The organism is Alteraurantiacibacter buctensis, assembly GCF_009827655.1.
GTDB lineage: Bacteria > Pseudomonadota > Alphaproteobacteria > Sphingomonadales > Sphingomonadaceae > Alteraurantiacibacter > Alteraurantiacibacter buctensis.
Genome location: NZ_WTYV01000002.1, coordinates 562,210 through 618,558 on the forward strand (window position 1 = coordinate 562,210; position 56,349 = coordinate 618,558).

General features: G+C 66.2%; 48 protein-coding genes (2 of these 48 cut by a window edge). 19 read left to right on the top strand and 29 right to left on the bottom strand.

Annotation, left to right across the window (positions count from 1 at the left end):
- The 3 genes from GRI99_RS07240 to GRI99_RS07250 form a co-directional block, all read right to left on the bottom strand.
- Positions 1 to 54, bottom strand: the beginning of a protein-coding gene (locus GRI99_RS07240; protein WP_160771353.1) for a M3 family metallopeptidase. 2,103 nt of this gene lie to the left of the window's left edge; the window shows 54 of its 2,157 coding nt (coding positions 1-54); its start codon is at positions 52 to 54; the stop codon falls past the left edge of the window.
- Between the two features lie 116 nt (positions 55 to 170).
- Complete coding sequence (gene thpR, locus GRI99_RS07245; protein ID WP_160771354.1) at positions 171 to 704, bottom strand: RNA 2',3'-cyclic phosphodiesterase; 534 nt, start codon at positions 702 to 704, stop codon at positions 171 to 173.
- A gap of 54 nt (positions 705 to 758) precedes the next feature.
- Complete coding sequence (locus GRI99_RS07250) at positions 759 to 2,462, bottom strand: SGNH/GDSL hydrolase family protein (RefSeq protein WP_160771355.1); 1,704 nt, start codon at positions 2,460 to 2,462, stop codon at positions 759 to 761.
- A gap of 235 nt (positions 2,463 to 2,697) precedes the next feature.
- Between GRI99_RS07250 and uvrA the strand changes: the two genes are divergently transcribed.
- Positions 2,698 to 5,604 carry an excinuclease ABC subunit UvrA gene (gene uvrA, locus GRI99_RS07255; RefSeq protein ID WP_160771356.1) on the top strand — a complete coding sequence of 969 codons (2,907 nt, stop codon included), beginning with the start codon at positions 2,698 to 2,700 and terminating at the stop codon, positions 5,602 to 5,604.
- 175 nt (positions 5,605 to 5,779) lie between these two features.
- Here uvrA and GRI99_RS07260 read toward each other — a convergent pair whose 3' ends face one another.
- A complete protein-coding gene (locus tag GRI99_RS07260; protein ID WP_160771357.1) occupies positions 5,780 to 8,305 on the bottom strand; it encodes a tetratricopeptide repeat protein in 2,526 nt (841 codons plus the stop codon).
- Positions 8,306 to 8,433: 128 nt separating this feature from the next.
- Here GRI99_RS07260 and GRI99_RS07265 point away from each other — a divergent pair, with 128 nt between their 5' ends.
- Both GRI99_RS07265 and GRI99_RS07270 read left to right on the top strand, forming a co-directional pair.
- A complete protein-coding gene (locus GRI99_RS07265) occupies positions 8,434 to 8,685 on the top strand; it encodes a hypothetical protein (RefSeq protein ID WP_160771358.1) in 252 nt (83 codons plus the stop codon).
- A 2-nt stretch (positions 8,686 to 8,687) separates the two neighbouring features.
- On the top strand, positions 8,688 to 9,803 hold the full coding sequence (locus tag GRI99_RS07270; protein ID WP_160771359.1) for a hypothetical protein: 1,116 nt from the start codon (positions 8,688 to 8,690) through the stop codon (positions 9,801 to 9,803).
- On the opposite strand, the gene GRI99_RS07275 is transcribed toward GRI99_RS07270, so the two are convergent.
- The 6 genes from GRI99_RS07275 to GRI99_RS07300 all read right to left on the bottom strand — a co-directional run bounded on the left by GRI99_RS07275 (position 9,778) and on the right by GRI99_RS07300 (position 16,930).
- Positions 9,778 to 10,317 carry a septal ring lytic transglycosylase RlpA family protein gene (locus tag GRI99_RS07275; RefSeq protein WP_160771360.1) on the bottom strand — a complete coding sequence of 180 codons (540 nt, stop codon included), beginning with the start codon at positions 10,315 to 10,317 and terminating at the stop codon, positions 9,778 to 9,780. The genes GRI99_RS07270 and GRI99_RS07275 overlap by 26 nt on opposite strands.
- A 791-nt stretch (positions 10,318 to 11,108) precedes the next feature.
- Entirely contained in the window at positions 11,109 to 12,329 is a 1,221-nt protein-coding gene (locus GRI99_RS07280) for an argininosuccinate synthase (RefSeq protein WP_160771361.1), read from the bottom strand.
- A gap of 87 nt (positions 12,330 to 12,416) precedes the next feature.
- On the bottom strand, positions 12,417 to 12,968 hold the full coding sequence (locus GRI99_RS07285) for a hypothetical protein (protein WP_237438181.1): 552 nt from the start codon (positions 12,966 to 12,968) through the stop codon (positions 12,417 to 12,419).
- A 57-nt stretch (positions 12,969 to 13,025) separates the two neighbouring features.
- Positions 13,026 to 14,357 carry an MATE family efflux transporter gene (locus tag GRI99_RS07290; protein WP_237438182.1) on the bottom strand — a complete coding sequence of 444 codons (1,332 nt, stop codon included), beginning with the start codon at positions 14,355 to 14,357 and terminating at the stop codon, positions 13,026 to 13,028.
- A 33-nt stretch (positions 14,358 to 14,390) separates the two neighbouring features.
- Positions 14,391 to 15,653, bottom strand: coding sequence for a PQQ-dependent sugar dehydrogenase (locus GRI99_RS07295; protein WP_160771362.1), 1,263 nt, complete (start codon positions 15,651 to 15,653; stop codon positions 14,391 to 14,393).
- Complete coding sequence (locus GRI99_RS07300; protein WP_160771363.1) at positions 15,614 to 16,930, bottom strand: SAM-dependent methyltransferase; 1,317 nt, start codon at positions 16,928 to 16,930, stop codon at positions 15,614 to 15,616. The genes GRI99_RS07295 and GRI99_RS07300 overlap by 40 nt, the downstream gene beginning before the upstream one ends.
- Before the next feature lie 89 nt (positions 16,931 to 17,019).
- Here GRI99_RS07300 and GRI99_RS07305 point away from each other — a divergent pair, with 89 nt between their 5' ends.
- On the top strand, positions 17,020 to 17,454 hold the full coding sequence (locus GRI99_RS07305; RefSeq protein ID WP_160771364.1) for a DUF1801 domain-containing protein: 435 nt from the start codon (positions 17,020 to 17,022) through the stop codon (positions 17,452 to 17,454).
- Between the two features lie 4 nt (positions 17,455 to 17,458).
- On the opposite strand, the gene GRI99_RS07310 is transcribed toward GRI99_RS07305, so the two are convergent.
- Genes GRI99_RS07310 through GRI99_RS07320 form a run of 3 tightly spaced genes read right to left on the bottom strand, consistent with a single transcriptional unit; the run spans position 17,459 to position 19,648 of the window.
- Positions 17,459 to 18,202 (bottom strand): molybdopterin-dependent oxidoreductase, encoded by a 744-nt coding sequence (locus GRI99_RS07310; RefSeq protein ID WP_160771365.1) that lies wholly within the window; start codon positions 18,200 to 18,202, stop codon positions 17,459 to 17,461.
- Positions 18,189 to 18,875: a cytochrome b/b6 domain-containing protein gene (locus GRI99_RS07315; RefSeq protein ID WP_160771366.1), complete on the bottom strand. Its 687-nt coding sequence runs from the start codon at positions 18,873 to 18,875 to the stop codon at positions 18,189 to 18,191. The genes GRI99_RS07310 and GRI99_RS07315 overlap by 14 nt, the downstream gene beginning before the upstream one ends.
- On the bottom strand, positions 18,875 to 19,648 hold the full coding sequence (locus GRI99_RS07320) for an SDR family oxidoreductase (RefSeq protein WP_160771367.1): 774 nt from the start codon (positions 19,646 to 19,648) through the stop codon (positions 18,875 to 18,877). Before GRI99_RS07320 ends, GRI99_RS07315 begins: the two co-directional genes overlap by 1 nt.
- 151 nt (positions 19,649 to 19,799) lie before the next feature.
- Between GRI99_RS07320 and GRI99_RS07325 the strand changes: the two genes are divergently transcribed.
- Positions 19,800 to 21,053: a PQQ-dependent sugar dehydrogenase gene (locus GRI99_RS07325; protein ID WP_160771368.1), complete on the top strand. Its 1,254-nt coding sequence runs from the start codon at positions 19,800 to 19,802 to the stop codon at positions 21,051 to 21,053.
- A 63-nt stretch (positions 21,054 to 21,116) separates the two neighbouring features.
- Entirely contained in the window at positions 21,117 to 21,872 is a 756-nt protein-coding gene (locus GRI99_RS07330) for a methyltransferase domain-containing protein (RefSeq protein ID WP_160771369.1), read from the top strand.
- Between the two features lie 16 nt (positions 21,873 to 21,888).
- Here GRI99_RS07330 and GRI99_RS07335 read toward each other — a convergent pair whose 3' ends face one another.
- The 3 genes from GRI99_RS07335 to GRI99_RS07345 all read right to left on the bottom strand — a co-directional run bounded on the left by GRI99_RS07335 (position 21,889) and on the right by GRI99_RS07345 (position 25,317).
- Complete coding sequence (locus GRI99_RS07335) at positions 21,889 to 22,593, bottom strand: COG3904 family protein (protein WP_237438183.1); 705 nt, start codon at positions 22,591 to 22,593, stop codon at positions 21,889 to 21,891.
- Positions 22,594 to 22,601: 8 nt separating this feature from the next.
- Positions 22,602 to 23,183, bottom strand: coding sequence for a hypothetical protein (locus tag GRI99_RS07340; RefSeq protein ID WP_160771370.1), 582 nt, complete (start codon positions 23,181 to 23,183; stop codon positions 22,602 to 22,604).
- A gap of 85 nt (positions 23,184 to 23,268) precedes the next feature.
- Positions 23,269 to 25,317 (bottom strand): NAD(+) synthase, encoded by a 2,049-nt coding sequence (locus GRI99_RS07345; RefSeq protein WP_237438229.1) that lies wholly within the window; start codon positions 25,315 to 25,317, stop codon positions 23,269 to 23,271.
- 356 nt (positions 25,318 to 25,673) lie between these two features.
- Here GRI99_RS07345 and GRI99_RS07350 point away from each other — a divergent pair, with 356 nt between their 5' ends.
- Positions 25,674 to 26,879 (top strand): MFS transporter, encoded by a 1,206-nt coding sequence (locus tag GRI99_RS07350; protein ID WP_160771372.1) that lies wholly within the window; start codon positions 25,674 to 25,676, stop codon positions 26,877 to 26,879.
- 506 nt (positions 26,880 to 27,385) lie between these two features.
- Here GRI99_RS07350 and GRI99_RS07355 read toward each other — a convergent pair.
- Positions 27,386 to 28,588, bottom strand: coding sequence for an amidohydrolase family protein (locus tag GRI99_RS07355; protein ID WP_202392976.1), 1,203 nt, complete (start codon positions 28,586 to 28,588; stop codon positions 27,386 to 27,388).
- A 165-nt stretch (positions 28,589 to 28,753) separates the two neighbouring features.
- Positions 28,754 to 29,176 carry a glycine zipper 2TM domain-containing protein gene (locus GRI99_RS07360; RefSeq protein ID WP_160771373.1) on the bottom strand — a complete coding sequence of 141 codons (423 nt, stop codon included), beginning with the start codon at positions 29,174 to 29,176 and terminating at the stop codon, positions 28,754 to 28,756.
- A gap of 165 nt (positions 29,177 to 29,341) precedes the next feature.
- Between GRI99_RS07360 and GRI99_RS07365 the strand changes: the two genes are divergently transcribed.
- On the top strand, positions 29,342 to 30,190 hold the full coding sequence (locus tag GRI99_RS07365) for a PhzF family phenazine biosynthesis protein (RefSeq protein ID WP_439098427.1): 849 nt from the start codon (positions 29,342 to 29,344) through the stop codon (positions 30,188 to 30,190).
- On the opposite strand, the gene GRI99_RS07370 is transcribed toward GRI99_RS07365, so the two are convergent.
- Both GRI99_RS07370 and rlmN read right to left on the bottom strand, forming a co-directional pair.
- Positions 30,187 to 30,828 carry an MOSC domain-containing protein gene (locus GRI99_RS07370; RefSeq protein ID WP_160771374.1) on the bottom strand — a complete coding sequence of 214 codons (642 nt, stop codon included), beginning with the start codon at positions 30,826 to 30,828 and terminating at the stop codon, positions 30,187 to 30,189. The two genes, GRI99_RS07365 and GRI99_RS07370, sit on opposite strands and share 4 nt — an antisense overlap.
- Positions 30,825 to 32,093 (bottom strand): dual-specificity RNA methyltransferase RlmN, encoded by a 1,269-nt coding sequence (rlmN, locus tag GRI99_RS07375; RefSeq protein ID WP_160771681.1) that lies wholly within the window; start codon positions 32,091 to 32,093, stop codon positions 30,825 to 30,827. The genes GRI99_RS07370 and rlmN overlap by 4 nt, the downstream gene beginning before the upstream one ends.
- Before the next feature lie 271 nt (positions 32,094 to 32,364).
- Between rlmN and GRI99_RS07380 the strand changes: the two genes are divergently transcribed.
- Positions 32,365 to 33,027, top strand: a complete 663-nt coding sequence (locus tag GRI99_RS07380; protein WP_160771375.1) for an outer membrane protein — start codon at positions 32,365 to 32,367, stop codon at positions 33,025 to 33,027.
- Positions 33,028 to 33,101: 74 nt separating this feature from the next.
- Here GRI99_RS07380 and GRI99_RS07385 read toward each other — a convergent pair whose 3' ends face one another.
- Entirely contained in the window at positions 33,102 to 33,587 is a 486-nt protein-coding gene (locus tag GRI99_RS07385; RefSeq protein WP_160771376.1) for a hypothetical protein, read from the bottom strand.
- 115 nt (positions 33,588 to 33,702) lie between these two features.
- Here GRI99_RS07385 and GRI99_RS07390 point away from each other — a divergent pair, with 115 nt between their 5' ends.
- On the top strand, positions 33,703 to 34,122 hold the full coding sequence (locus tag GRI99_RS07390; protein ID WP_160771377.1) for a hypothetical protein: 420 nt from the start codon (positions 33,703 to 33,705) through the stop codon (positions 34,120 to 34,122).
- Positions 34,123 to 34,270: 148 nt separating this feature from the next.
- Here GRI99_RS07390 and GRI99_RS07395 read toward each other — a convergent pair whose 3' ends face one another.
- From GRI99_RS07395 to GRI99_RS07410, 4 genes are read right to left on the bottom strand one after another with little or no spacing between them, the layout of a single operon-like run.
- The gene (locus tag GRI99_RS07395; protein ID WP_160771378.1) at positions 34,271 to 34,483 is read right to left on the bottom strand and encodes a hypothetical protein; all 213 of its coding nucleotides are present in this window, start codon (positions 34,481 to 34,483) and stop codon (positions 34,271 to 34,273) included.
- Positions 34,483 to 34,662 (bottom strand): DUF4169 family protein, encoded by a 180-nt coding sequence (locus tag GRI99_RS07400; RefSeq protein ID WP_160771379.1) that lies wholly within the window; start codon positions 34,660 to 34,662, stop codon positions 34,483 to 34,485. Before GRI99_RS07400 ends, GRI99_RS07395 begins: the two co-directional genes overlap by 1 nt.
- Positions 34,662 to 35,174: a GreA/GreB family elongation factor gene (locus GRI99_RS07405; RefSeq protein WP_160771380.1), complete on the bottom strand. Its 513-nt coding sequence runs from the start codon at positions 35,172 to 35,174 to the stop codon at positions 34,662 to 34,664. Before GRI99_RS07405 ends, GRI99_RS07400 begins: the two co-directional genes overlap by 1 nt.
- 1 nt (position 35,175) lies before the next feature.
- The gene (locus GRI99_RS07410) at positions 35,176 to 37,110 is read right to left on the bottom strand and encodes a lytic transglycosylase domain-containing protein (RefSeq protein ID WP_160771381.1); all 1,935 of its coding nucleotides are present in this window, start codon (positions 37,108 to 37,110) and stop codon (positions 35,176 to 35,178) included.
- A gap of 90 nt (positions 37,111 to 37,200) precedes the next feature.
- Between GRI99_RS07410 and dapA the strand changes: the two genes are divergently transcribed.
- Complete coding sequence (gene dapA, locus GRI99_RS07415; RefSeq protein WP_160771382.1) at positions 37,201 to 38,082, top strand: 4-hydroxy-tetrahydrodipicolinate synthase; 882 nt, start codon at positions 37,201 to 37,203, stop codon at positions 38,080 to 38,082.
- Between the two features lie 17 nt (positions 38,083 to 38,099).
- Here dapA and GRI99_RS07420 read toward each other — a convergent pair whose 3' ends face one another.
- Complete coding sequence (locus GRI99_RS07420) at positions 38,100 to 40,079, bottom strand: S9 family peptidase (protein WP_160771383.1); 1,980 nt, start codon at positions 40,077 to 40,079, stop codon at positions 38,100 to 38,102.
- Positions 40,080 to 40,262: 183 nt separating this feature from the next.
- Here GRI99_RS07420 and smpB point away from each other — a divergent pair, with 183 nt between their 5' ends.
- The 8 genes from smpB (at position 40,263) to alaS (ending at position 52,148) form a co-directional block, all read left to right on the top strand.
- Positions 40,263 to 40,745 (top strand): SsrA-binding protein SmpB, encoded by a 483-nt coding sequence (smpB, locus tag GRI99_RS07425; RefSeq protein ID WP_160771384.1) that lies wholly within the window; start codon positions 40,263 to 40,265, stop codon positions 40,743 to 40,745.
- Between the two features lie 113 nt (positions 40,746 to 40,858).
- Positions 40,859 to 41,434: a DUF2062 domain-containing protein gene (locus tag GRI99_RS07430; protein WP_237438184.1), complete on the top strand. Its 576-nt coding sequence runs from the start codon at positions 40,859 to 40,861 to the stop codon at positions 41,432 to 41,434.
- 58 nt (positions 41,435 to 41,492) lie between these two features.
- Entirely contained in the window at positions 41,493 to 43,922 is a 2,430-nt protein-coding gene (locus GRI99_RS07435; protein WP_160771385.1) for a hybrid sensor histidine kinase/response regulator, read from the top strand.
- A gap of 96 nt (positions 43,923 to 44,018) precedes the next feature.
- Positions 44,019 to 45,530, top strand: a complete 1,512-nt coding sequence (locus GRI99_RS07440) for a DUF4139 domain-containing protein (protein WP_160771386.1) — start codon at positions 44,019 to 44,021, stop codon at positions 45,528 to 45,530.
- Positions 45,531 to 45,541: 11 nt separating this feature from the next.
- Positions 45,542 to 47,197: a DUF4139 domain-containing protein gene (locus GRI99_RS07445; RefSeq protein WP_160771387.1), complete on the top strand. Its 1,656-nt coding sequence runs from the start codon at positions 45,542 to 45,544 to the stop codon at positions 47,195 to 47,197.
- A gap of 144 nt (positions 47,198 to 47,341) precedes the next feature.
- Positions 47,342 to 48,406, top strand: coding sequence for a recombinase RecA (gene recA / locus GRI99_RS07450; RefSeq protein ID WP_160771388.1), 1,065 nt, complete (start codon positions 47,342 to 47,344; stop codon positions 48,404 to 48,406).
- Positions 48,407 to 48,584: 178 nt separating this feature from the next.
- Positions 48,585 to 49,409, top strand: coding sequence for a methyltransferase domain-containing protein (locus GRI99_RS07455; protein ID WP_160771389.1), 825 nt, complete (start codon positions 48,585 to 48,587; stop codon positions 49,407 to 49,409).
- Positions 49,410 to 49,493: 84 nt separating this feature from the next.
- Positions 49,494 to 52,148, top strand: coding sequence for an alanine--tRNA ligase (alaS, locus tag GRI99_RS07460; protein ID WP_160771390.1), 2,655 nt, complete (start codon positions 49,494 to 49,496; stop codon positions 52,146 to 52,148).
- A gap of 10 nt (positions 52,149 to 52,158) precedes the next feature.
- On the opposite strand, the gene GRI99_RS07465 is transcribed toward alaS, so the two are convergent.
- The 3 genes from GRI99_RS07465 to GRI99_RS07475 form a co-directional block, all read right to left on the bottom strand.
- On the bottom strand, positions 52,159 to 53,922 hold the full coding sequence (locus GRI99_RS07465; protein ID WP_160771391.1) for a cation:proton antiporter domain-containing protein: 1,764 nt from the start codon (positions 53,920 to 53,922) through the stop codon (positions 52,159 to 52,161).
- 114 nt (positions 53,923 to 54,036) lie between these two features.
- Positions 54,037 to 55,266: an NADP-dependent isocitrate dehydrogenase gene (locus GRI99_RS07470; RefSeq protein WP_160771392.1), complete on the bottom strand. Its 1,230-nt coding sequence runs from the start codon at positions 55,264 to 55,266 to the stop codon at positions 54,037 to 54,039.
- Positions 55,267 to 55,326: 60 nt separating this feature from the next.
- On the bottom strand, positions 55,327 to 56,349 hold the 3' portion of the coding sequence (locus GRI99_RS07475; protein ID WP_160771393.1) for an NAD(P)/FAD-dependent oxidoreductase. 78 nt of this gene lie beyond the right edge of the window; 1,023 of the gene's 1,101 nt are visible here — the last part of the coding sequence; the start codon falls outside the window, past its right edge; the stop codon is at positions 55,327 to 55,329.

Sequence of the window (56,349 nt, forward strand, 5' to 3'; positions counted from 1 at the left end):
GCAGGCGCTGAGCAGGGCGGCGGCGGCAACCCCGGCGAGAAGGCGAACGGACATGGATTCTCCTGACAAGGCAGGCAAGCAGGCGCGACCCCGCGCGCCCGGTTACCATTGAAACGGAACTGCTCTCTAGTGAAACCATCATGGCAGGGCAATGAACAAAGCGGACGACCTCAGCCCACGGGAAATTGTTCGACCGGCGTATAATGCGATCCGACCGGCGACAAGGTGCTGGCGAACAGCGTGAAGCTGTCCACCGTGCAGGGCGGGGCGGCCAGAAGGGCATGGGCCGCCAGCCATTGGGGCACGCCGGGCACCTGGCCGCCGAGGCGGGCGAGGGTGACGTGCGGCAGGAAGCGCCGCGCTTCGGGCGGGAAGCCGGCCATGGCGCAGGCCTGGGCCACGCGCGCCTGCAGCGCATGCAACGGCTCGCTGGGGGCGACACCGGCCCACAGCGCCTTGGCGCGGCCCTTGTGTTCGAAGTGGCCCACGCCGGACAGGGTCAGGGTGAATGGCGTAACCGGCACACGGGACAGGGCCAGCACCAGATCGTCCACCGCAGGCTGCGGCACGTCGCCCAGGAAGGTCAGCGTCAGGTGCAATTGTTCGGCATCCTGCCAGCGGGCATCGGCCAGGCCCTCCATCGTATCGAGCAGCAGGTCGCTGACCGGTTCCGGCAGGGTCAGGGCGGTGAACAGGCGGGGCATCACAAAACCTGTGCCACGTTTGCCGCCCCGTTGCGATGGCCTTGCGAACGCCCGTCAGGTGGCCCCGTAGGTTCGCAGGATCCGGCCATAGCGCAGCGCGGTCGCCTCGTTGAAGTGGACCCCGTCCGATGTATGGTCGGCCAGCACCGGTTGCGGGATCAGGCGACCCACGCCGTGGGCGGTAAGCTGGCGGATGCCCCGGTTGAGCGCGGCGATGGTGGCGGCATCGAAATCCGGCCCGGTGGGCATCTTTGCCTGCTCGGCGGGCCACACTTCGGACACCCATACCCGCTCCGGTCCGCAAGCGGCCACCATCCGGCGCAGGTTGGCCAGCGAGGCCGCGGGGCGGCGCATGTCCGGCTTGGCATCGTTGGTGCCCAGCGCAATCACGATCTCGGCATCGGACAGCAGGCACAGCGTGCGCGCCATGCGCGTCATGTCGCCGATGGTGGCGCCGGGATAGCCGGCAAACAGCACCCCCTGGCCCGATGGAATGCCGGTCAGCCGGCTGTCACCGATCACGATGCGGCTGGCCAGCGGGGCCTGCGCCAGGGTGCCCACGGTGCGTGGTGATACGGTCGGCTCCAAGGGGGTGGGGGCCACCAGCCAGCCGGCAAAGACATAGACCCCCAGCACGCCGATGCCGCCCCAGCGCAAGAGCCGGCGCAGCGGGCTTGCGACAGGTTGCGGCTGGCGGGAGGCGGAACGGGCGGCCCAGCGGTCCGCCAGCCAGCGGCGCACCTGCGGCCGGCGATGCTCGGTCAGCTTCGCCACCTGCCCCGCCAGCGCCACGATCAGTGCCAGCCCGGCGGCAAACAGCAGCAGGTTGTCGCCCGCGCTTAGGCCATAGCCGCGAGCTAAGGTCAGCAGGGGCCAATGAATCAGATAGAGCGTAAATGAACATTCCGCGAGCCACGAAATCTGCGGGTGAAATCTCTCCAGCAAGGCTGCGCGGGACTGTACCAGCGGCTTCATGCCCAGGAAGCACAGTGCTACACCCAGCCCGAACACGAAATCCGAAGCAGCAAGCTGGGCGAAGCCCAATTCTGCAGGAGTCGTGTTCAGAGCACTGAACATCAACATGTTCAGCGTCGTTTCGAACTTCACGGACAGCAGGATTGTTGCCAGGCCAGACAAGATCGCAATAAAGCCTGTATCGGCCGGAAGGGTCTTCCCGGGGCCGAAGCGGGCCAGCGCTACACCCAGCAGCCAGATGGGGAGCAGCAACAGCACTGTGATGCCGGCGACCGCTGCGGCAAAAGCCAGCACTGCCATTCGTCGCCACCCCCGCAGGTAGAAGGCCGCGCCAAACAGGACATAGAACCAGACTTCCACGGCCAGAGACCAGTAGGGGGGGTTCCATAGCGGACCCACCCCAAAGGACGTTTCGCTCAGGAAAAATGCCGGAAGCACCACTGCTGCCACGCTGGGTGTCGTGTAGGCACGGCTCTGCTCGATAACGTCGATCTGGCCAATCTGCCCGATCGCCCAAGCCACCAGGCCAAGGCCGATCGCTACCGGAACCAGGGGGGCCACGCGGGCGAAGCGCGCAATCGCATAATGTGGCAGGCTGGACGGGCGGCACCAGGCAGAATTCGCAATGACCAGGCCAGAAAGGACGAAGAATACGATTACCGCATTGTGCTGAAGACTTGTGTCGAACCCGAAGGGTCCAGTGTAAAGTTCCTGCTGCACGGCATGGCCGACGAGCACCACCAGTGCTGCTCCGCCCCGGATTCCATCTAGCGCGATGGACATGGGGCGATCTAGGAATCTTTCGCGGACCATTTGAGCACCGTTAGGCAATCATCGCTAAACTCGGGTTAACGGCGTGCCCCCAGCTCGGCGGTCCCGTTCCTGAGGGGCTGGTTTAATCGCGGGACTCTGCTTGCCCGCCCCTTGACCCACGGGAACATTTGCGGAACACAGGTTTCCGACGGGCTGGACCTTCGGCCCACTGGACTCTTATCCGCAAAGGCCCATATCGCCCGCCATGGCTCTCTCCCAGATTTCCGTCCGCGGTGCCCGTGAGCACAATCTCAAGGGTATCGACATCGATCTGCCGCGCGATGCGCTGATCGTGATCACCGGCCTGTCAGGCTCCGGCAAGTCGAGCCTGGCGTTCGATACCATCTATGCCGAGGGGCAGCGGCGCTATGTCGAGAGCCTCAGCGCCTATGCGCGCCAGTTCCTTGAGATGATGCACAAGCCGGACGTGGAGCATATCGACGGCCTGTCGCCCGCCATTTCCATCGAGCAGAAGACCACCAGCCGCAACCCGCGCTCCACCGTCGCCACCGTCACCGAGATCTACGACTACATGCGCCTGCTGTGGGCGCGGGTGGGCACGCCCTATTCGCCCGCCACCGGCCTGCCGATCGAGGCGCAGACCGTGTCCAACATGGTCGACCGGGTGATGGCCCTGCCCGAGGGCACGCGCATCTACCTGCTGGCCCCGGTCGTGCGCGGCCGCAAGGGTGAATACCGGCGCGAACTGGCCGAATGGCAGAAGGCCGGCTTCACCCGCGTGCGGATCGACGGCGAGATGATGGAGATCCAGGACGCGCCAGCCCTCGACAAGAAGCTGAAACACGATATCGAGGTGGTGGTCGATCGCCTGACCGTGCGCGAAGGCATCGAGACGCGGCTGGCCGACAGCTTCGAGCAGGCGCTGAAGCTGGCCGAGGGGCTGGCCTACGTGGACCTGGCCGATGGCGTGGTGCCGGGCCGCGAGGACGAGGCGGCGGGCGGCGGCAACCTGAAGGGCGCCGGCCTGCCCGCCAACCGCATCGTGTTCAGCGAGAAGTTCGCCTGCCCCGTCAGCGGCTTCACCATCGAGGAGGTGGAGCCCCGCCTGTTCTCCTTCAACGCGCCGCAGGGGGCCTGCCCGACCTGCGACGGGCTGGGCGAGAAGATGCTGTTCGATCCGCAGCTCGTCGTGCCCAACGAAACGCTCAGCCTGAAGCAGGGCGCGGTGGTGCCCTGGGCCAAGAGCAACCCGCCAAGCCCCTATTACATGCAGGTGCTGGCCAGCCTCGCCAAGGCCTATGGCTTCAGCCTGGAAACCCCCTGGACCGACCTGCCGGGCGAGGTGCAGCTGATCGTGCTCTATGGCACCGGCGGCAAGCGCGTGCCCTTGACGTTCAAGGACGGGCGCAAGGAATACACGGTCGACAAGGCGTTCGAAGGCGTCATCGGCAACCTCAACCGCCGCCTGCTGCAAACCGACAGTGCCTGGATGCGCGAGGAGCTGAGCCGCTTCCAGACCGCGCAGCCGTGCGAAACCTGCCACGGCGCGCGCCTGAACGACAAGGCCCTCTCCGTAAAGGTCGCCGGCAGCGACATCAGCGGGCCGGTGCGCCTGTCCGTCTCGGACTCGCTGGCCTTCTTCACGCAACTGCCGGAGAAGCTGACCGACACCCAGAACCAGATCGCCCGCGCCATCCTGAAGGAGATCGTGGAACGCCTCGGCTTCCTCAACAACGTGGGGCTGGATTACCTCAACCTCGATCGCACCAGCGGCACGCTGAGCGGCGGGGAAAGCCAGCGCATCCGCCTGGCCAGCCAGATCGGCAGCGGCCTCAGCGGCGTGCTCTACGTGCTGGACGAGCCGAGCATCGGCCTGCACCAGCGCGATAACGACATGCTGCTGGCCACGCTGAAGCGCCTGCGCGACCTGGGCAATACCGTGATCGTGGTTGAGCATGACGAGGACGCCATCCGCGCGGCGGACCACGTGGTGGATCTGGGGCCGGGCGCGGGCGTCCACGGCGGCGAGGTGGTGGCGCAGGGCTCGCTGAAGGACATCCTGAAGAGCAAGAAGAGCCTCACTGCCGCCTACCTCAACGGCAGCCGCCGGATCGAGGTGCCGGCCACGCGCCGCAAGGGCAACGGCCACAAACTGACGGTCCACGGCGCACGGGCCAACAACCTGAAGGATGTGACCGCCTCCATCCCGCTGGGCACCTTCACCTGCATCACCGGCGTATCGGGCAGCGGCAAGAGCAGCCTGACGATCGACACCCTGCAGGCCGGCGCATCCCGCCAGCTCAACAACGCCCGCGTCATCGCCGGGGCGCATGACAGGATCACCGGCCTGGAATTCTGCGACAAGGTGATCGAGATCGACCAGAGCCCCATCGGCCGCACCCCGCGCAGCAACCCCGCCACCTATACCGGCGCCTTCACCCAGATCCGTGACTGGTTTGCCGGCCTGCCCGAAAGCGCCGCGCGCGGCTACAAGGCGGGGCGCTTCAGCTTCAACGTCAAGGGCGGCCGGTGCGAGGCGTGCCAGGGCGATGGCCTGATCAAGATCGAGATGCACTTCCTGCCCGACGTTTACGTGACGTGCGAGGAATGCCACGGCAAGCGCTACAACCGCGAGACGCTGGAGGTGAAGTTCAAGGGCCACTCCATCGCCGACGTGCTCGACATGACGATCGAGGACGCGGAGGAGTTCTTCAAGGCCGTGCCCCCCATCCGTGACAAGATGCACATGCTGAACGAGGTGGGGCTGGGCTACGTCAAGGTGGGCCAGCAGGCCACCACGCTATCCGGCGGTGAGGCGCAGCGGGTGAAGCTGGCCAAGGAACTCAGCCGCCGCAGCACCGGGCAGACGCTGTATATCCTGGACGAGCCGACCACCGGCCTGCACTTCGAGGACGTGCGCAAGCTGCTGGAAGTGCTCCACCGGCTGGTTGACCAGGGCAATTCCGTGGTGGTGATCGAACACAATCTGGACGTGATCAAGACCGCGGACTGGATCATAGATTTAGGCCCTGAGGGCGGAGTCAGGGGCGGGGAAATCATCGCTTCCGGTACGCCGGAAGCCGTGGTCACCGTTGAGCGCAGCTATACCGGCAAATACCTTGCCCCGCTCCTGACCCGCGCTCAGTCCTGATCTGGGGCCGGGAGTCGAAGACGTGGCGCAGCCACAACGCGGCGTGCGGGGCGGGGAGATCATTGCTTCGGGTACCCCTGAGCAGGTGGTGAAGGAGGAGCGGTCTTATACGGGGCGGTATCTGGGGCCGTTGTTGGGGCGTTGACGGAGAAAGATGACCGGTTGCTGCGCCACGCTATCTCTCAAACTTTTCTACATCGTACGCTTCAGTCCGGCCATCTGGTTTATTTCGGACACTAAACTCGACGGCTCCTCCCTGAAGTAGCCAACCCCACACATCCGGCGTAACATTTTGTCTGGCAATGAAGAACTCTCTGCCATCTCGAACTTCCAAGAATCCAAAATTCTCCTGTCTTCCCCTGAGTTTCAAACCACCGAAGAAGCGGCCATCCTCGAAACTATGCGGATTCTCGTGATAAATTTCGTTGTTAATCCATTCTTGAAGACGACGCGCGTTGACGGCGTCGATCCGACGATCCGAAATTAAAGCCTTCAAACAGGGGAGAACCTTAAGAACATGGTCGACGATGGTATCGTCAAATGCACGGGTTCCCTCGCTCTCCAAATAGCTCACAAAGTTACCACACTCATCTTCAGCTAAAGACAAAGCCTCATTTCCAACAAAAAAATCGATCTTTCTCTGATAAAACTGAACCCAAAGATCTATAATCAGGGCCGTCTCTTTGAAGGTTGGACCACTTAGTGCATCTGCCCTCGTCAAATAACTCTTTGCAATGTCAAATCTGCACTCACGCATCTCGGCTCTTGCGGCTTCACGAAGGACTGGTGCTGCATCTGGGTCGAGCGTCAGAGCTTCTGCAAATTGCAACGCGGCATCTGCTGCATAACCTGCTCGGAGAAGCATGCCGCCGAGAAAGAAGTGTAATTGCGGTTGCTTCGGCCCATATTCCAAAGCAGCTTCATAGGCCTCAATAGAGCGAGGCAAGTCGGACCAGACGTAGGCAGCATAGCCCTCAAATCTATAGACTTCAAAATATCCAGGTGCTGAAATTTTGAGTTCTTCGATCCCCTTCTCAACTTCCTCCGTTAAGCCACGCTGTAAAGATCGATGAAGATCGCGCAGTTTTGCTTCTGCGACAGCCTCGCCTTTCGTCCGAACGACATAATTTCGGATTTCATATCGATTAAAATCTTGATTAGCTCTTCGAATCTCAAAACGGCTTTGAATTTTTTGGAAACGGCGCTGATAGATTTCCATTTCATCCTTGGCGGGATTCGATATTCTAACGATATACGACCGCACAGACGGACGAAGTCTAAAGGTTCGTTCTGAGTTGGGAAGATCAGAAAATTCAACAAGCGCGAACCGTGAGAGTTCCAATAGTCCCGATTCGACCTCTACCGCGCTTAAACCAGAAATCTCTTCAACTACAGAAGCAGCGATGGACTCAGATACTGAGACTAGGCATTGCGCAACCTTGATGGCCTGACCTTGTAATCGATCAAGGACATTTTCGAGGCAGAATCTGAGTGCATCTTTTGGGTCACTGACGATTCTTTCTGGTGACGCGCCACTTTTGACAGCTAGTGCAAGCCATTTTATCAACAGCGGTTTAAAGCCAAGCCTGCGGCAATACTTCGTAAGCTCAGCGTCCGTCTTGTCATTTAAAGTCTTTATAGAATCAGATTTAGAAAGTATTCGTAGATATTTTAGACTCTCAGACTCTGAAAATTGCGGAACAGAAATCGGTAAATCGCCACTAATAGGAACGCGAGAAGTAAGCAATACCTTGCTATCACCTGGCACGTCTTGAACTAAACGCTCAATGTAGGGTCCTGTTATAGTTTCAAGATTATCAATTACAAGAAGAACCTTGTTTTCTTCTAGCAATAATAAAAGACTCTCAAACGAATCTTTGCCCTCCCGCCCAAACGATGATGCATCTTCAATGATGCGCAACGAATCTGTATAGGATGATGATATATCCTTTATACCGCGTTCAGTGAGTGTAGCGGTCTTTGCAGAATACCATAATATTAAGTCGAAGTTGTGGTCATCTGAATCAATAAGATTCCACAGCGTATGCAATGTTAGTGCCGTTTTTCCATTACCTCCGTCCCCCAAAACGGTAATAACTGGGTAGCGACCGAGAATTTTCTTTTTTAATTCCGACTCAAGTTCTGGGCGTCGAAGAAACCCTGTGTCCTCGTAGTCAGGTATCGGTAGGTTATTCAATGCTCCAAAATCGGGTGGATTCTCAAGTACAGATATTGATCGGTTCGCTAGTCGCTCTGGATCTTTACTATACTCGGCATAGGTCCGCGCCAAATTTGGCCAGAAATTTGGCTTATTCAGCAGGTCTGATGCAAACGCAAAACCGATAACGTATTCATCGACTGTGAGTGGTCGGCCGTGCATTACGGAATTGCGAACGCCTATAATTCGCCCCAATTTGCCAGATATATTTTTGATATAATTTATAAACGATTCGGAAAAATACTCCTTATGTCGAAGTGTTATAGAAAATTTTTGACCTAAATCGAGTGCATGAACAAGATCAAAAGTGCTCTCCGCATCGAAGGTTTTTGCGCTGTTTTGTGACAAAATGAGACGAGATTTTGTTGTCTCGTCTTCTGTAAGCACTAAACTATCGTCTGGAATGCTCCTAATATAAGACGAGAGATCAGTTTCTAGTGCGTCAAACAGGATGAACAGCGCTATTCTTTGGATGCTTGCCATCTGCTTAAGGTCTCCTCTGCTTTCGGATATATTCGTTTCCGTCTACATTTCCACGATTTTTCTTTCCTACACACCCCAATCCATGCCTCAGTCCTCCCGGTAAACCCTGACCGGAAAGGACCAGTCCCATGTCCCCCTATCCCTCGCGCCGCCCGGCGGCGGTGCCTGCCATCGACCGTCCGAGCAATCCTGCGGCGGAGGCGGCGTTTGTCGCTTCGTGGCTCGCGCATGTCGAAGCGGGCCGTATCGGTAACCGGACTCCCATGCCCCCCGAAGAACTCGCCGTGCAGCGCGCCAACGAGATGGCCGTGCTGGGGCGCACGCCCAGTTTCCTCGATCTGCCCGCGCCGCAGCCGCCGCGCCGCCGGTGGGGGCGCTGAGCATGGACCGCAACTGGCGCGACAGTCTCCCCGGCATCGAGCGGGTGGATTACGAGAGCGAATACGGCCTCCTGGCCGACGATGCCGTGGCCGGGTGCCTGCTGGAGGCGGCGGAGTATTTCGGGCCGGGGCTGGACGAGGGGGAGGGGGGCGTTGCGCCTGCATTCGAGGGTGGTGGCGCCGCGCCCACCCCCGGCCCCTCCCGTTCACGGGAGGGGGGATCGTCGCGCGAAGTTGTCCCCCTCCCGCCTGCGGGAGGGGTTAGGGGTGGGGGCGGTGCCGCCGACTTCTCGCCGCAAACCCGCCCCCCAGCTCGCCCCGGCCCCGAACCCCTGCTCACCCGCCCTCTGCAGGCGGTGTTCTGCGAGCACCTGGCGCGGCATGGCAACGTGCGGCTCGCCTGCCGGGCGGCGCGGGTTTCCGCCCAGACGGCCTATCGCATGCGCCGCGCCTGCGGGCAGTTCCGCGCGCTATGGGATGCCGCGCTGGTGATCGCGCGGGACCAGGTGGAGGACGTGCTGGCCGATCGCGCGGTGCACGGCTGGGAAGAAGCGGTGTTCTATCACGGCGAGGAGGTGGCGCGGCGGCGGCGCTATGACAGCCGCCTGCTGCTGGCCCACCTGGCGCGGCTGGACCGGCTGGCCGAGCGCGCCGCCGGGGGCGTGGTGGAGCGGTTTGACGCGGCGCTGGAAGCCCTCTCGGCCGACGAGGCGCTGGTGCTGGACCCGGCCGAGGCGGCGGTGGCGAGCGTCTCCGGCGTGGTGACTGGCGATGGCGAGACCCTTGCGCAGGCGGAGACGCCAGCCGCCGGGGATGGCGCGCCAGAACCCGGCGTGCCGCTGCTGGAAGCGCAGCTCTGCTGGCTGGAGGAGCACCACGGCGACCTGACCGAGGAGGAGGAGATTTTCCATCTCCTGCACACTGTTCCAGGTGTTCCAGGTTCGGCCCTGCGGCTGTTCGGCTGGACCGGCAGCGAGGCCGAACTGGCCGCCGACCGGGCGCGCTGGCAGGCACGGCGGGCAGCGTGGGAGGCGCAGCAGGGTGGGGGAGAGCCGGAAGCGCCTTCCGCCAAGGGCGCGGAAGGGGACGCGATCAGCCCTGGACCAGCTCGATGCTGACAGGGGCGTGGCCGGTGCGGACCATGCCGATCTGCTGGGCCGCGGCGTGCGAGATGTCGAGCACCCGTCCGCGCGCATAGGGCCCGCGGTCGTTCACCCGCACGATCACGCTGAGGCCGGTGCGCTGGTTGGTGACGCGCAGGCGCGTGCCGAAGGGCAGAGTGCGGTGCGCGGCGGTCAGGTCGGTAGGGTCGAACGCCTCGCCGCTGGCGGTGCGGTTGCCGGCCAGCTCGCGCCCGTAGTAGCTGGCCATGCCGGTATCGAGCATGGTGGCGACCTGCGCGGAGAGGGGGGCCTCGGCGGGGATGGGGGCGGGGGCAACCTCGGTGACGTCGACCGCGTGGCCTTGGGCAAACGGCTCGGTCTGGGCGGGGCCAAGGTCGGCGAAGGCGGCGGCCACGGTGCTGGCGGCGGGCTGCTCCGCACGGCCCGCGGTGGCCGGCAGGGCCAGCAGCGCCAGGGTGGCAAGCGCGACCGCACGGGTGCGGCGGTATGGTGTCGGGAGGCCCGTCATGGCGCGAGGCTCTAGGCCGGAAGGGGTTGCCAAGGCCATACCGGCAGGCTCCAGCCACCGTGTTGCAGGCGCAACTCACCGCATTGCGGAGCAGAAACGGGGCTTGCGCGGGGGTGGAACGGGTGCGGGACGGGGGAGCGGGGGCAGCAACGGAAATGGGGCCGGCATCGCTGCCGACCCCACTCTCACCGACGTGTGGACCGATCCCCGGAGGGACTGGTGCTTGACGCCCGGCGCATCACCGCAGGCAGGCTGCGGCACGCTTCCCGGCGCTCGCGCCGGTGCCGGATCCGCCGGTTGGCCGGGTATGGTGCAGGCACCTGTCCCTTGCCGTCCGGCAGGTCCGCGACCGGGGCCTTGCGGTTCCCGCCACCTCGAGCGGCTCCGCCTGTGCCAGGGGGCATCGGCGTTGCCATCGGTGGCTGGACGCTTGGCGGTCCGGCCGTGTCGCTGGGGTGGTGCCCGATGGGATGCGCTGTGCTTCGTCGGGATCACACCTTGCGGATGCTACCCTCTGTCCTACAGGCGTCGCATTGTGCCACACCTTCGCTTCGACTCGCGTTCCGTGAGTGGTCCGTTGCCTTGGATCGCCAGGGCGGTCCTTCGCTTCGGTGTCGCTCGCTTCGTGCGTGTCGATAGGTGGAGAATGCGCGCCTGGACTGAGTCGGGCAAGACGGGCAGCGTGGCACTTATCCACTTCTAGCGCAAAGGCCAGTGGACAAGGGTGGATAAGTCCACGCTTCACCGCAAACCGCCAGGTTGCAGTGCATAAAGCCGGGTGTGCGGCCGGATCAGCGGCGGCGGTCGCGCTGGGCGAGCAGGCGCAGGCGCAGGGCGTTGAGCTTGATGAAGCCCGCCGCGTCCTTCTGGTCATAGGCCCCGGCGTCATCCTCGAAGGTGACGTGGGCTTCGGAATAGAGGCTGTTGGGGCTCTTGCGGCCGACCACGCTGGCCTGGCCCTTGTACAGCTTTAGCCGCACGGTGCCGGCCACGCGCTCCTGGCTGAGGTCGATGGCGGCCTGCAGCATCTCGCGCTCCGGGCTGAACCAAAAGCCGTTGTAGATGAGCTCGGCATACTTGGGCATCAGCTCGTCCTTGAGGTGCGCGGCACCGCGATCGAGCGTAATCTGCTCGATCCCGCGATGGGCGCGGGCGTAGATCTCGCCCCCCGGGGTCTCGTACATGCCGCGGCTCTTCATGCCCACGAAGCGGTTCTCGACCAGATCCAGCCGGCCGATGCCGTGCTTGCGGCCCAGGTCGTTGAGCGCGGCGAGCAGGGTGGCAGGGCTCATGGCCTCGCCGTTGAGGGCGACGCCATCGCCCTTTTCGAAGTCGATCTCGATGTACTCGGGCGTGTCCGGGGCGTTCTCCGGGTCCACGGTGCGCGAGTAGACATAGTCGGGCGTCTCCTGCCACGGGTCTTCCAGCACCTTGCCCTCGGAAGAGGTGTGCAGCAGGTTGGCATCGGTGGAGAAGGGGCTGTCCCCCCGCTTGTCCACCGGCACCTTGATCTGGTGCGCTTCGGCCCAGGCGATCAGGGCGGTGCGGCTGGTCAGATCCCACTCGCGCCACGGAGCGATCACCTTGATGTCCGGGTCCAGCGCATAGGCCGACAGCTCGAAGCGCACCTGGTCGTTGCCCTTGCCGGTGGCGCCGTGGGCCACGGCATCGGCGCCGGTCTGGTGGGCGATCTCCACGAGTCGCTTGGAGATCAGCGGGCGGGCAATGGAGGTGCCCAGCAGGTAGTCGCCTTCATACCGGGCATTGGCGCGCATCATCGGGAACACGAAATCACGCACGAACTCTTCGCGCAGGTCCTCGATGAAGATGTGCTCGTCCGGAATGCCCATGGCGCGGGCCTTGGCGCGGGCGGGCTCGATCTCCTCGCCCTGGCCGAGGTCGGCGGTGAAGGTGACCACTTCCAGCCCGCGCTCCACGCTCAGCCACTTGGCAATGACGGAGGTATCGAGACCGCCGGAGTAGGCCAGGACAACGCGCTTGATATCGGACATGGAATCGCTCCCGCTGGAAGTGGCGCGCGCCTAACAGGCGGGGGGGATGTAGGCAACGGACAATGGGCCTGTGCCCGCACTTGCCCGTCATTCGAACTCGCGCCCGCCCACGTGCGGGTTCAGGCGCACAACCTGGTTGAGCCAGGTCCGTGGCCGCCGCACCAGGTCGTGTGGCACGTCGGCGCGCAGGCCCAGCAACTGCGCCAGGCGGGCGACGAAGTGGATGCAGTTGCACCGGTCCAGCTCGTGATAGCGGCTCGGCTGGTTGCGCCAGGTCTCCACCTCGGCCCGCAGGGTGCGGTACTGCGCATCGGTCAGCGGCATGCTGAAATGGCGGTTGGTGCGGGATACCTGGCGGGCCTCTTCCGAATAGATGACGTGTCGCGCCGGACCGCGGCTGGCGGCGGCAGTAACCGAGGCGGCGCCGAAGCCGAAGTTCTCGTCGATCCTCTCGCCGGTGGCCTCCAGCGTGCCTTCGAACACCACGAAGGTGTGCGGAAAGCGGCCGAACAGCACCGAACCGTTGAAGCTGTGGAAGTGGATCGTCACCTGCGCCAGCGCCGGGCTGGCAAGCAGCAGCAGCGCGCTGGCGAGTAGGCTGGCAAGTGCCCGCGCAACGAATCCGGAGAGAGGAACCATGCCGGTAATGGGGCCTCGCCCGGTGGCCAGGTCAAGCAACTTGCGGGGAACCGATGCTCAGCGCAGGCTCCGCACCAGCGTCGGCCAGTGCGCGCTCAGGGCCCCGGCGCGCAGCAGGTAGCTGGCGGCAAAGGCGCTCCACGCGCCAAGGTTGGCATAGGGTCGCAGCGCCAGGTCGAGCGCGAGATAGGCGAGGGTGGCCGCCACGGCGGCATTGCGCAGCGCGCGCCCCTGCGTGGCACCGATGAACACCCCGTCCAGCAGCCAGCTCGGCATCCCCAGCAAGGGCACGGCGGCGGCAAAGGGCAGCATCCGCGCGGCTTCCGCCCGCACGCCGGGATCGGTGGCGATCAGCGCCACCAGCGGCTGGCCCAGCGCGAGGAAGGCCAGTGCAAGCATCAGCCCCGCGACCGCCGAGAACTCTGCCGTCAGCCGCACGGCCCGGCGGAAGGCGGCGTGGTCGCGCGCACCCACGGCCTGGCCCACGTGGCTCTCTGCCGTGAAGGCGAAGGCATCCAGCACGAAGGCGGCCATGGCGATGAATTGCAGCAGCACATGGTTGGCCGCCAGCTCCACCGCCCCCAGCCGCGCCCCGGCATTGGTGAACCAGGTGAACATGGCCAGCAGGGCCAGGGTGCGGGCCATGATATCGGCATTGACCCGGATGATGCGGGCCAGGGCCGTGCGGTCGGTCAGGGTGCCAGGCGCCAGCCGCCGCCAGGTGGCCGGCAGGCTTTCGCCCAGCACATGACCCGCCAGCAGCAGGCCCACGCCCAGCGCCAGCCAGTCGGCGATCGCCGTGCCCAGCCCCGCCCCGAAGGGCCCCAGGCCGAGGCCCCAGACCAGCGCAATGCTGGCGGCGGCGTTCACCAGGTTCAGCACCAGTTGCAGGACCAGCGCCGGGCGGGTGCGGCCAAGGCCGATCAGCCAGCCGGTAAGGGCATAGGTGGCCAGCGCCGCTGGTGCGCCAAGGAAGCGGGCCGTGGCATAGTGGCCCGCCTGCCGCGTCACCTCGGGCTCACCCGCCAACAGCGCGAAGGCGGCCTGTTGCAGCGGCACGGACAAGGCCAGCAGCCCTCCGCCCAGGGCGAAGCCCAGCAATAGCCCCCGCAGCAGCAGGGCGCGGCTCTCGTCCCTGTCACCCCGGCCCAATGCCTGCGCCGCCATGCCGGACATGCCCATGCGCAGGAAGCCGAAGGCCCAGAACACCATGCTGATGACCGATGCCCCCAGCGCCACGCCAGCCAGGTCTGCCGCCGTGCCGGTGCGTCCGATCACTGCGGCATCGACCACACCGACCAGCGGGATCGCTGCCTGGCCCAGCATGATCGGCCAGGCCTGTGCCCAAACGGCCTTGCGCGTGAGAGGGGGCTGGGCCGCAGCGGTCATGTCGCGGCGCTTAGCCGTGCGGCGGCCCCTGCGCTATGGCAGAGGTGCGGGAGAAAGGCGCAGCACGGCGGTATCCGGCCCGTCCAGCAGCACGTAGAGCAGGCCATCCGGCCCCTGCGCCACGTCACGCACGCGCTGGTTGAGGCCGGTCAGCAGCGTCTCGCGCCGCAGTTCGCCCCAATCGGCGTTGAATACCACGCGCTCCAGCCCGCCGGTGTTGGCGATGCTGCCGCGCCGCCCGCTGCCGATGAACACGTTGCCGAGCCAGGCGGGGAAGGCCTCCCCCGAATAGACCACCATGCCCGATGGCGCAATGGAGGGGAGCCAGGCGACCAGCGGATCGGCCATGCCATCCACGTGGCGGCGGGCAGTGTCGATCCCGCTGCCATCATAGTTGCGGCCCAGCGAAACCACGGGCCAGCCATAGTTGGCCCCGCGTTCGATGCGGTTGAGTTCGTCACCCCCGTTAGGCCCGTGCTCGGCGGTGAGGATAGTGCCGTCAGGCAGCAGGGCGAGGGCGTGCTGGTCGCGGTGGCCCAGGCTCCACACGGCCGGGTGGGCACCCGGCTGGCCGGCAAACGGATTGTCCGCCGGGATAGAGCCATCGGCATTCAGCCGCAGCACCTTGCCATAGGGGCTGGCCGGGTCCTGTGCCTCGGCACCGAACGGGCTGCCGGTGGTCGCCCACAGGTGTCCGCTGGCATCCAGATCCACCCGCGCGCCGCCGGGATAGCCGGGCTGTTCGGCGGTGAAGACCGTTTCGATTTGCGTCAGCGCCGTGCCGGACAGGCGCGCACGCATAATGGTGAAGCGGCCGGTCTGCGGCGGCTGGTCGGGCTGGGCGGTATTGGGCTCCACCGTGTTCCATGTCCAGTAGACCAGGCCCGTGCCGGCGAAATCCGGGTCAACCGACACGTCGTTCAGGCCGAAACTGCGGTTGGTGGCCGATGGCAGCGGCATCCCTGCCACCGGCTGGGCCAGAAGTTCGGGCGACGGGCCGGTGGCCCCGCGCACCAGCCGCAGGTTGCCGCCCCGCTCTGCCACCAGCAGGTCGCCATCGGGCAGGAAGGCCAGGGCAAAGCTGCGCGGGAGGCCCCGCGCCACCACGGTTGCCGCCACGCCGTGCTGCTCGGCCGTGTCGAAAGTGTAGCTGTCGGCCAGTGGAGCCGGGGTTACGCCGGGCGGTCGGGCCTCCTGGGCAAGGGCGGGGGTGACCGCAAGCAGCGCCAGTGCAGCCGCGGCCACCCGCCGCCGGATCACTCCGCCGCCACCTTCAGCGCCGGGTCCAGGTGCCATTGCGGCACCGTGTCCGCCGCGCGCAGGCGGGCGCTTTCCTCGAACACGTATTCGCCGGTCATCGGGATTGCGTCGCGCTGCTTCACGTACTGGATCTGCCAGTTGACCAGGTTGCCGTGGCGGAAGCTCTGCTCCGCGCCGGCCAGGTAGAACAGCCACATGCGGTAGAACTGCTCGTCGTACATCTCGACGATCTCGTCCTTGTGCATCACGGTGCGCTTGTACCATTCCTCCAGCGTGTAGCTGTAGTGGAAGCGCATCGCCTCCACGTCCATGATCTGGAAGCCGAACTTCTCGCTCTGCGTCACCAGTTCGGACAGGGCGGGGATATAGCCGCCGGGGAAGATGTACTTGCGCGTCCAGGCATCGGTGAAGCCGGGGCCGTTGGCGCGCCCGCAGCAGTGGCTGAACATCACCCCGTCATCGGCCAGCAGCTTGTGCGTGTGTTCATAGAACTGCGGGTAATGCGGCGTGCCGACATGCTCGAGCAGGCCGACCGAGCTGATCCGGTCGAACGTGCCCTCCACGTCGCGATAGTCCATCAGCTTGAACTTGACCTTGTCGTCCACGCCAAGCTGCTTTGCGCGCTCCTTGCAGAAGGCGATCTGGTCCGGCGCCAGGGCCACGCCCAGCACTTCGCAGCCATAATGCTTGTTGAGGTAGAGGGCGAAACCGCCCCAGCCGCAGCCGATATCCAGCACACGCATGGGCCGGTCCATCTCCCGCGCCTTCTGCATGTACATCTTGGCCGCCATGTGGGCCTTCTTGTCCACCTGCGCCTGTTCCAGGCTGGTCTTGGTGGGATCCGCATCGCGGTAATAGGCCATGGTGTACTGACGGTCCTCGTCCAGGAACAGCTCGTACAGGCGGCGGGTGAGGTTGTAGGTGTGCTCGGCGTTCTTGCGCGCCTTGCCCTTCAGGTTGACGCTGTCGATCCGGGCGAGGGTCTTCTGCGCGAACTTGCGCCAGGGGCCCTTGGGCTTCAGGCTGGCGCTCTTGCGGCCCTTGGCGTTCATGGTGACGAACAGCACCATGTCGCGGATGTCATAGGGCTCGTCGACCTCAAGCCAGCCCCACATGTAGGCCTCGCCCGCGCCCACCTGCGGATAGCGGGCGATGTGCGCGCTGGCCTTGGGATTGGTGAGGCGGATGTGCATCGGCCCCTTGTCCATCGTTTCCGCGCCCGGACCGTATTCGTAGACCTTGCCATCGTGGTCGTGCACCACGAGCTTGCCCACGGTGATTGCCTTGCCCAGAAACTTGTCCAACAGCCACATGCGGCTCTGCTCCCCATTCACCCAATATCGAGGCGGGAGTTTGAACGGCAGGCTTGCCGCGTGTCAATCTTTGGCTGACATTGCGGGGCATGGCACAGAGCAAGACCAGGCCCACGCCCGTGACGGCTGCGCAGTTCATCGCCGCCGTGGACCACCCCGGCAAGCGCGCCGATGCGGCGGTACTGGATGCGCTGTTCCGCCGCCTGACCGGGCAGCCGCCGGTAATGTGGGGGCCCAGCATCGTGGGTTATGGCCAATACCACTACCGCTACGAGAGCGGCCACGAAGGGGACATGTGCCGGGTGGGCTTCTCGCCGCGATCCGCCAGGCATTCGTTTTATGTGATGGCCTGCGGGGACGAGAGCGAGGAGGCCGCCTTTGCCCCGCTGCTGGCGCGCCTTGGCAAGCATTCGCGGGGCAAGGCCTGCCTCTACGTCAACAAGCTGGCCGATGTGGACCTGGCCGTGCTGGAGGAGATGGTGGCGCTTGGCTGGCACCGCTCGTTCGAGAAGTGGCCGGATTAGGCCGTCAGATCCCCGCGTACCACTGGTAGCCCACGTGGTCTTCCCAGTAGCCGCCCTGGCCAAGGCCGATATCGTCGAGGCTGGTGACGAGTTCGATCCCGGTCAGGTACTTGGCGTGCTTGTAGCCCAGTTGCCGCTCGATCCGCAGGCGCAGCGGGGCGCCGTTGAGTTCCGGCAGGTCGGCCCCGTTCATCGTGTGGGCCAGGATCGTCTGCGGGTGCAGGGCATCGTCCATGTCGCAGCTTTCGTAGTACGGTCCCTGCCGGAAGCTGTCGGCGCAGCGGAACACGACATAGCGGGCACCCGGCTGCACACCGGCGAGCGCGAGGATTTCCGACAGTTGCGGGCCGGTCCACTCGGCAATCGCGCTCCACCCTTCCACGCAATCGTGCCGGGTCACCTGGGTGCGCTGGCGCAGGGCCTTCATCTCGGCCAGCGACAGGGCCAGCGGGTTGTCGACAAGGCCGGTGACGGTAAAGCGCCAGTCTGTAAAGCCGTTGGCCAGGTGCGCGCGGTAATCGTCTGAATCGACTTCGGTATTGCCGTTACCGCGGAAGAACGGGCTTACCTCGCTGCGGTCGAATTCCGGCGCCATCTGGATGCGGCCGAAGCCCAGGCCCCGGTGCAGGCCGCGGTGCCAGCTTTCCGCCCCATCGACCAGCGCGCCAAACCAGGCGCTCTCCCCGATCTTGCTGCAGCCGGTGAGGAAAGCCGCGGCCATGGCGGCCAGCAGGTTACGCCGCTGCATCGTCGGCCCCTCCGGTAATCATCGCGCGCATCTGCTTCAGCGGGCCGGACAGCAGCACCAGCAGAACATGGCCGATCATGAAGATGACCAGCGCCCAGGCACACAGGAAATGGATGGAGCGCGCAGACTGCCGCCCGCCCAGCAGGTCAAGCAGCCAGGGGAACGCCGCGTTCATTCCGGGGCTGATCGCCATGCCGGTGAAGATCATCAGCGGCAGCAGGATGAAGATCACCTTGGCGTAGGCGACCTTCTGCAGGAAATTGAACTTCGATCCGGCGTGTTCGAACTTCAGCTTCAGGTGCGCGCGGATATCGGCCCAGACGTGGGCAGGGCGGTAATCCGCCAGCCGCGTTGTCAGGTCACGCCGGAAGTGGCCGTTCAGCACCGATGCCAGCATGAAGGCGGCCAGCGAAAAGGCGAAGACCAGCGCGAACAGTACGTGCCAGTCCCGCGACTGGGCCAGGCTGTAGGTGCTGGGTATGGTCATCCAGCCGGGAAAGAACGGCACGTGCAGCCAGGCATCCGCCTTGTCGAACCCCCAGTCCCCCCAATAGAGCCGCCGGTGGGCGTTGGAGATGCCCAGGCCGCTCATGAACAGGATCACCAGCGAGACGAGGTTGATCCAGTGCCACATCCGGGTGCTGAGGGCGTGACGTTTTCGCTGTGTGGCCATCAACCGGCGGTCTCCTCCCGCGCCAGATACAGCACATCGCGCCGCTGGGCCACCAGATGCTGGCCGGAATCGACGAACAGGTGCTGGCCGCTTGCCACCGGGCCGGTGGCCAGGAACAGCGCCCCTTGCGCGATTTCCTCCGCCCCCGTGCGCCGCTGCAGCAGGTTCATGCGGTGCGAGATTTCCGCCTCCTCGGCCGTCTGGTCATGACTGGGCAGGATCGCGCCGGGGGCCAGCCGCAGCACCTTGTCGCCTCCAGTGCAGTCCATCGCCAGCAGGGCCATGGCCGCGTCCACCGCGTGCTTGCTGATGGTGTAGCTGTAGAAATCGGGATTGGGGTTGGCCAGCTTCTGGTCGGTCACCTGGATGAAGCGGCGGCCTGCGGCAGAGCGGGCGTGCGACAGGAAGCTGCGGGCCATGCGCGCCGGGGTGGCGGCGTTGATCGCCATCGACCGGGCGAAGACCGCCGGATCGGGCGCGCGGGTGGTATCCTCCACGAAGATCGAGGCATTGCTGACCAGCACCCGCCAGTCCGGCAGGCGGGCCGCCAGCGCGCGCACCATGGCTTCTGCCGCATCGGCATCGGCCAGGTCGCACTGCACGGTTTCGGCCGCGGGCAATTCAGCCGCCAGTGCATCAGCCGCCTCGCCCGAGGTGCCGTAGTGGATCACTACATGCCAGCCAGCCTTGGCAAAGGCGCGCGCCATTGCCGCGCCGAGGCGATGGGCGGCCCCGGTGATGAGGACGGATGGTCGGGCGTGCTCCTGCGGCATGAACCGGCGATACTAGGCCACGGGCCCGGCGATGGCGAGGCCGACCAAAGTAACCCCGAAATCAACCTCAAGAATCTCGGACAGAGTCATTGTGCGCCGGAAAAATCGGCAATAGGGAAGGACAAAATCAAATGGGCGTGGGGATTCTGCAATGATCGGCAACAAGGTTCTGGCTGTGGCTTCGGCATGGGCGCTGGCGGCTGCCCTGCCAGCGGTGGCGCTGGCACAGGCCGCGCCGCCGCCTGCTGCCGCACCCGCCCGGCCCGCGCCGCCGCCCGCCCTGGGCGCCGGACCGTGGACCTACCAGACGCACGCTGGCCCGGTGCGCGCGGAAATCGTGGTGCGCGGGCTGGACCATCCGTGGGGCATGGCTTTTGCCCCGGACGGCGCGATCCTGGTGACCGAGCGACTTGGCCGCGTGCGGGTGATCCGCAACGGCGTGCTCGATCCCGCGCCGCTCGCCGGCTTTCCGGACATTTTCAACACCGGCATCGCGGGGCTTAACGACATTGTCCTGCATCCCGATTTTGCCCGCAACCGGCTGGTCTATTTCGCCTATTCGGCCAACAACCCGGACAATGCAGAGCAGCAGGCGCTGCAGGTCGCCCGCGCCCGCTGGGATGGCGGCGGGGCGCTGACCAACTGGGAGGTCATCTTCACCGCCAGCCCCTGGTACGGCGCCAACGATGCGCCCACGCGGTGCTGCGGGCAGGGCCCGGCCTTCGGCAGCTTTGGCGGGCGCATCCTGTTCGATCCGGACGGCTACCTCTACGTCACCAGCGGCGATCGCAACTATGGCGAACTGGTGGCCGATCCCGGCAACCACATCGGCAAGATCCTGCGCCTCAACGCCGATGGCAGCGTGCCCGCCGGCAACCCGTGGGTGGGCATGGCAGGCCACGCGCCAGAGGTGTGGTCCACCGGCCACCGCAACCCACTTGGCCTCACCTATAACACCCTCACCGGCCAGCTCTGGGAAAGCGAGTTCGGCCCGCGCGGGGGTGACGAGGTGAACCGCATCCAGCGCGGCGGGGACTATGGCTGGATGAGCGTGACGCAGGGCTTCCACTACAACGGCGCGCAGCAGGAATTCGTGCGCAACCGCCCCGGCAAGATCGATCCGGTGCTGGCCTTCGGCCCGCCGTCGCTCAACCCGGGTAACCTGGCCTTCTACGATGGCGCGCTGTTCCCGCAATGGCGGGGTGACTTGTTCCTGGCCAGCTTCACGCAGGGGCTGCTGCGCTATGACACGGATGTCAGCGGCACGCCGGTGGGCGAGCCGGAACACATGCTGCATGACCTGGGCCAGCGCTGGCGCGACGTGCGCACCGGACCGGATGGCGCGCTCTACCTGATAAGCGACATGGCCGACGGGGTGCTGCTGAAGATCACGCCGGGAGAATAAGGCCGCACCGGGCCTTGCAATCGCCCCATAATGTAACAATGTTACATAGCGAAGGAGATTGCTATGGCCAATGCCAATACCCCCACGCCGCGCCTGCTTGACGAGGCTGACATCCGCCCCGGTATGCGGATCCTTGATGTGGGATGCGCCATGGGGCTGCTGACGCGCGAGCTGGCCGTGCGAGCAGGTCCTTCCGGCGAGGTTGTCGGGATAGACATGGACGCGGCCCGGCTGGAGCAGGCGCGGGCAGAGGAGCCAGGCGAAAGCGCGGCACCGATCACCTACCGGCAAGCAGACCTTGGCGAGGACCTGCCGGACCTTGGCCTGTTTGACGTGATCGTGGGCCGCAGGGTGCTGATGTATCTGCCTGACCCCGCTGCGGTGCTGGCGAAACTGGCCCGGCTGCTGCGGCCCGGCGGGACCATGGCCTGGCACGAGCATTGCGGCGCGAGCCAGCCGTTCTCGACGGTCCCTCTGCCGCAGCATGCCCGCCTGGCCGACCTGATCTGGCAGACCATCGCGCTGGAAGGCGGCCGGCCCGGCACCGCGCTGTGCCTGCCGGCGATGCTGCGCGACTGCGGTCTTGTGCCTGGCCCCCTGCGGGTGGAAGCCATCGTCATCGAGCCCGATGCTCCGGGCGGCGCGGCGGCGATGGCGCGGATGATGTTGCCGCGCATGGTGGCGGCTGGCCTGATCGCGCAGGACACGTTCGATGGCGAGGGCTTCGTCACCGCGCTGGAAGCCGAGCGGGCACAGGCTGCCGCGCCGATCATCTGGGATCACGCCTATCTGGTGATTGCTCGCAAGCCCGCCGCCTGACCGGGCCGGCCACGCCTCACTGCGCGCTGGCCGCCACGTTGTAGCGCTGCACCTCGTCCTGCGTCAGGCAATAGCGGGTGCTGGGATCGTCCACGTTGCCCACGGACTGCTGGCGGTACATCACCTCGGTCAGCAGGCGGCGGCTGATGCCCATGCGGATCAGGAAATCGTTGTCCTCGCTGGCCAGCAGGGCGCTCGACTGTTCGATGCTGACGATCAGTTCGGTGGTCGCCTGGGTTCCGTCCAGCACGCTTTCGCTGATCACCGTGCGGTCATTGGTGTGGGTGAACATGTGCACCATGAACAGGCCGCCCGGTTCCACCACCCGCGGACGGCCGCCCATGAACACGAAGTTGCAGGCGGAAAAGCAGGTCCAGCCCGCGGGGATGCGGGTGAGCAGGCCGGGGTAGGAACGGATCACCCGGCCCGCTGCATTGCCCGCCGTGGCATCGCCGCCCTGCGATTTCAGCCACACCTCGGCAATCTGCTCGTCCGCATCGATCGCCGCGCGCAGGCGATCGGGCAGGGTGGCATCGATGATCCCTTCAGCCACCAGCACGCGCATCCCGCCCACGTCGCGCGGGGTCAGCGTCATGCGGGTGCTGGGGCCCCAGTCGATGGTGGCGGGGCAGGTGGGATTGGCCGGGTCCATCGGCGGCGCGCTCTGGGCAGAGAGCGCCAGCGCGCAGGTGACGGCGGCAAAGGCCCGGGCAGCGCGCATCGACACCCTCAGGCGACGATGGCGTAGCGCACGGCGGGCGGCAGGCGGCACATGCGCTTGTCGGCGCGGGTTTCCTCGCCATCCACGATGATCACGTCGGTCACCGTAATGCAGTCACGCCCGTCGTTGCCCGGCTGTTCCACCCCGCTGACGGTGGAGGTGCCGGACACGTCGCGCCGGGTATCGCTGGTCCAGGCCGCCATCTGGCCCACTTCGGGCCGGCCGGCCTCATCCCCGTCGGCGCTGCGGACGGCTGCCAGCGTGGCATCGGCGGCCTTCTTCTGCTCCTCCGGATCGAGCTTGCAGGCGATGCTGGCATCGAGCTGGTCGGCAAATTCGGCCGAGGGCACCCAGGACGATACGCCCGAGCGGCTGGCCGCATCGTTGGCCAGACCACTGAAGATATTGCCCAGCGCCCGGCTGCCCGCATTGCTGGAACTGCCGGTGGCGCAGCCATCGCTGGAGGCGGCGGCATTGGTGGCCCCGCGCGCCCGGCGCAGGATGCCGCCGAACTGGGCATGGGCCACCATCGGGGCCATCAGGCCGGCGACGAGGGCGCTGCTGACGAGCACGCGAGCTGACTTGTTCATGGCCAAAAATCCTTGCCGCTGCCCCGGTTTCACAGGCCCTCCAGATACTCCACTGCAACCCGCAGCGCAATCAGGGTGGCGGCAATCAGAGCGGCGGCAGGGCGGCCTGCAACTCGTCCAGCCACAGGTCGGCCACGGCATCGCTGGGGGCGCGCCAGTCGCCGCGCGGGGACAGGGCGCCGCCGCTGGACACCTTGGGGCCGTTGGGCAGGGCGCTGCGCTTGAACTGGCTGAACTGGAAGAAGCGCCGCAGGAAATTCTCCAGCCACTTGGCGATGGTCGCCAGGTCATAGCGGTTGCGCGCGTTTTGTGCGAAGAACGGCGGCCAGTTGCCAGCCGCCGCGTCGCGCCAGGCATGCCAGGCCAGGAAGGCTACGTGCGATGGGGCCAGGCCATAGCGGGCGGTATAGTGCAGGAAGAAGTCATTCAGCTCGTAAGGCCCGACCGCGGCTTCCGTGCTCTGCACAGCGCCATCGGCCCCTACCGGCACCAGTTCCGGGCTTATCTCGGTGTCGAGGATTGCCTGGAGCACGGCGTCGGTATCGTGGCTGAACTGCTCGCTGCGGATCGTCCAGCGGATCAGGTGCTGGATCAGCGTCTTGGGCACGCCGGAGTTGACGCCATAGTGGCTCATGTGGTCGCCCACGCCATAGGTGCACCAGCCCAGCGCCAGTTCTGACAGGTCGCCCGTGCCGACCACGAAGCCCTTGTGCTGCCCGGCCAGCCGGAACAGGTAATCGGTGCGCAGGCCCGCCTGCACGTTCTCGAACACCACATCGTACACCGGCTCGCCATTGGCGAAGGCGTGGCCGATGTTGTGCAGCATGGTGGTGGCCGTGGGGCGGATGTCGATTTCCTCCGCCGTGATGCCGAAGGCCTCCATCAGCTTCCAGGCATTGCCCCTGGTATGCTCGGTGGTGCCGAAACCGGGCATGGTATAGCCGCGGATCATGGAGCGCGGCAGGCCCAGCCGGTCGCAGCACTTGGCCGCCACGATCAGGGCATGGGTGGAATCGAGGCCGCCGGAAATGCCGATTACCAGCGCTTGCGAGCGGGTTGATTCCAGCCGACGCATCAGCCCGTCCACCTGGATGTTGAACGCCTCGTAGCAGTCCTCGTCCAGCTTGTGCGGGCGATCGGGCACAAAGGGGAAGCGGGCGACGGGGCGGATCAGGCCAAGGTCGCCCTGCTGCGGGCGGTGCGGCATGGCCACGCGGCGGAACTGCTGGGCCGGGCGTCCTGCGGCGGTGACGCCGTCGTCGAAGGTCTTGTTGCGCAGGCGATCCCCGGCCAGCCGGGCGCAGTCGATATCGGCAATGGCCAGCTCGGCATCGCGGGAAAAGCGCTCGCTCTCCACCAGCAGGTCACCCTGTTCGTAGATGAAGCCCTGGCCGTCCCACGCATGGTCGGTGGTGCTCTCGCCATGCCCGGCGGCGGAGTAGATATAGGCGGTGCCGGTGCGGGCCGAATGGCTGCGGGCCAGCAGGTGGCGCTCGTCGCTCTTGCCGATCACGATGTTGCTGGCGGACAGGTTGGCGCACACCGTGGCCCCGGCCAGCGCCCCGGCAATGGCGGGCGGGACGGGGCTCCACATGTCCTCGCAGATTTCCACGTGCAGCACGAAATGCGGGTTCACCGTGCTGGCGAAGACCAGGTCCACGCCGAACGGCACATCGCTGCCGGCCACGCGGATCGTTTCGCCGCGCACGTCTCGCCCGTGGGCGAACCAGCGCTTTTCGTAGAACTCGCGATAGTTGGGCAGGTAGCTCTTGGGTACGGCGCCCAGCAGGCGGCCATCGGCGATCACCAGCGCGCAGTTGAACAACTGGTGGTTGTGCCGCAGCGGAGCGCCGATCACCAGGATGGGCGACAGGCCCGCACTGGCCAGGACGATGGCGGCCAGTTCCGCCTCCACTCGCCGCAACAGGGCATCCTGCATCACCAGGTCGTCGAGCATGTAGCTGGACAGGCTGAGTTCGGGATAGACCAGCAGGTCCACCCCGGCATCGTGCGCGCGGCGCGCCTCGGCCAGGATGCCGGCGGCGTTATAGGCCACGTCTGCCGTGCGCACCTGCGGGGTGGAGGCGGCGGCGCGGATGAAGTGGTGGGTGTGCAGGTCGAAGAAGGGGTGCATGGCGGCGGCAGGGGCTTTCCGGGGGGATGTGGTGTCAACGGCTGGGGGCGTGATCGGCTCCAGCCAATCCTGTGGGCCACAGATGCCCAGTTCCGCCAGCCGTTTCTGCACCGGGGGGCGGGGGATCTTGCCTTTCGCCTCCCAGCCATAGACGGTGCGGCTGGGCCAGGCTTCGGGCGCGCCATACAGGCGGCCGAACTCCCCGGCGGAAAGGGGTGGCTGGTGGCTGTCGCGCCACCGGCGGATCATCTGGCCTGCGCGGTGCATGGCCAAAGGTGGTATCCGAAAAGGATACTTGCTGCAAGCAGCATTGCCGCTTGCGACGGCGATCGGGCGGGCGCTAGAGGCATTTTGACATGCTCAACACCGCTACTTTCGGCCCGCTGCGGCACCGGTCCTTCGCTATCGTGGTTTTCGCCAGCCTGCTGGCCAACCTGGGCAATACCATCCAGTCGGTTGGCGCTAGCTGGCACCTGACCGAGCTGGGCTATCCGGCGGACGTGGTGGCGCTGGTGCAGACGTTCTACAACCTGCCCATCATGCTGCTGGGCCTGCCCGCAGGGGCCTGGTCCGACATGGTCGACAAGCGCAGGATGCTGCTGCTGGCGCTGGCAGGGATGCTGGCGGTGTCCGTGCTGCTGGCAGGGCTGGTGCAGGCGGGCGCGGCAGGGCCGGTGGTGGTGCTTGGCCTCACGGCGGCACTGGCCTGCGGGGTGGGTTGCGTGATCCCGGCGGCTGCATCGTCGGTCAATTTCTCGGTCCCGCGCAGCGAGCTGGCGGCGGCCGTGGCGCTGAACATCCTGGGCTTCAACGTGGCGCGCAGCTTCGGGCCGGCGCTGGGCGGGGGGATCACCTCGCTTGCTGGGGCCAGCGGGGCCTTCACCGTCAGCGCGCTGGCCTATGCGCTGGTCATTGCCCTGCTGTGGCGCTGGCGCGTGCCGTTCGCGCAGAACCTGACGCGGCGTCCGATCATGCCGATGATGGCAGAGGGCCTGCGCTTTGCCTTCCACTCGCCGCAACTGCGCACGATCATGATCCGCGCGGTCACCTTCACCATCGCCGGGGCGGCGGCCTGGGCGGTGATGCCGCTGTTCGCCGCCGAGGTGCTGGAGGCGGGGCCTGCTGTCTATGGACTGCTGCTGGCCGCGCTGGGGGTGGGCGCGGTGATCGGCGCAGGCACCGCCACCTGGTTCCGCAGCCGCTATTCGTCAGAGGCGATCATCCGTGCGGCGGGGCTGATCTATGGCGCGGGCGTGTTGCTGGTGGCGCTGCAACCGGGCCTTCCCGCGACCCTGGTGCTGCTGGTGTTCGCGGGGGCGGGCTGGGTGCAGGCCCTCAGCGGCTTCGCCGTGGCCGGCCAGTTGTGGGCCACGCAAGACGTGGTGGGGCGGGTGTCCTCGATGATCAGCGGCGTGACCTTCGGGGGCATCGCCATCGGTTCGTGGCTGTGGGGCCACGCGGGGGAGAGCTTCGGCATAACCACGGCCTTTATGGCCAGCGGTGCGGCCATGTTGGTGTTACCGCTACTGGGGCTGGTGCTGCCGATGCCGGCGCACAGATAGGGGGTGCCAATGCGACAGTTCGGAGTTTTTGCGCTGCTGCTGCTGGGAGCTGGCTGCGCGCCGACCCCCGATGGCGGTGTTCGTGTCGAGCGATCCCTGGTTGGTTGCGGGCCGACAGCGGCCTTGCGCATCGGTGTCCGGGACGAATACCGCGAATATCCGCCGGCCTGTGCCCTGCCCACGTCAGATGAACTCGCGCGCGGCTGTGCCGTAGCAGATGCCTTACGGGATCCTGCCTACCGCTGGCCCGAACGCGATGAAGCCGGCATTCCAATGGGTGGCGATCCGCTGCCGCAATACACGGTCGATCAGGTCGATTGCACCTACACCAACCGCCACCACAACAGCGCTCGGTGCCGCTTTGCGCTTGTCAAACCGGGGACGGACGCACCGGTACTTGTCAGCGCCAGCTTAAGGCACACGTTTCACGCTGACCACGGCCCCGCGCACCATATCTACTCGACGTTCTGGTCGGTTGACGGGGGGTGCGAGCCAGACAGCCAGGCTCACGCTGCCGCGCGGTTGGCCCCCATCGGGATGCGCGCCTTCACCGTCGCCTTGGCCAGGTCCAGCCCGTAGAGCTTGGCCGCGTTGCCGCCCACGATGCCGCGCACCTGTTCGGGCGGCATGTGGCCCATGTATTCGGCAATCTTGTTCACCGAATGGGGCCAGATCGAATCGGGGTGCGGATAGTCGCTGGCCCACAGCAGGTTATCCGGCCCCCAGAATTCGGTCAGCGCCATGGTGGTCGGGCTTTGCTGGAAGGTGCCGTAAATCTGCCGCTTGAACAGCTCGCTGGGCTTCATCTTGTGCGGGATGCCGCCCTTGTCGTCCCAGTAATCGCCGCATTCGTGCAGGCGATAGTGGCGATAGTCCAGCTCTTCCACCACCCACGGCACCCAGCCGGCGCCGCATTCGGCAATCACCAGCTTCAGGCCCGGATGGCGCTCCAGGATGCCCCAGGCGAACAGGTCCACGAAGGGATCGAGGAACTGCTCGATGAACATCTTGGCGTGCAGGAACGTGGCGCCGGGGCTGCCCTTGTACTTGTCGAACGCCTTCGACACGCCCGGGAACACGGTGACGTGGAACGACAGCACGATGCCGCTTTCCTCCAGCAGCTTCCACAGCGGGTTCCAGCGCGGATCCTCCAGGCGCGGTTCGGCCACAGCGATCTGCAGGTTGGCCTGGCGGCAGCGGCCCCCCTTGGCCAGGCGCTGCAGTTCCTCGTAAGCCGCTTCGGGATGCGGCGGCAGCATGGCCACGCCGATCAGCCGCTCGGGCGCGGCCACGCAGAAATCCTCGTACAGCCAGTCGTTATAGGCGGCATAGCAGGCCTTCATGAAGGCATGGTCGTCGGTGCGGATCGAGGTGACGGGGCCGAAGATCACGTGGCCCCACACGTGGTCACGGTCCATGTCCTCCAGGCGCAGCGCAGGATTGGAGGCGCGCAACGTGGTCAGGTCCTCCACCCCGCCGCGGTCGAACGCGGTGTGCAGCGGCTTGGGGCCGGAAAAGCCGGACGGGCGCCCGTGCCACAGGCCCCAGCTCTGGCCGTCCGCCAGCCACAGGGCGGACCCGTTGGCCTGCTCCACCGGGCGCGGCGTGCGATCACCCCAGGTGCTGGCCAGCCGGGCGGTCCACACGTCTGCGGGGAGCATGTTCAGGTCAAGGTGGTCATCCCCCGACACCAGGGCGGCTTCGATCATGGCAATCCGATCCTCAGGCTTGTTTGACTTTGTCCGTAATGGATTGCGGAGGGTTTGGCCACCACCACTTTTGGTCCCGTCCGGATGTGGCAATGCCGCCCACCCGCAAGGGCAGACGGCATTGTCTTTGTCCCGCCCGAAGGGGGGAAGGCGGGACCGGATCGGCTAGCGGCAGCGGGCCCCGCCACGGTCGATTTCGCGACCCAGCAGGCCGCCGATGGCCGCGCCCAGCACGGTGCCGACGGTGCGGCTGCCCTGGCTGTCCACCTCGCGGCCGATCAGCGCACCGCCGGCAGCGCCGATGATCAGGCCCGTGGTGCCGTTGTCGCGACGGCAGTAATAGCGACCATCGTCACCGCGCCATACCTGGTCGCGGCGGGTCACGCGGCGCGGCTCGTAATAGCGGCCCCGGTCGTCATAGACGCGGCGTTCGCGATAATTGCGGCGGTCCGAGACGCGCTCGTAATAGCCGTTGTCGCTGTGGGCACGATGGCCGTGGGCCGGTGCCCAGCGGGGCGGATCAGCGGCGGCCGGCACGGCGGTAACAGCAATGCCCGCGGCGATGATCGAAAGGATGGTCTTGCGCATTGGTCTGCTCCTTGATCCAGTAAGCGTTGCGAGTGGATAACGGGCAGAATTGTTCAGCGATCCCCAACCTCAGATGAACGGCTCGTTGGAATCCGTAAGGTGCGACGAGTTGTGCGACGGAAGCGCCGAATTGACGTTTTGCATTTGGTAGCCATGATACCGAGAATGACCATGTACCTCGACCTGGTGGACGTGTTCGGCTCCGGCCCGCTCAGCGGCAATCCGCTGGCCGTGGTGCATGGCGGCGAGGGGCTGGACGAGGGCCAGATGCTGCGGCTGACCCGGTGGCTGGGCTTTTCCGAGACCACTTTCCTGCTGCCGCCCACCGATCCCGCCGCGGATTACCGGGTGCGGATATTCTATCCGGCGGGCGAATTGCCCTTTGCCGGGCACCCGACGCTGGGTTCGGCCTTTGCATGGCTCGCCTCCGGAGGAGTGCCACGGCAGGCGGGCGTGGTGGTGCAGGAATGCGCGGTTGGGTTGATCCCGGTGAAGGCGGCCGGTGACCGGCTGGCCTTCGCTGCCCCGCCGCTGACCCGCAGCGGGCCCCTGGACGCGGCCGAGCTGGCCGAGGCGGTGCGCGTGGCGGGGGTCGATCCCGCCGACGTGGTTGAGGCGGTGCACATTGCCAACGGGCCGCAATGGCAATTGCTGCGGCTGGCCAGCGCAAGTGCGGTGCTGGCGGCCAGGCCTGCGCCGGAAGCGCCAATCGGCACCGATGTGGGCGTGGCCGCGCCGGCCGATCCCGCCAGCGGGGCAGACTGGGAACTGCGCGCCTTCTTCGCCAACCAGCACGGCAAGGTGACCGAGGATCCCGTTACCGGCAGCTTCAACGCCGGGCTGGCCATGCACCTGTTCGCCAGCGGCCTGGCCAAAGGATTCTATCGCGCGGCGCAAGGGCGCAGGACCGGGGCGGACGGGCTGGTGGAGCTGACGCGGGATGCCAATGGCACGGTGTGGGTCGGCGGGCGCTGCGCCATGGTTTCGCAGGGCGGGCAGGTGGACGCAGTCTAGAGCCGCGCGGCAATCTGCGCGCGCAGGCCGTGGGCGAGCGGGGCCAGCAGGACCAGTTGGCGCAAGGCCTTCTCGCGATCTTCGAATGCCGGGTTCCACAAGGCGGCAAAGGTCCGTGCTACCGTCCATGCACTGCCTGACCGCTCGACCGGTTCCAGCGCGTCACCCGCTTCGGCGCTGCCTTCCTCCAGCACGCGGAAATACCACCCGGCGCGCCCGGACTGGAGGATGGTCTTGACCATGCCCTTGTGGCCGAAGCGGTGCTCGATCTTCCAGCATGGCTGGCGCGGGCGGGAAACTTCCAGCAGCGCAGTGCCCAGCCGGAAGCGGTCGCCGATGGCAAGGTCTGCTTCGCTGATGCCGCCGATGGCCAGGTTGCTGCCGAAAGCGCCGGGATCGTCAAGCAGCGGATGGTCGCCCAGTTCGCCGCGCCAGAATTCGTGATGATCCAGCGGATAAAGGTGCACCGCCATGTCCGGCCCGCCGTGGTGAACCCGGTCGGCCTGTTCGTCACCCGCCAGCCCCAGACGGGTGATGCGCACGGGGCCGGGCAGCGGCTGCTTGGCGATCGCGCTGGGCTCGCTGTCGCGGAACGGTCGGGGCTGTCCGCCCAGAAGGGCCGCAACCCGCCAGCTCATTCGGTCTCCAGCGCAGCCTGCTTTTCCGCGTAGAGCCGGTCCAGTTCGGCCCGGCTCTTCTTCTCCGCCGCTGTCTTCAACTGGCCGCAGGCGGCATCGATGTCGCGGCCGCGCGGCGTGCGGACGGGGGCGGAGATGCCGGCTTCGAACACGATGTTGGAGAAGGCCCTGATCCGTTCCGGCGTGGAGCACTCGTAAGGCGCGCCCGGCCACGGGTTGAACGGGATCAGGTTGACCTTGGCGGGCAGGTTGTACTTGCGGATCAGCCGCACCAGCTCGCGCGCGTCCTCGTCGCTGTCGTTCTTGTCCTTCAGCATCACGTATTCAAAGGTGATGCGCCGCGCGTTCGAGGCACCGGGATAGTCGGCGCAGGCCTGCAACAGGTCCTCGATGCCGTACTTGCGGTTGATCGGCACGATTTCGTCGCGCACCTCCTTGGTCACCGCGTGGAGGCTGACGGCCAGGTTCACGCCGATCTCCTCGCCGCAGCGGTCCATCATCGGCACCACGCCGCTGGTGGAGAGCGTGATGCGCCGCTTGGACAGGGCCAGCCCGTCACCGTCCATCACCAGTTGCAGCGCGCCCTTCACGTTGTCGAAGTTGTACAGCGGCTCGCCCATGCCCATCATCACGATGTTGGTCAGCAGCCGACCATCGGATGAATAGCCACCCTCGTCATCCACCAGGTCATCGCCCAGGGCAGACAGGTCGGCCTGGCCGCTCTTGGGCCATTCGCCCAGCGTGTCGCGCGCCAGCATCACCTGGCCCACGATTTCGCCGGGAGTGAGGTTGCGCACCAGCCGCATGGTGCCCGTGTGGCAGAAGCGGCAGTTGAGCGTGCAGCCCACCTGGCTAGAAACGCACAGCGTACCGCGATCGGCATCGGGGATGAAGACCATCTCGAAATCGTGGCCATCGTCGGTCCGCAGCAGCCACTTGCGGGTGCCATCGGTGCTGTGCTGCGCCTCCACCACCTGCGGGCGGCCGATCACGAAGCGTTCCGCCAGCCACGGGCGCATGGTCTTGGCGATGTCGGTCATCGCGTCGAAATCGGTGACGCCGCGATGATACAGCCAGTGGAACACCTGCTTGGCGCGCAGCTTGGCGGCCTTGGCATCCAGCCCGGCGGCTTCGAACAGTTCGGCAATGCGCCTTTTCGGCAGCCCGATCAGGTCCACCCGCCCATCGGCGCGCGGCGTGATGTCACGCGCAACGGGAACCGGATCGATCTGTCCGGGGATGGGCATCAGGGCTGTATCGGGCATGGCGGGCACATAGGGGATCGAGGGCAATTTGGCCAGTGGGAGCGTCTGCCCGATCAGCTTCGCGCGCACGCCACGCCGGAACGGGCGACACGTTCCTGCGGTTCATCGCAACAAACCAGCATCTGGTCGATAACAATGTTGCGCAAATACCACGCTTTTTCCGTTGTGTGAGGTTCAGGAAACTGCCCGCCTTTCTGCCCATTCCCCCTTTCCCGGCAGCGGCCAGATACCAAGCAGGTACGCCCCGGGGAGTTAGTGAATGGAGATTACAATGACCAAGGGTATCGCACTCATCCTCGCCACCGTCTCGGCGGCGGCCATGGCCACCCCGGCCTTTGCCCAGTCGGATTCGAACTTCGACGGCCTGCGCGTGGAAGCCCTGGCCGGCTACGACATCATGCGCCCCGGCAGCACCACCGACATCGACAACAACGACGATGTGGACCAGACCATCGACGATATCGCCTATGGTGCCGGCATCGGCTTCGATGCCGACCTGGGCAGCGTGGTTGTGGGTGCCGAGGCGCAGTACATCCGCTCCGAAGCCAGCACCGAATATGACACCACCGGTTTCACCGGCTTCGGCGTCTCGAATGTTGACGTGGGCCGTGACCTCTATTTCGGGGCCCGCGTGGGCGTGCCGATGGGCGAGCAGACCCTGATCTACGGCAAGGGCGGCTATACCAACACCCGCCTGAACGTGATCAGCACCGACAACACCACCGACACCGGCACCAACGTCGACCTCGACGGCTGGCGCGTGGGCGCCGGTGTGGAGCAGGCCATCAGCCCCGGCCTGTTTGCCAAGGTGGAATACGGCTACTCGAACTACGAGGAAGGCGAATTCGAAGCCCCCAGCGGCCTGGAAAGCGACCGGTTCGGCGTGGACCTCGACCGTCACCAGGTGATGGTGGGCGTGGGCGCGCGCTTCTAAGCGGCGCGATTTCGCAGCGGGACGGGCCGGCGGGAGCAATCCTGCCGGCCCGTTTCGCTATCCGGACCGCGCCCCTATCCCGTGCTGCGGCACCCGATATCCGCCGCATCGACGGCGGTGGCCACCCCGGCCAGCGGGTAACTGTCGGTGAATACCCGCCCGTCGCGGTCCCGGGCGCGTACCTGCATCACGCTGGCCCCGCGCATGGCGGCGATGATCGCCGCATCCCCCGCCGCATCGGTGGCCCAGGCGTTGCGCGCCGAAGCGGTCAGCGTAAAGCGTTCCCTGCCGATCGCCACGCTTACCGCCGATCCCGGGGCAATTGCCCGCGAGAGGCGGAAATGCACCTGCCCGCGCACCCGCCGGGCGGGCCAGGTGGCCACGCTGGCCGATCCTTCCGATGCCCGTTCCTGCGCCGCCGCGATGGCATAGCAGCGCGGCACCTGCGGATCGCGGAACGCGGCCCAGCGCTCGAACACGCCCAGGCTGTCGCGCGCCATTGCCGGCACGGCGATCAGCGCCAGCGAACACAGCAGAAGGAGAGCAGGGCGGCGCATCATGGCCCCTGCATAGCGCCGGAAGTGGGCAGGACAAGGATCGGCAGCACCGTGTGCGGACCTGTCCCCACGGGTGAGGGGGATGACGCCGGCGCCAGGCCAGTGCAGGAGTCAGGCCATGGTGCGCCGTGCCCTGCCTGCCGAGTGGCGTGAACTGGCCACTGTGCTGGCAACGGCGATCGATCGCCTGGCTGCGGACGATCCGCCCGTGGAAGCTGGCGCTGCCCTGCTGCTGGCGGTGGACCCTGAGCTGGATTGCATCCGCGTGCGGCCAAAGGGCTCGGCGGCCGCCGGCGTATGCGTGGCCCTCGGGCCCTTGCCCAGGGCAACTGACAGGCCCAGAGATGACGGGGCGCTGGTGCCGTGCGGATCGATCGACCGCGCGGCGAGCAAGGTGGCGGCGGACATGCTCGGCTGGCACAAGGATCCGCAGACGTGCGAGGTGGTCGAGACGCAGCGTTTCTGGCTCTACCTGCAGTGGCCCGGTGAATCTCCGGCGGCGATTTACGAATGGGCCTATGGCCTGTGGGATGAATAGGGGCGGGATTTTCGCGCTGTCCTACAGGGGCGGGATCGTGCCAGCCTGCACCGGCTCCTTGAACCCGTCGATTCGCCCCTTTTGGCCTGCCAGGCCGAACCGCTTAAGGGACTTGCACAAGCGGTGCCTGCCGCATGTACTTCATCAACTAAACTCCCGCGTCGTCAACCAGATCCAGCCAGGCCACCACGTCGTTGTCGGTGGCAATGAACAGGCCGGCCTGCACCTCCTCAGGCTGCTGCCCGGCCAACCGCATGGCTTCGGACAGCGGCCCGTAGAACACCGTTTCCGCCGCGCCGCCTTCGGCCTCATGGTCCAGGAAATAGAGCCGCACCGACGCCTCGCCGAATGTGCTGCGCATCAGTCCGGCTCCCGCTTGTGACCGTCGATCTGGCGGCCGGTGCGCTCCGCTTCTGCCTTGCGGGCGGCCTTCGCGGCCTTGCTTTCGCCGAAAGCCGCGCGATTGGCCGCGGCCTGGCTGGCCTTCTCGGCTCGGGCCTTTGCCTTGCGCGCCAGCCGCAGGTTGACCACCTCGGCCATCAGGCGCCGGTCCTTTCAGGCGCCTTCTCGGGATAGGTGATGGCCAGCAATTCCCATTCCCGCTCGCCGCCGGGCAGGCGAACGGTGCGCAGGTCGCCGACGGCAGCGCCGCGCAGGGCCCGGGCGATGGGCGCGCTCCAGCCGATGAGGCCGCGGGACGGGTCCTGCTCGTCATCGCCCACCAGGGTTACGGTGGTTTCGCGGTCATCCTCGTCCACCATCAGGATCGTGGCGCCGAACCAGGCGCGGGTGCGGTCGGGCTGGTCGGCCGGTTCGATCACCTTGGCAGCCTTCATCCGGCGGGCCAGGTGCGCCAGTTCCCGGTCGATCTCCCGCATCCGCTTGCGGCCGTAGAGATAGTCGCCGTTCTCGCTGCGGTCGCCGTTGCCGGCCGCCCAGCTCACGATCTCGACGATCGCCGGCCTTTCGGTGCCCAGCAGGTGGTCATAGCGGGCCCGCAGCGCCGCCAGCCCAGCCGGGGTGATCGGATTGCTCGGCGGCTTGCCGGACATGTCAGCGCAGGAAGTGGCGCAGGTGGCGGCTCTGCCCGGCTTCGTCCGGATAGAGGTGCTCGTAGACCACCGCGTTTTCCAGCACGCGTTGGACATAGTTCTTGGTTTCCGAGAAGCTGATCTTCTCGATCCAGTCCACCCAGCTGATCGCCCCGGTGCGGGGATCGCCATTCTCGCGCAGCCAGCGGTTCACGTTGCCCGGCCCGGCGTTGTAGGCCGCCACGGCCAGCGGGAACGAGCCGTTGTAGGTCCGCAACAGCCGCTCGATGTGATTGGAGCCAAGCTGCATCGAATAGGCCGGGTCATCGATCAGCCGGCTGGGGGAATAGGACATGTTGGCCCGCCGGGATTCTTCCTGCGCGGTGGCCGGCATGAACTGCATCAGCCCGCGTGCCCCGGCGTGGCTGACGGCGTTCTGGGCAAACTGGCTTTCCTGCCGGGCCAGGGCATGGATCATCGTCCAGTTCGTCCCCGGCGGCGTGGAGAGGCGCGGATAGCCGATGCGGGTGAAGCCGTCGAACCCGTCCGAACCCGCGGCATCGGCCAGGTTCACCGCCAGGTCGCGTCGGCCGATCTGGCGGGCGAGCTCTGCTACCAGCAGGTGGTCTTCCACCGTCTGCGCCTGGGCGGCGATCTCGCGGTAGAAGCGGATGCCCACGGCCCAGGGGGCATCGCGGGCCACTTCCGAGACCGCCTGGGTCAGCGGCTGGTTGAGGAAGGCGGCGCGCGCCTCCGTCGAGGGTTCGACCTGCGGGGTGGCGGCAAAGGCCGGCAGTTCGCGACCCAGGGCATCGAGCGCCATCTGCCCGTAGAACCGGTCAGGATAGGCGGCGGCCATCTCGTAATAGCGGTTGGCTTCCGCCGTATTGCCGGCGCGCTGCGAGGCAAGACCCGCCCAGTAGAAGCCCTTGGAGCGGGTCTGCGGGGTGCGCGCCGCAGCGCCATACTGGTAGAACAGCGGCGCGGCGGCAGCGCCGTCGCCAAGGTCCCACAGCGCGCGGGTGCCGCCCAGCCACATCAGCGAGGTGTAGTCATCCCGCAGCTTGAACTCGCGCTGCGAGATGTCCTCGCCCGGCGCAAAGGCGTCGAGAGCAGCGGCGGCGATGCGCTGGGCACCGCGGGCATCCGCTAGGCGCGCGGTGGTGAGCAGTTCGGCCACCCAGGCGGTGGCATCGCGCGGGCGTTCGGCAAGGGGCGGGCGCTGGCCCAGCAGTGCGACCGCCTCACCCGCGCGGCCTTCCTGCCGCAGTTCGCGCGAGCGGTTGTAGAGGTAGCCCGGATCTGTCCGCGCTGCCGGGTCGCTGCTCGCTCCGTCGCCGCCCTGCAGGATGGCGAGGCGCGTAGTGAACAGGCCACGGCGGGCAAGGGAAGTGCGCCCCATCTGGCGGGCGGCGGCCTCGGCCTCGCGCTGCCAGAGGAGGGCATCCATCCGTGCGTCGTGGTCATCCGGGGTCAGTTTGTCGGCGAACATGGTGGCGATCGAGGCTTCGGATACCTCGCTCATGTCGCCCCCGCGCCAGGCTGCCAGTGCGGTGCTTTCAGCGCGAGCAGGATCGGTGGCCACCAATGCCATCGCATAGTGCGCACGGGCGAAGTTGGTAACCGGTGGGAAGCGGTCGAAGAAGGCCAGCAAGGTTTCGTTGGGCACGAATTCGCGGCGCAGGCGCTCCTCCGCCCGAGAACGCAGCGCGGCCTCGTCCGGAAAGCCGGGGTTGCTGACCAGGAAGGTGGCATAGCTGGCAAATGGCTGCTGGCCGCTGCGATCTTCGTACAGGCGCTGCCAGGTGGCAATTTCGCGTGCCATCGGCCCCGGGCCCTGCGCCACCAGTTGTGCCCGCGCGGTTTCCCACTCGCCAGCCTCCTGCGCATAGGCGGGGGCGACAAGAGTGGAGCCAAACAGCACGGCAAGGGCAATCGAACGAACCATGCTGGACATTGTGGCGGGGCTCTCCTTATCAGGCGCTGAACGGTGGCGGGATGGCGCCATGAGTCCCTGATTTGGCGGGACAGTGCAAGGGGTGACACAATGTTTTCTGGCTCGATTCCCGCTCTGGCGACTCCTTTTCGCGATGGGGCGTTCGACGAGGCTGCCTTCCGGCGCTTTGTCGACTGGCAGATCGACAACGGCTCGTCGGGCCTCGTCCCCTGCGGCACAACGGGCGAAAGCGCCACGCTGGATAACGACGAGCACCACCGCATCATCCGGGCCTGCGCCGAGCAGGCGGCGGGCCGCGTTCCGGTGATCGCGGGTGCCGGCAGCAACGATACGCAGACCGCGCTGTGGCACATCAAGGAGGCGCAAGTGGCCGGGGCCGATGCCGTGCTGCTGGTGGCCCCCTACTACAACCGCCCCAGCCAGGCGGGGCTGCTGGCGCACTACAGCTATCTGGCCGAGCGCAGCGAACTGCCGATCATGCTCTACAACGTGCCCGGCCGCACGGTGACAGATATCCTGCCGGAGACGGTGATTGAGCTGCACCGCCGCTTTCCGGGCAAGATCGTGTCCATCAAGGACGCCAGCGGCGACCTGAGCCGCGTTGTCACCCACCGCATGGGTGCGGGGCCGGACTTCAACCAGATCAGCGGTGACGATCCGCTGGCGCTGGCCGGCTACATCCTGGGCCAGCGTGGCTGCATCTCCGTTACCGCCAACGTGGCCCCCAAGCTGTGCGCCGAGTTCCACGCAGCCGCGCTGGCGGGCGCCTGGGACACGGCCCGCGCGCTGAACGAGAAGCTCTACCCCCTGCACCGCTCCATGTTCGCCGATGCCAGTCCGGCGCCGGCCAAGTACGCCTTGAGCCGCCTGCACGACTGGTTCGGCCCCGACGTGCGCCTGCCGCTGGTCAACTGTTCCGAAGCAGCCAAGGCCGCCGTGGACGCCGCGCTGGAGGGGCTGGGGCTGGTCTGAGCTAGCCGGCTTGCGGTTCAATCCGGCGGATTGTGCTGCAGTACGAAGTCCATCGTGGCCTGCAGCATCTGTTGGCGGGTCTCCGAGCGCGAGAGCCAGTGATCCTCGCCCTCCAGCTCCACCAGTTGCACGCTCTTGCCGGCATCGCGCAGGGCATCCGCCATGGCGGTGGAGTGGCTGTAGGGTACCACGGTGTCGTCCCGCCCGTGGACCAGCAGCACCGGCGCATCGGCGCGTGAGGCCAGGCGGCGCGGGCTCACTGCCGCCCAGGTCTCACGTGGGCCCAACTGGTCAAGCAGCGATGCGCGCACGGTGCGCATGCGGCCCGTCTCGCGGTATTCCGCCGCGTACATGGCCGCGATGTCGCTGACCCCGGCCACTGCGGCAGCGCAGCGATAGAGGCCCTGCTGGACGGTGACGCCGGCCAGCGCTGCATAGCCGCCATAGCTGGCCCCGACGATGCAGGCGCGCGCCGGGTCCACCGTGCCCTGCGCGGCGAGGTGGGCCAGTCCATCGCTGATGTCGGTCTGCATCAAGCGCCCCCACTGGCCGAAACCGGCACGGATGAAGGCATCGCCGCGCCCGCTGGAACCGCGGAAGTTGGGCTGGAACACGGCATAACCGCGCGCGGCAAAAGCCTGGGCCCACCAGTCGAAGCCCGGTTCGTCATGGCCGATTGGCCCGCCGTGCGGCATCATGATCACCGGCAGGTTGCGCGGCTCGCGGCCCGGCGGCAGGGTCAGCACCCCGTCGAGTTCCAGGCCGTCTGCGGCGGCGTAGTTGACGACCGATACCGGGCCGACGCTGGCCGGGGCGATGCGCGGTCGGTCATAGCCGATCTCGCGTGCCGACCGCCCGGCCAGGTCCATGAAGATCCAGGTCCCGCTGTCGGACGAGCCGCTGGTATGCATCAGCACCCGGTTGAAATCGCTGGCCCAGCCGGCCAGTTCGCCGTTGCGCTCGGTCAGCGAGCGCACGGCCAGTCTTGCGCGGCCCTGGATTTCGCGATCGTACAGCACGGGGCGGCTGTCCTCCTCGCTATCCGGAATATAGCCCAGCAACCGGCCGTTGAGCGGGTTCCACAGCAGGCGGTCAACGTCCACGTCGGGCAGGAAGGGCATGCTGGCGCCACCGGCCAGCGGCACCTCGAACCATTCGGGCGATTCGGTGGCGGGATCGATGGCGAAGTAGATGACACTCTGGCCGTCTGCACCAAGACCCATCACGCCGGCGCGGCCGCTGGGGTTGCTGCCGCTGGCGATCACGCGGCCCGCCACGTTCTCGATCGTCCAGGCACCGGTTTCGGTATGCACGTCGAAGGCAGCCACCACCTGGCCCGCCTCATCGAGCAGCCAGTCCAGCTCGTGGTTCTCGCGCGCGGATTCGGCCACCCGGCGAATTTCCATCGTGGCGAGATCGACCTCGTATAGGGCAGGGCGGCCGTGGTCGAAGCGATAAGCGCCGAAGGATGTGCGGCCGAATTCCACGGCCCCGAAATAGCCGCGCCAGCCGGCCGGCGTCTCGCGCACGCCGTGCATGCCGAAGATGCCGTTGACGATGCCGCGATCGTCGGCAAACACGCGGTGGGCCGGCTGCGTGGGGTCCACGGGAATGACCACGGCTTGCCAGAGTTCGAACTGGTCGACCGTGAAGTCGATCAGGTCCACGGTCGTGCTGTAGGCGAAAAGGATCGCGCGATCGCCGACGAATGACAGGCGGCGGAACTTCTCGGTGGTCAGCTCGATCCGGTTGACGAGGGCAAAGTCCCGGTCAAACACCATGATCTGGCGCTGGCCGTCCATCGTCAGCAGGACCGCCAGCGAATTGCCGGACGGCGATATGGCCATCGCCTCGACCCCCGGCAGCTCTCCGTAGGCTGACAGAGGCGGCATGGCCGGCGTTTGGGCCGAAGCCTGCGCCTGGACCTCTCCCGGCATGACAGGCACACAAACGGCCAGCACGGCAGCAACGGCAACCTGCCGGATCGACTTGAGCATTGCGGCTTCGCCCCCTGTTCGTCACACGCCCCGCCAGCACTGTTGCCCAGCCTTGGGAACGATGCAAGCGGCTGAATTGCGTATGGAATAGGCAGGCGTGTCAGCCGGCATTGCGCCGCATGTTCCCGCAGTTCATCGCGGCCCTTTCGCTTGTGGCCGCAAGTGCCTACATGGCGCTCCATCATGGCCCGACCCAAACCCGCCACTTTCGACAAGCAGAAGATCGTCGCCGAAAACCGCAAGGCGCGGTTCGACTATGCCGTGGAGGAGAAGTTCGAGGCCGGGCTGGCGCTCAGCGGCACCGAGGTAAAGAGCCTGCGCTTCGGCGAGGGCAGCATTGCCGAAAGCTATGCCGAGGTGCGCGACGGGCAAGTGTGGCTGGTCAACGCCAACATTCCCGAATTCAGCCACGGCAACCGCTTCAACCATGAGCCGAAGCGCCCCAGGAAGCTGCTGCTGCACGCGCGCGAGATCGACAAGTTCGTCGGTGCGGTGGAGCGCAAGGGGATGACTCTGATCCCGCTGACGATCTATTTCAATGCGAAGGGGCGGGCAAAAGTGGAACTGGCGCTGGCCAAGGGCCGGCAGAGCCACGACAAGCGCCAGCACCTGAAGGAACAGGACTGGAAGCGCGATAAGGCACGCATCATGCGCGACAAGGGCTGAACCGAAGCAATCCTGCAACAGGTCTTTCCAAGCTGTCGCCGTTAAGCCGCTGTTCGTCGAATCGAACCTATCTGTCACTTCAACGCAATGCGGAAAGGTGTATTGACGCGGCCATGGCGAAGGGCGGAATCATCGGGTGGCTGAAGCGGCAATGGCCGACCATGCCGACCCGTGAGGAAATGGAGCAGAACAAGTATCTTGCTCCCATCGCCCATCGTTTCGGCCGGTCGGAGCTTTGGCGCTTCACCCGCCGGTCTGTTCCGCGCGGGGTGGCCTTGGGCCTGTTCGCGGGCTTCATCATTCCCGTCGGACAGATCTTCCTGGCTGCCTTCCTGGCCCTGCCGCTGCGGGCCAACGTGCCGGTGGCGGCGCTCCTGACATTTCTGACCAACCCTTTCACGTTGCCTTTCTGGCTCTTGCTTGCCAACCGGCTGGGCGCCTTCGTGCTGCGGGTGGATTCTGCCACCACGGGCTTTGCCAACGAACAGCTTGCCAGTGGGCGCTGGGCGGAATTCGGCTGGTTCCAGTTGCTGGAAGGGGTGGGGGTGACCGCTTTCGGCTTCATCGTCCTGGCGCTGCTGTCTGCGGCGATCGGCTATTTCCTGTCGGGACTGGTATGGCGCCTTCTGGTCGGCCGCAAATGGACCAGGCGACCTGCGCGAAGGAAAGTGCTACGCCACCCTGCATGAGGCGTTTCGGCAGGATTTCAGCGCAGTGAGCGGGCAGCCATTGCAACAATCGCGGCATATGGTGGACACGCTGGCGGTGGTCGCTGCCGTGCTCGCCAGCGTGGCGCTGGTGCAATATGCCACCGGCAATGCCACGGTGACGCTGGCCTATGCCGGCGGTCTGACCGTGCTGGGCCTGCTCTCTTTCGTTGCCGCCCGCTATTCCTCGCGCACGCCGGCCGATGTGGAAGCGGCCACACCCGACTGGTCGGTGACGGTGGCGGCAATCGAACATCCTGGCGAAGCGGTAGCCATTACCGACCGAGCCAACCGCCTGGTCTGCGCCAATGCCGCCTACGAGCTGTGGTTCGGCTCCAGCCATGCTCCGCCCCGCCTGCCAGTGGACGGCATCAGTGCCGAAGTGCTCGCCCGCGTGGCGCGCACCGCCTGGCGCGACGGCAACGGCGGCGAGGTGGTGACGATAAGTGACGAGGAGCACAACTGGACGGCCGAAGCGCAGGTGGCGGGCCGCTCCGACGAATACCTTGTCTGGCGCTTCACCCCGATCCTGAAGAACGAGCCGGTGCAGGCAGTGGCCCGTGCCATGGCGGGGCCGCTGGGCCGGATGATCGACGCGGCGGGCCTCGCCGTGGCGCTGGTGGGGCCGGATGGGGCAATCCGCGCGGTCAATCCCGGCCTGGCGCGCCGTGCGGCGGGGGACGAGCATGCCAGCATGGTGGGCATGGATTTCACCAGCCTGCTGCGCACCGACGAGCGTGATCGCATATTCTTTGCCCGCGAAGGCAAGCAGGGCAGCCCGCAGACGCTGGTCAGCATTCCGCTGCTCGACCCTGCCGACCACGCCGGCCCTGCCGCCAGCGCCGAAGCTCCTGCGCTTATGCTGCTGCTCGACACGGCGGTTGGCCTGGGCGGCTGGGGCGCCGAGGCGCGCGGGCAGACCCCGCAACTGGAAGCCCTGTTGGAGCAATTGCCGCTGGGCCTGGCGATGACCGATCGCGACGGGCATTTCCTGTTCGCCAACCCTGCCTTCCGCCGCGCCGCCGGGATCGAGGGGCCCGACCTGCCGCCCTATCCGTCGGACTTGGTCATCGCGCGCGACAAGACTGCCATGTCCGATGCCGTGCGCCGCTTCGGGCAGGGCCCAGCCAACAGCGGCGACATTGCCGTGCGCCTGCGCGGCGATCCGGAGGAGCCGGTCAGCCTGGGCCTGGCCGGCGTGCGCGGGCTGGGGGAGGCGGCAGTGCTGCTCTCGCTTGCCGACACCACCGAGGAGACCCGCCTGAAGCGCCAGGTGGCGCAGGCCACCAAGATGCAGGCCGTGGGCCAGCTCGCCGGCGGCGTGGCGCACGATTTCAACAACGTGCTGACCGCCATCATCGGCTATTGCGACCTGATGCTGCTGCGCCATACGCCGGGTGACAGCGACTATGACGATATCCAGCAGATCAAGGCCAACTCCAACCGCGCCGCCAGCCTGACGCGGCAACTACTTGCCTTCAGCCGCCAGCAGACGCTCCAGCCCGAAGTGATCCAGTTGCCGGATATCATTTCGGAAGTCAGTCAGCTCATGAAGCGGCTGCTGGGGGCAAAGATCACCCTGCGCACCCATCACGACCGTGACCTGGGCCCGGTGCGCGCGGACCCCGCCCAGCTGGAGCAGGTGATCATCAACCTGGCAGTGAACGCCCGTGATGCCATCCAGGCGCGGGGCGGGGAGGGGGCAACCGGCACGCTCAGCTTCGTCACCCGGCGCGTGCAGGCGCAGGACATCCGCCGGATGGGCTCTGAAATCATTCCGGCGGGCGATTACACCGTGCTGATCGCCGAGGATACCGGCGGCGGCATTCCGGCCGAAATCCTGCCCAAGATCTTCGAGCCCTTCTTCACCACCAAGGAGATGGGCAAGGGCACTGGCCTGGGCCTCAGCACCGTTTACGGCATCGTCAAGCAATCGGGCGGCTTCATCTTTGCCAGCAATGCCAAGTCGGCTGACGGCAGGACGCGCGGCGCACGCTTTACCATCTACCTGCCGGTGCACACCGCGACAGAGGAGGAGCTGGCGCGCGCCGAGGCGGAGGAGAAGCAGCAGGCCGCAGCGCAAAGCTGGTCTGGCGGCGGGCGCATCCTGCTGGTGGAGGACGAGGACATGGTCCGCGCCGTGGCCGAACGCGCCCTTTCGCGCGCCGGTTATGAAGTTGTCACCGCCAGCGACGGCGACGAGGGGCTGGAACGCGTGCGCGAGGGCGGCAAGTTCGACCTTGTCGTCAGCGACGTGGTCATGCCCAGCATGGATGGCCCGGCGATGGCCCGCGAAATCCGCAAGCTGGCTCCGCGCCTGCCGGTGCTGTTCATGTCCGGCTATGCTGAAGAACAGCTCCGCAAGGATATCGACATCGAAGGCATGCATTTCATCGCCAAGCCGTTCAGCGTACAGCAGATTGCCGACAAGGTGGCGGGTGTGCTGGCGGGCAAGGCGCGGGCTGGCTGATTGTGGAACACGGGGGCTGTCCAGCCGTTCAGCCCGCATACAGGCAATGTGACACTATCACACGCCCACGAACCGTTCCGTGGGGGAGACCAACCGATGACCTGCACCCGTCCGCTTGCCGCTGCCCTGCTGGCTTGCGCTGCCTTGCTTCCTCTGGCTGCCAGCGCACAGGACTCCAGTGACCCGACGGGGGCGAGCGCCCAGGGTGACCTTTCGGTGACGATCTACAACAGCGGCCAGAGCCTGATCCAGGACGTGCGCCAGCTCAATATCCGCCAGGGCCGCACCACGATCACCTTTCCCGACGTATCGGCCATGATCCGGCCCGAAACGCTCAGCTTCAATGCTGCCGGCACCAGCATCATCGAACAGAATTTCGATTTTGACCTGCTGACCCCGCAGAAGCTGATGGAAAAGGCCGTGGGGCAGACCGTCACCCTGATCCGCACCAATCCCGCCACCGGCGCCGAGACGACCCAGCGGGCGGAGGTCCTCTCAACCTTCGGCGGCGTGGTGATCCGCGTGGGCGACCATATCGAGGTGCTGCGCGACGATGGCCTGCCCGTGCGGGTGATCTTCGACGAAGTGCCGCCCGGCCTGCGTGCGCGGCCCACGCTTTCGGTCACGCTGGACAGCACCCAGAACGGCGCGCGCCCCGCTTCGATCCGCTACCTCACCCCGGGCCTTGGCTGGTCGGCGGACTATGTTGCCCTGTTCGACGAGCAGCGCGGCACGGTGGACATGCAGGGCTGGGTCACGCTGACCAATACCACCGGCACCACGTTCAACCAGGCCAGCACGCTGCTGGTGGCGGGCACCGTGGGCGGGGGCGGCTACAACGCCTATGCCCCGCCTCCACCGCGCGGCGGAGGCCTGGTGCGCCCCGGCACCGAGACCGCCGACCGCGAGCGGCTGGGGGATTTCTACCTCTACCCGATCAGCGGGCGCACGACGATCTCCAACAACCAGACCAAGCAGGTTAGTTTTCTCGATGTGCAGGGAGTGCCATCCTCCCGCGTCTACTCGCGCGAAGTCGGCTGGCTGCAAAGCGACGACCGGCCGATGAACGTCTCCAGCGCCATTGCCTTTTCCTCCAGCCGCGAAGGCGGACTGGGCGATGCCATGCCGGCCGGCACGGTGCGGTTCTACCAGCGTGATGCCCAAGGCACACCGCAGTTCATCGGCGAGAACCAGATCGGCCATACCCCGATGGGCAGTGCCATCTCGCTGCGTACCGGCGATGCCTTCGACGTGTTCGTGCAGGCCGAAGTGGAAAGCCGCGCCACCATTACTTCGGCCGAATACGAACGCTCGGTCCGCTATCGCGTGCTCGTGGACGGCGAGGTGAAGCAGACCGTGGAGGTGGAACGACCGGTCGAATACTATCGCACCGTCATGCGCTACACCTTCACCAACGCCAAGCCGGAAGCCGTGACCGTGGACCTGACCCAGGGCGGACTCGACTATGGCTGGTGGGGCCGCGACTTCCGCGTCACCAGCGAAGACGTACCGGGCGAACAGCTCAACGCCGGCAACCGTCGCTACCGCGTGGAGGTGCCCGCCAACGGAACCCGCGTGGTGCGCGTAACCTATGAGACGCGGTACTGAGGAGGCGGGCGATGCCCTTGCGCCTAACTCCGCTGCTTGCCGTGCCGCTGCTGCTGGCAGCCTTGCCGGCATTGGCGCAGGAGCGGGCAACGGTGGATGCCAGCGAGCCAACCGGCCTGGCAGTCACCGTCTATCGCGATCCCAACCGGGGCGAGGGCGGGCAGATGGACCGCAACTGGCCGCGCGGCTTCGCGATGATCTCGGAGACGCGCCAGGTGACGCTGCCGCCCGGCGAATCGACGATCCGCTTCGAGGGCGTGGCCGAAGGGATGGTGGCCGTGTCCGCCATCGTCACCGGCCTGCCGGGCGGCACGATCGAGAAGAACCGCAACGCCGACCTGCTCAGTCCCGCCGCACTGGTCGATGGCACGCTGGGCAACCGCGTCACCGTGCGCAGGACGAATCCGGCCACTGGCGCGCAGGAGGTGCAATCCGCCATAGTCCGCACCCGCGCCGATGGCGGGCTGGTGTTGCAGACCGACCAGGGCTTCGAGGCAGTCCGCTGCGCCGGCGTGCCGGAGCGGCTGGAATTCACCCGCGTGCCGGAGGGCCTGTCTGCCCAGCCAGTCTATTCCATCAATACGCGCGATGATCGCGGGGGGATCTACACCGTCACCCTGACCTATCTCGCCTGGGGGTTCGACTGGCAGGCCAATTATGTCGCCACGCTGGCCGATGGGGGCACGGGCGATGAGGTTTCGCTGCGGCTGCTGAGCTGGCTTACCATCCTCAACGACAACAACCAGGCGTTCCCTGATGCCGAACTGATGGCCGTGGCCGGAACACTTGAAGTGGTCAGCGATTTTCAGGGGCTGGCCGATCCGCCCGATGCCCGGCCGCTGCAACTCACCTGCTATCCGCTGGGCAGCACGGCGACGGGATCGCCGGTTCCGGACTTTTCGGGCGGGCTTGCCGACGCGCTTGGTTATGGCCGCTACCCGGGCGCTCCGCCGCCGCCGCCTCCACCTGCCCCGATGATGATGCGGATGGCCTCTGAGGAGTCCGCCATCGTAGTCACCGGCGCGCGCGTGGCCGAACAGGAGCAATTGGGTGACCTGAAGCTCTATCGTTTCCCCGAGGCCGTGACGGTGAGTGCCAAGGGCCTGAAGCAAGTGGCTTTCCTCGATCAGCAGGAGGTGCGCGGGAGGTTCGTCTATCGCGCCCGCTGCACGGGCGGCTACGACGACTATACCGAAGTCTACGACGGGGATGAACCGCAGCCACGCCAGACCGAGCTGTTCCTCGCCACCCGCAATGATGAGGAGCATGGCCTGGGAATGCCGCTGCCATCCGGCAGCCTCGCGGTGTTCGAGCCGAGCTCGGCGGGCGAACTGCTGGTGGCAGCGCCATCCATGCGCGATCATGCCGAAGGGCAGGAAGTGGAGCTGGCGCTTGGCTACAGCCCGCAGGTGCTTGCCGCCTGCGAACTGACCTCCCGCAACGATCCGAATGACGGACCCTGGGCCCAGATGCGCGCTACGCTTACCAACGCCAATGATGCGCCGATCACCGCCCGTATCCTCATGGGCTCCCCGGCCGAGTGGGACATCCGTGGCCAGCGCACCACGGTGAAGGACGGGCAGCGAATCGCCGAAGTGACTGTTCCCGTCAATGGCCGGCGCGTCATAACCTGGCAGGTCCGGCAGGCTGGGCAGGGCGGCCGATAGTCCGGGAAAAGAGCAGAAATCTGTCCGTTTCCGCCCTGTTGCAGAAAATCCTGTTCCACTCTTGTTCTACGTGAACAAACGCGGTACAAGCTGTTCCAGTTGATGAATTGACCACAACTCTTGGAACGTGGGGAGCACCGTGTCATGGCAGCCGGACTGAAGCTGGTAGGGAAGGAATCCAACGTGGACCGTCAGAAGGCGCTCGAAGCTGCCCTCGCACAGATTGATCGCGCGTTCGGCAAGGGCTCGGCGATGAAGCTGGGCCAGAAGGAAGCCATGCAGGTGGAAGCCATTTCCACGGGTTCGCTGGGGCTGGACATCGCGCTGGGCGTGGGCGGCCTGCCCAAGGGCCGCGTGATCGAGGTCTATGGCCCGGAGAGCTCGGGCAAGACCACGCTGGCCCTGCACGTGATTGCCGAGGCGCAGAAGATGGGTGGCACCGCCGCTTTCGTGGATGCCGAGCACGCTCTCGATCCGGTCTATGCCAGGAAGCTGGGCGTCGATATCGACGAACTGATCGTCTCGCAGCCTGACACGGGTGAGCAGGCGCTGGAGATCACCGACACCCTGGTCCGCTCCAACGCGATCGACGTGCTGGTGGTCGACTCGGTTGCGGCGCTGGTGCCGCGGGCCGAGATCGAGGGCGAGATGGGTGATAGCCACGTGGGCCTGCAGGCCCGCCTGATGAGTCAGAGCCTGCGCAAGCTGACCGGCTCGATCAGCCGCTCCAAGTGCATGGTGATCTTCATCAACCAGCTGCGCATGAAGATCGGCGTGATGTACGGCAACCCGGAAACGACCACCGGCGGCAACGCGCTCAAGTTCTACGCCTCGGTCCGTCTCGATATCCGCCGCACCGGCCAGATCAAGGACGGCGACGAGATCATCGGCAACGCCACCCGCGTGAAGGTGGTGAAGAACAAGGTCGCCCCGCCGTTCAAGCAGGTGGAATTCGACATCATGTATGGCGAGGGCATCTCCAAGATCGGCGAGATCCTCGACCTGGGCGTGAAGGCCGGCGTGGTGGAGAAGTCGGGTTCGTGGTTCAGCTACGATTCGATCCGCATCGGCCAGGGCCGCGAGAACGCCAAGCAGTACCTGCGTGACAACAAGGAAGTTTGCGACCGGTTGGAAGCCGCCATTCGCGGCCGCACCGATCAGGTTGCCGAGGAGATGATGACGGGGCCGGACGCGGACTCCGACGACTGATCCTCAAGAAGCGCAGCCACGGCTCCCAATCCCGACCGGAGCCGGCGCTTGACGACAAGGACCGGCGTCCTGCCCTGTGCGGCAGGGCGCCGGTTTCGTTTTGCGGATAGTCTTCCGCGAGACTTGCGTGACCGCCGGTCGCTGCTGATAAGGTTCACCGGACAAGGGAGTATCGTGCGTGGACAAGAGCGAATGGGAAGGCCCCTCGGGCAATAGCTGGGCCGCCGAATGGCGCCGGACCGATCGCAGCTTTGCGGTGCTGACGGAACGCCTGCTGTCGCGCCTGCGCGGGCAGCGGTTCACCCAGGCGATCGACATCGGTTGCGGTGCGGGCGAACTGTCACTGGCCATTGCCCGGGGCAGGCCGGATGCGCGGGTGGTCGGGGTCGACGTGTCGCCAGCACTGGTCAATGCAGCCCGTGGTCGCGCCAGCAATCTTCCCAATGTGGCATTCGACCTCGCCGATGCCGCCGCCTGGCAGCCGCCGGCCGGCATTGCCCCGCAAATGCTCGTTTCGCGCCACGGGGTGATGTTCTTTGCCGACCCCACGGCAGCTTTCCGCCATCTGGCCGACATTGCCGATAGCGGTGCCCAGCTGCTCTTCTCTTGTTTCCGCGACCCGCTCGACAATCCCTTCTTCACCGAGGTGGGGCGCTTGCTGCCCCAGGTCCCTCCGCCACCGCCAGCCGACGCACCAGGCCCCTTCGGTTTTGCCCGCCGCGAGCGCATAGCCCAGATCCTGGAAGGTGCCGGCTGGGAAGCGGTCGCCATCGACGCCTTCGATTTCCCCATGGTTGCCGGGGCCGGAGATGACGCGGTGGATGAGGCAATGGCCTATTTCACCTCTATCGGCCCCGCTGCCCGCGTCGCGAAGGAACTCGAAGCTGATGCAAGGGACCCCTTTTTCGAGCGCCTCCGCCGATTGTGCGAGGATAACCTGCGCGATGGTGTCGTGTCGCTTGCTGCTGCGGCCTGGATCGTCAGTGCGCGCAAGGCAGGCTGATCGGCCGGTTCCGAGCGGGTCGTGGCGCCCCATTTTCGCCTTTATCCGCTTGTCGCGGCCCTTCGCAGGAACTAACTGCCTCCCATGCACTCGACCAACGACATCCGCCGGGCCTTCCTCGATTATTTCGCGGCCAACGATCACCAGGTGATGCCCTCCGCGCCCCTGGTGCCGTACAACGATCCGACGCTGATGTTCGTCAATGCGGGCATGGTGCCGTTCAAGAACGTGTTCACCGGCCTGGAAACGCCGCCCGCCCCGCGGGCCGCAAGCAGCCAGAAGTGCGTGCGCGCCGGGGGCAAGCACAACGACCTGGATAATGTTGGCTACACCGCACGCCACCTGACGCTGTTCGAGATGCTCGGCAACTTCAGTTTCGGTGATTATTTCAAGGAACGCGCGATCGAGCTGGCTTGGGGCATGGTCACCAAGGAGCTGGGCCTCGCGGCAGACCGGCTGTGCGTGACCGTCTATCACACCGATGACGAGGCGGCCGGGTTCTGGAAGAAAATCGCCGGGCTGCCGGAAGATCGCATCATCCGCATCGCCACCAAGGACAACTTCTGGGCGATGGGCGCGGATGGTCCGTGCGGCCCGTGTTCCGAAATCTTCTGGGACCACGGTCCGTCGATTGCCGGTGGCCCTCCCGGTTCGCCAGACGAGGATGGCGACCGCTTCGTGGAAGTGTGGAACCTTGTGTTCATGCAGCACGTGCAGGAAGCCGACAAGATCGTGGGCAACCTGCCGCGCCCCAGCATCGATACGGGCATGGGCCTGGAGCGCATCTCCACCGTGCTGCAGGGCGTCCACTCGGTGTTCGAGACCGACACCTTCCGCGCGCTGATCGAGGCCAGCGAGGACAAGGTGGGCGCGAAGGCGACCGATGAGACCGCTGCCAGCCATCGCGTGATCGCCGATCACCTGCGTTCTACCAGCTTCCTGATTGCCGATGGCGTGCTGCCCAGCAACGAAGGCCGCGGGTACGTCCTGCGCCGGATCATGCGCCGCGCCATGCGCCATGCCCACCTGCTGGGTGCGAAGGAGCCGCTGATGCACCGGCTGGTGCCCGCGCTGGTGCAGGAAATGGGCCAGGCTTATCCCGAACTCCCGCGCGCCGATGCCCTGATCCGCGAAGTGCTGGAGCGCGAGGAAACCCGCTTCCGGCAGACGCTGGACAAGGGGCTGAAGCTGCTGGACGAGGAAACCGCCGGCATGGGCGAGGGGGCCAGCCTGCCGGGTGAAACCGCGTTCAGGCTCTACGACACCTACGGCTTCCCCTATGACCTGACCGAGGATGCCCTGCGCACCCGGGGCATCGGGGTTGACCGAGCCGGGTTCGATACCGCGATGGCCCAGCAGAAGGCTGCCGCCCGCGCTGCCTGGAAAGGCAGCGGTGCGTCGGCCGACGGTGAACTGTGGTTCGACATCGCCGAACGCGAGGGTGCAACCGAGTTCACCGGCTATGCCAGCACCGAGGGCGAAGGCCGGGTGGTGGCGCTGGTGGTGGATGGCAAGGAAGTGACCCGCGCCGAAAGCGGCCAGCAGGTGACGCTGATCGCCAACCAGACCCCTTTCTACGGCGAAAGTGGCGGCCAGACCGGTGACGCCGGCAGCATCACGGGTGACCGGCGGCTGCAAATGGTGGTCAGCGATACCTCCAAGCCGCTGGGCCGCCTGCACGCCCACCAGGGCACGATCACGCACGGCTCGGTTGAGGTTGGCGATACCGTCCACCTCAAGATCGATGCCGCGCGCCGTGACGCGATCCGCGCCAACCACTCGGCAACGCACCTCCTGCACGCGGCGCTGCGCAACCGCCTGGGTGACCATGTGACTCAGAAGGGCAGCCTGGTTGCCGCTGATCGCCTGCGGTTTGACTTCTCGCACCCCAAGCCGCTGTCTGCCGATGACATTGCAGCAATCGAGGCGGAGGTGAATGCCGAGATCCGCCACAATGCTGCTGTCTCGACCCGGCTGATGAGCCCCGACGACGCCATTGCCGCCGGTGCCATGGCGCTGTTCGGTGAGAAGTACGGCGAGGAGGTGCGCGTCCTCAGCATGGGCCGCACCGGTGCCGGCGGGCGCAACTATTCGGTGGAGCTATGCGGCGGCACTCACGTCAACGCCACCGGCGACATCGGGGTATTCCGCATCGTTTCGGAAAGCGCCGTTTCCAGCGGCGTCCGGCGGATCGAGGCGCTGACCGGCGAAGGCGCGCGCCAGTGGCTGGTCGCACGCGAGGAGGCACTGAAGGCGGTTGCCGCCACCCTCCGCACTGCGCCCGACGAGGTGCTGGAGCGGGTCGCTGCGCTGGTCGACGAGCGGCGCGGGCTGGAACGCGAACTGGCAGAAGCCAAGAAGCAGCTTGCGCTCTCGGGCGGCGGCAGCGGCGCTGCCCCGGCAGCTGACGAAGACGTTGGCGGGGTCATGTTCTCCGGCCAGGTGCTTCACGGCCTTGATCCCAAGGATCTGCGCGGCCTGCTGGACGATGCCAAGAAGCGCATGGGCAGCGGCGTGGCTGCGATCTGCGCGGTCAACGATGGCAAGGCGGCCTTTGCCGCCGCCGTCACCGATGACCTTACCAGCCGCTTCTCTGCCGTGGACCTGGTCCGCGCAGGCGTAGAAGCGCTTGGCGGCAAGGGTGGTGGTGGCCGTCCCGACATGGCGCAGGGCGGCGGCCCGGATGGCGACAAGGCCGAAATGGCCATTGCCGCCGTGCGCGCGCTGATCGCCGGCTGATTACGGGGCTTCAGCTTTCAGCCGTACTGGTGCGCAGCTTGGGTTTCTCGTCCAGGGCGGCGTCCTGCTGGATGCGTTCGCGGAATTCGTCGCGCTTCTCGTGGATGCTGGCAATCACCGGCCCCATGGCTACGCCCAGCTCCACCAATGCTGCTTCCGACAATTGCAGGCTGCTTTCCAACGTCTCCGGCACGGCCACGGTTGCACCAGCTTTGTAGAGTTCAGTCGCGTGGAATGTATCGCGGGCGCGGGCGATGATCGGCAGATCCGGATAGGCAGCGCGCAGTTTCCTGACCAGTTGCTGGGCCAGCACATGCTCGTCCATCGTCAGGATCACCGCCGGGCATTCTGCCATGCCCAGTTTGTCGAGCAGGTCACCGCGTGCGGCGTTGCCATAGAGCGCCTTGAAACCGGCGTTGCGCGCGTGGTCGATGATGTCTGAATCAGAATCGATGCCGACGTAAGGTTTGCCGTGGCGGTCCAGCATTTCCGCCACCAGCCGGCCCACTCGGCCAAGGCCGATCACGATCACCCGCGGCGTCGCATCGCGATGGTCGGCATCGTCTAGGCTTGGGGCCGGTTCGACCCTGCGGCCCGCCACCCTGCCAAGGCGCGCCAGCAGCGGAGTGACGGTAAGTCCCAGCGCGATCACCACCTGCCAGAATTGCGCAGTTGCCGCGCTAACGATGCTGGCCTGTGCGGCGGCGGCAAGCACGATCAGGGAGGTTTCGGAAGGGCTGGCCATCAGGATACCGGTCTCGGTCGCGGTTCCGGCACGCGCACCCATCAGGCGCAATAGCACGCCGGTCACCACCGCCTTCAGCGCCAGCACGCCCACTACGGCCCCGGCAATGGCCCACAGGTTGCTCCACAGCATGGTGACGTCGATCGCCATGCCCACGGTGATCAGGAAGATGCCCAGGGCCAGGCCCTTGAACGGATCAATGATTGCCTCGACCTCGGAATGATACTCGGTCTCGGCGATCAGCAGGCCGGCGATCAGGGCACCCACGATGGGCGACAGGCCGACGAGCTGGGTCGCAAGGGCCGAGGTGAGCACCACCAGCAGGCTGGCGGCCATGAACAATTCGCTGCTCTTGGCCCGCGCGGCGGAGGCGAACAGGCGTGGCAGGAAAAACCGTCCTGCCACCATCATTACCAGCACCACCAGCGCGCCCTGCCACAGGGTGGTGAGCAAGCCGGAAAAACCTTCGGCATCGGCATAGGGAGCAAGCGCGCCGAGGATGAAGATGATCGGCACGATCATAATATCCTCGAACAGCAGCATCGACAGCGCCGCCCGGCCCACCGGGGTGCGGGTGCCGGAAATGGGCAGCACCAGCGCGGTGGAGGAGAAGGCCAGGGCAAAGCCCAAGGCAGCAGCGGCCACCAGCGGCTGGCCGTTGGCAAAGAAAGCCAGCGCCAGCAGCGAACCGATTATCAGCAATTCGAGAGCGCCGAGGCCGAAGACCAGCTTCCTGAGCTGCCATAACCGGTTGAAGGATAATTCCAGACCGATCGTGAACAGCAACAGGATGATGCCGAATTCGGCAAACGGGGCCAGGCTCTCGGTGCTGCTGATTGTCACCCAGTAAAGCCAGGGCATCTCCGGCACCAGGCGACCCAGGCCGAAGGGCCCCACAAGCACGCCTACCAGGATGAACCCAATGATCGGCGTGATGCGGAAGCGGGCGAACAGCGGGATGACAATCCCCGCCGCGCCCAGGATCACCAGCGCGTCGGACATCAGCGGGGATATGGTATCGGCGTGCATCGCTCGCCGACTATGGCAGGGACCAACCGCTTGCCGCAATGCACAAATGAACAGGGCGGAAGCTGATCAACAGCTCCCGCCCCGAATGTTAGTCTGCCGGTTGGCGGGCCGGAATCAGCCCAGGCCCTGGGCCTTCATTTCCTCTTCCAGGGCAACGCGGATTGCCTCGAAGAACTGCTCCGTGGTCATCCAGGCCTGGTCCGGGCCGATCAGCAGGGCCAGGTCCTTGGTCATCTTGCCGTCTTCCACGCACTGGATGCAGACCCGCTCCAGCGTTTCGGCAAAGGCCACCACATCCGGCGTGTTGTCGAACCGGCCACGATAGATCAGGCCGCGGGTCCAGGCGAAGATGCTGGCGATCGGGTTGGTGCTGGTCGCCTTGCCCTGCTGGTGCTGGCGATAGTGGCGGGTAACGGTGCCGTGGGCGGCCTCGGCTTCCACGGTCTTGCCGTCCGGGGTCATCAGCACGCTGGTCATCAGGCCCAGCGAACCGAAGCCCTGCGCCACGACGTCGCTCTGCACGTCACCGTCGTAGTTCTTGCAGGCCCAGACGAACTTGCCGCTCCACTTCAGGGCACTGGCGACCATGTCGTCGATCAGGCGGTGTTCGTATATGATGCCCAATTCCTCGAACTTCTCCTTGAAGCCCTCGGTGTTGAACACTTCCTCGAACAGGTCCTTGAAGCGGCCATCGTACTTCTTGATGATGGTGTTCTTGGTGCTGAGGTACACCGGCCAATTGCGGTCGATGCCATAGTTGAAGCTGGCGCGGGCGAAATCCCGGATCGAATCGTCGAGGTTGTACATCGACATGGCCACGCCGGGGGCCTTGAACTGGTAGACTTCGCGGTCGATAACTTCGCCGTTGTCGCCTTCCCACACCAGGCGCAGCTTGCCGGGGCTAGGGACCAGGAAGTCGGTGGCGCGGTACTGGTCGCCGAAGGCATGGCGGCCAACCACGATGGGATCGGTCCAGCCCGGCACCAGGCGAGGCACGTTGGAAATCACGATCGGTTCGCGGAAGATGGTGCCGCCCAGGATGTTGCGGATGGTGCCGTTGGGAGACTTGTACATCTCCTTCAGGTTGAATTCCTTCACGCGGGCTTCGTCCGGCGTGATGGTGGCGCACTTCACGCCCACGCCGTACTGCTTGATGGCATTGGCGGCATCGATGGTGATCTGGTCGTCCGTCTCGTCACGCTTCTGGACGGACAGGTCGTAATACTTCAGCTCAACGTCCAGGTATGGGAGGATCAGCCGTTCGCGGATCCACTCCCAGATGATGCGGGTCATTTCGTCGCCGTCGAGTTCGACGATCGGGGTCTGGACTTTGATCTTGGCCATGCGCGGGTCCTTGGCTGAAAGAGGCTGAACAGGTGTGGCCGCCTCTTAGCAGGGGCACCGTCAGGCGCAAGAGAGGTGGGGAAGCGCGATCCGCGTGCGGGCCATCAGCAGTTCGGCCAGGCCGGGCACGATGTGTACGGCGGCGAGCGCCAGCGGCTGGACCAACGGATTTTCAGCCAGTGCCCGGGCGGCGGCAGCCACTGCCAGCGGCGGGCATGCGGCGCGGGCGAGGGCGGTCTGGTAGGCCGGGGCAGCCGCAGCGCCTCCGCCCAGCAAGTGCTGCGCCGCAAGCTGGCCGCTGGCGAGAGCAATGCCCATGCCTTCCCCTGCCAGCGAGGGGATGACCGCCGCCTGGTCCCCCAGCCGGAACAGACCGGGGACCGTCTCGCGCGCGATGAAGCGGTAGGGTACGCTCCCCACGCTGTCCAAGGGCGCTGCCTGCCAGCCCGCCTCCAGTCGATCGCCGAAGTTGCGGTGCTGTCTGGCGAGTTGCTCAAGCAGCCTTGCCGGCGATCCGCCGGCGCCTGCCAGCAGCGATTTCCTGACGGCCAGGCAAATGTTTGCAGTGCCATCCTCCTGCAGGACGATCCCGGCATAGCCGCCCTTGAACAGATGCAACTCGATCATGCCGGTCAGTTCGCGGGACAGCGTGGCCGAGGGGGACAGTCGCAGGCGCAGGCCCAGCGCCGGATCGCTGGCCGTGCGCGGACGGGGCAGGCCGCGCACGTCATGCTTCCCGGTGGCCAACAACAGGGCGGAGCCCTGCCAGTCCCGGCGGCCCCGGGCCATCAGTCTCTCCACCTCGCGCACGTGCTCCACCGCCAGGTCTGCCCCGGCAGCCAGGGCACGCTGCCGCAGGGCATTGTCCAGCGCGTACCGCGAAAGCCCCCAGGCCGGAGCGGGTAGCGGGGCGTCGGCCCGGCGCCTGCCGGCAAACAGGCGCAGGCGCGTGACCCGATGGGCCCCCAGTGCCTCGGGCGACAGGTCAAGCGCCTGCAATTGCCTGGCGCTGCGCCATGACAGGAAGCCGCCGCACAGGGCATCGCCAGCGTCGGCGTGACGGTCGAGCAGCAGCGGTCGCGC

Excerpts from the sequence above, each read along its gene's own strand:
- rlmN (WP_160771681.1), bottom strand. The coding sequence starts at position 32,093 with ATGCCCGATACAGCCCTGATGCCCATCCCCGGACAGATCGATCCGGTT.
- GRI99_RS07405 (WP_160771380.1), bottom strand. The coding sequence starts at position 35,174 with ATGTCCGGCAAGCCGCCGAGCAATCCGATCACCCCGGCTGGGCTGGCG.
- GRI99_RS07320 (WP_160771367.1), bottom strand. The coding sequence starts at position 19,648 with ATGCCGCAGGAGCACGCCCGACCATCCGTCCTCATCACCGGGGCCGCC.
- GRI99_RS07385 (WP_160771376.1), bottom strand. The coding sequence starts at position 33,587 with ATGATGCGCCGCCCTGCTCTCCTTCTGCTGTGTTCGCTGGCGCTGATC.
- GRI99_RS07315 (WP_160771366.1), bottom strand. The coding sequence starts at position 18,875 with ATGGCCACACAGCGAAAACGTCACGCCCTCAGCACCCGGATGTGGCAC.
- GRI99_RS07420 (WP_160771383.1), bottom strand. The coding sequence starts at position 40,079 with ATGCTCAAGTCGATCCGGCAGGTTGCCGTTGCTGCCGTGCTGGCCGTT.
- GRI99_RS07440 (WP_160771386.1), top strand. The coding sequence starts at position 44,019 with ATGACCTGCACCCGTCCGCTTGCCGCTGCCCTGCTGGCTTGCGCTGCC.
- GRI99_RS07370 (WP_160771374.1), bottom strand. The coding sequence starts at position 30,828 with ATGAGCTGGCGGGTTGCGGCCCTTCTGGGCGGACAGCCCCGACCGTTC.
- GRI99_RS07250 (WP_160771355.1), bottom strand. The coding sequence starts at position 2,462 with ATGTCCATCGCGCTAGATGGAATCCGGGGCGGAGCAGCACTGGTGGTG.
- GRI99_RS07465 (WP_160771391.1), bottom strand. The coding sequence starts at position 53,922 with ATGCACGCCGATACCATATCCCCGCTGATGTCCGACGCGCTGGTGATC.
- GRI99_RS07355 (WP_202392976.1), bottom strand. The coding sequence starts at position 28,588 with ATGATCGAAGCCGCCCTGGTGTCGGGGGATGACCACCTTGACCTGAAC.
- GRI99_RS07330 (WP_160771369.1), top strand. The coding sequence starts at position 21,117 with ATGGCCAATGCCAATACCCCCACGCCGCGCCTGCTTGACGAGGCTGAC.
- recA (WP_160771388.1), top strand. The coding sequence starts at position 47,342 with ATGGCAGCCGGACTGAAGCTGGTAGGGAAGGAATCCAACGTGGACCGT.
- GRI99_RS07435 (WP_160771385.1), top strand. The coding sequence starts at position 41,493 with ATGGTGGACACGCTGGCGGTGGTCGCTGCCGTGCTCGCCAGCGTGGCG.
- GRI99_RS07395 (WP_160771378.1), bottom strand. The coding sequence starts at position 34,483 with ATGCGCAGCACATTCGGCGAGGCGTCGGTGCGGCTCTATTTCCTGGAC.
- GRI99_RS07270 (WP_160771359.1), top strand. The coding sequence starts at position 8,688 with ATGGACCGCAACTGGCGCGACAGTCTCCCCGGCATCGAGCGGGTGGAT.
- GRI99_RS07470 (WP_160771392.1), bottom strand. The coding sequence starts at position 55,266 with ATGGCCAAGATCAAAGTCCAGACCCCGATCGTCGAACTCGACGGCGAC.
- GRI99_RS07325 (WP_160771368.1), top strand. The coding sequence starts at position 19,800 with ATGATCGGCAACAAGGTTCTGGCTGTGGCTTCGGCATGGGCGCTGGCG.
- GRI99_RS07360 (WP_160771373.1), bottom strand. The coding sequence starts at position 29,176 with ATGCGCAAGACCATCCTTTCGATCATCGCCGCGGGCATTGCTGTTACC.
- GRI99_RS07335 (WP_237438183.1), bottom strand. The coding sequence starts at position 22,593 with ATGCGCGCTGCCCGGGCCTTTGCCGCCGTCACCTGCGCGCTGGCGCTC.
- GRI99_RS07380 (WP_160771375.1), top strand. The coding sequence starts at position 32,365 with ATGACCAAGGGTATCGCACTCATCCTCGCCACCGTCTCGGCGGCGGCC.
- uvrA (WP_160771356.1), top strand. The coding sequence starts at position 2,698 with ATGGCTCTCTCCCAGATTTCCGTCCGCGGTGCCCGTGAGCACAATCTC.
- GRI99_RS07275 (WP_160771360.1), bottom strand. The coding sequence starts at position 10,317 with ATGACGGGCCTCCCGACACCATACCGCCGCACCCGTGCGGTCGCGCTT.
- GRI99_RS07445 (WP_160771387.1), top strand. The coding sequence starts at position 45,542 with ATGCCCTTGCGCCTAACTCCGCTGCTTGCCGTGCCGCTGCTGCTGGCA.
- GRI99_RS07260 (WP_160771357.1), bottom strand. The coding sequence starts at position 8,305 with ATGGCAAGCATCCAAAGAATAGCGCTGTTCATCCTGTTTGACGCACTA.
- GRI99_RS07400 (WP_160771379.1), bottom strand. The coding sequence starts at position 34,662 with ATGGCCGAGGTGGTCAACCTGCGGCTGGCGCGCAAGGCAAAGGCCCGA.
- GRI99_RS07290 (WP_237438182.1), bottom strand. The coding sequence starts at position 14,357 with ATGACCGCTGCGGCCCAGCCCCCTCTCACGCGCAAGGCCGTTTGGGCA.
- GRI99_RS07390 (WP_160771377.1), top strand. The coding sequence starts at position 33,703 with ATGGTGCGCCGTGCCCTGCCTGCCGAGTGGCGTGAACTGGCCACTGTG.
- GRI99_RS07285 (WP_237438181.1), bottom strand. The coding sequence starts at position 12,968 with ATGGTTCCTCTCTCCGGATTCGTTGCGCGGGCACTTGCCAGCCTACTC.
- GRI99_RS07295 (WP_160771362.1), bottom strand. The coding sequence starts at position 15,653 with ATGGCACCTGGACCCGGCGCTGAAGGTGGCGGCGGAGTGATCCGGCGG.
- GRI99_RS07310 (WP_160771365.1), bottom strand. The coding sequence starts at position 18,202 with ATGCAGCGGCGTAACCTGCTGGCCGCCATGGCCGCGGCTTTCCTCACC.
- dapA (WP_160771382.1), top strand. The coding sequence starts at position 37,201 with ATGTTTTCTGGCTCGATTCCCGCTCTGGCGACTCCTTTTCGCGATGGG.
- GRI99_RS07340 (WP_160771370.1), bottom strand. The coding sequence starts at position 23,183 with ATGAACAAGTCAGCTCGCGTGCTCGTCAGCAGCGCCCTCGTCGCCGGC.
- alaS (WP_160771390.1), top strand. The coding sequence starts at position 49,494 with ATGCACTCGACCAACGACATCCGCCGGGCCTTCCTCGATTATTTCGCG.
- GRI99_RS07365 (WP_439098427.1), top strand. The coding sequence starts at position 29,342 with ATGACCATGTACCTCGACCTGGTGGACGTGTTCGGCTCCGGCCCGCTC.
- GRI99_RS07300 (WP_160771363.1), bottom strand. The coding sequence starts at position 16,930 with ATGTGGCTGTTGGACAAGTTTCTGGGCAAGGCAATCACCGTGGGCAAG.
- GRI99_RS07350 (WP_160771372.1), top strand. The coding sequence starts at position 25,674 with ATGCTCAACACCGCTACTTTCGGCCCGCTGCGGCACCGGTCCTTCGCT.
- thpR (WP_160771354.1), bottom strand. The coding sequence starts at position 704 with ATGCCCCGCCTGTTCACCGCCCTGACCCTGCCGGAACCGGTCAGCGAC.
- GRI99_RS07410 (WP_160771381.1), bottom strand. The coding sequence starts at position 37,110 with ATGTCCAGCATGGTTCGTTCGATTGCCCTTGCCGTGCTGTTTGGCTCC.
- GRI99_RS07345 (WP_237438229.1), bottom strand. The coding sequence starts at position 25,317 with ATGCACCCCTTCTTCGACCTGCACACCCACCACTTCATCCGCGCCGCC.
- GRI99_RS07265 (WP_160771358.1), top strand. The coding sequence starts at position 8,434 with ATGTCCCCCTATCCCTCGCGCCGCCCGGCGGCGGTGCCTGCCATCGAC.
- GRI99_RS07280 (WP_160771361.1), bottom strand. The coding sequence starts at position 12,329 with ATGTCCGATATCAAGCGCGTTGTCCTGGCCTACTCCGGCGGTCTCGAT.
- smpB (WP_160771384.1), top strand. The coding sequence starts at position 40,263 with ATGGCCCGACCCAAACCCGCCACTTTCGACAAGCAGAAGATCGTCGCC.
- GRI99_RS07430 (WP_237438184.1), top strand. The coding sequence starts at position 40,859 with ATGGCGAAGGGCGGAATCATCGGGTGGCTGAAGCGGCAATGGCCGACC.
- GRI99_RS07305 (WP_160771364.1), top strand. The coding sequence starts at position 17,020 with ATGGCACAGAGCAAGACCAGGCCCACGCCCGTGACGGCTGCGCAGTTC.